We start from the raw sequence: 55959 nt of genomic DNA, 5'->3' as shown, positions 1-55959 counted from the left end.
GTATTACGCTTGCATCTAGCCTACCCTGCACGACAAGCACGCAGGCGTGGCCGAAAAGCGGAACCACAGGTTGAACATTATTTGCCCAACGGCACGGGCACGCCTGTCCAAGAGACGACGCGGCACCATGCACAAAAAACGACCGGAGCGCGGGGCGTCCGCGATCCGGTCGTGGCGTTTAGTGAACTAAACCTAGCAGGCGGCCATGATGGGGGCAGCGACCTGCTTCTTACGGGAGAGGACGCCCGGCATCCAGACGCCGTCGTGCTCGTCGGCAATGCCCAGGCCCTTCTGAGCGGCCTCGGTCTCGCCCTCGAGCAGGACCTGCGAGCCCTCCTCCATGATGTCGGTGATGCACAGGACAATGCCGTCAGCGCCCTTCTCGGCAGCGTAGGCGCGCATGGCCTCGCGAATCTCGTCGATCATGCCGAGTGCGCGGGTCTTGTCGACAGTCTCGTACTGGCCGATGAGCAGCTTCTTGCCGGCGGGCTCGAACATCTTGATGTCGTTGCCGACCATCTCGGCAGCGGTAAAGGAGCCGGACGGACGGGTGAGGAAGACCTCCATGCCAAACTTGACCGGGTCGACGCCCACCTGCTCGCCGAGCTTGGCGGCGACGGCGCGGTCGACATCGGTGGTGGTGGGGCTCTTGAGCATGAGCGTGTCGGTCATCATGGCCGAGAGCAGCAGCTTAGCCTGGACGTCGGAAAGCTCAACGCCGAGCACGCCGGCGAGCTTGGTGACGATGGTGCAGCTGGAGCCCCAGGGCAGGCAGATGTAGTGCAGCGGGCCGGCGGTCTCGAAGTCGCCGATGCGGTGATGATCGACAACGCCAAAGACCGTGGCGTCCTTAAGGCCGGCGACGGACTGGGCAGACTCGTTGTGGTCGGTGAGGACGACGAGCTGACCGGCCTCGACGGACTCGATCACGCGGGGCTCGGCGATGCCGGCGTCGGCGAGCAGCTTGGCGGACTCGGCCGGAAGCTGACCAAGGGCGCAGGCCTCGTAGGTGTTGCCGGCATACTCAACCTGGTTGAGCAGCTGGGACAGGACGACGGCGCTCATGATGGCGTCGTTATCGGGGTTCTGGTGACCAAAGACAAGAACGTTTGCCATGGATATCCTCCACTTGATATGTGTACTTGGACGTAGCTATGGTAGCACGCCGATGCCGAGCCTTCGCAGACGGAAGGGTCACGGCATATTTTGGGGCAGGCATGGGGGCCAAGACTGTCCCTTTTGCACCGTGTTGGTGCAAAGTAACCTGACCCCCTTGCACCAGCTATTTACCGGCGGCGCGCAGGGCTACGTAGGCGGCACCGATGATGCCGGCGTCGTTTCCGAGCGAAGCGACCTTAATGGGCGTCTCGCGCGAGGCAGAGAGCGCGTACTGCTTAAAGTGCTCGCGAACCTTGTCGAGATAAACATCGGCCGAAGCGGACGCGCCGCCACCGATCAGGAACATCTCGGGGTCGACCACGTTGGCGATAAGCGCCAGGGCGCGGCCAAGGTAGTCGGCCATGGTGTCGGCTGCGGCCAGCGCGAGCTTGTCGCCCTCGCGGCAGGCCTGGAACACGTCCTTGGAATCGGAGGGGCCGGTGAGCTCAATGGGCTCGACGCCCGCCTTCTTGCACTCGGCAAGGTAGTTGCTCACCACGCCGGTGGCGCTGGAATACTGCTCCAGATGGCCATGGCCGCCACAGCCGCAGGTGCGCTCCTCGGCCGGGTTCAGGCACATGTGGCCAATCTCGCCGCCGGCGCCCACAACGCCCGATACCACGTCGCCGTTAACGATAACGCCGCCGCCCACGCCGGTACCGATGGTGACCATCACCACGTTCTGCACGCCCTTGGCAGAACCGAGCCAGGCCTCGCCCATGGCAGCGGCGTTGGCATCGTTCTCATACTTAACGACCGCATCGGGGCAGTGCTTCTGAATGGCGACCCTCAGCTCGGGCAGGTTAATGGCAATGTTGGCCTTGACCTTGGCATCGCCCGACGCCGGGATGGGACACGGAACGGCCAGGCCAATGCCCGCCACAAAGGCACGCGGAATCTGTGCCTTGGCGACCACCTGGTCGATAGCCTCGGTCACCGCGGCAAAGCCCGCGGCGTCAACGATAGGAGGCGTGGGCACGCTGGCCTTGGCAAGCAGGTTGCCGTCCTCGTCGAACAGGCCCTCCTTAACCGAAGTGCCGCCGACGTCGATGCCGATGTAGTACTGCTTAGGTTCCATGGGAGCCCACCTTTCTCGTTTAAACATTGCCTGTATGGTACCGCTCTCAAGGCAAAAACCTACCAAAAAGGGACAGGTTTGTTTTGGCAGGTTTTATCTGGGGTAACGCAATTGGCTGCCCAACAGGCCGCGCAAGACCATCCCCAAAAATAAAGGCGCCGGGAGGCGGAGGCTCCCGGCGCCCGTCAAAGGGACTATGTTGTCTGTTGGACCGCACGGTCCGTCGCGGCGATAACGCCGACTAGGCCTGAAGTACCTGCAGCTGCTTGTGAATCTCGATGAGCTCCGTCGCCATGACGCGCATGGTCTCGGTACCGGCCATCTGGTCCTCGGCATGCAGCAGAATCAACGGGGCCTCGCCGTTACGCTCGCCGTTGGCCTCCTTCTTCAGAAGCCCCATGTGAACATCGTGGCCACCGTTATAGGCCTCGTCGCCCTGCTTGATAAGCTCCTCGGCGGCGTCAAAATCGCCCTCCTTGGCCTTTTGCACGGCATTGATGTACATGCTCTTGGCGGTACCGACGTAGCTGATGATCTCGAAGCAGGTCATCTGCAGTTCGTTCATATCCTCCATGCGGAGCACCTAGCCCATCACGCTGACGCAGTGGTCGATGATGCCGGCAGCGTTCATGCGGCCGTAGTCGACCATGTTGATGACCTCGACCGGAAAACGACCGGCGGCCTCCTTCTCAAAATCGCCCTTGGTGTAGCCGATCTGCGGACCAAGCAGCAACATGTCGCACTCGTCCAGGTGATCGTGGGCCTCGTTCATGGGACGAGCCTCGACCTCAATATCCAGACCACGGTTTGCAACCTCGGCCTGCATCTTCTGGACCAGCAGGCTCGTGGACATGCCGGCATTGCAGCAGAGCATGATCTTCTTCATGGTTTCCTCCTTATAACTGCGCGGCGCGCAGACGACAACTGGTTGTATTCCTTGCGGCTATTGTGCCCGCTCCCCTGTATCTTTACGCAAGGGAGAGAGCCGCGGGCACCGGCACCGCGTACCGGCGCCCGCAAAGGTGAAAGGGACGAACGTTAGGCGTTCTACTCGGCGAGAGCCTCCTGCTTGGCGATTGCCTTCTCGGAAATCTTCATAAAGGGCAGGTAGACGGCCATGCCAATGACAATCTCGAGAGCCTGCCACACGCCGGCGCGCCAGTCAAAGCCCGTAGCGAGCAGGGCATTGATGACGGGAGGCATGGTCCAGGGCACCTGGGCGATGCAGGGGCTGATGATGCCTGCGCAGGTAAGGCCATAGGTGATGCCGATGAACAGATCGGGAAGAAGGACGAACGGGATCATGAGCGGCAGGTTGTACACGATGGGGTAACCGTAGATAACCGGCTCGTTGATGTTGAACAGACCAGGCAGGATAGCCATCTTGGAAACGGTCTCGGAAGCCTTGTTCTTGGAGAACAGGAGCGTGTCGAGCAGAAGCATGAGGGTGCAGCCCGAGCCGCCGATGAGGGCGAAGCTGTTAACGATCTGCATGTTCATGTAGTGATCGGGCTGGATGGTGCCACCGGCGGCAAAGGTAGCCATGTTGTCGACGATGAGCATGGTCAGGATCGGCTCGACGGTAGCGCCAGAGATGGTGGACTGGTGAATACCGACGCAGAACAGCAGGTTAGCAAGGGTGTAGATGAGGATAACAGCCCACGGACCGGCGTTCATGATGCTCTTGAGCGGGTTGGAGATGCACGTGGAGATGATGGTGCACAGATCGGTGCCGGCGCACACGGCGAGCAGGGCTGCGGCAAGAGCGAAGATCGCGAGGTTGAGCAGCATCGGGATCATGACGTTGAAGGAGTTGGAGACCGCGGGAGGCACGCCCTCGCCCAGCTTAACCTTGAGCTTCTCGACGCCAGAAATCTTGATGAAGAGCGAGACGGAAAGCAGGGCGATGATAATAGCCGAGAACAGACCGTTGGTGCCGGTGTTGGCAGTCGAAAGGGCGCCCGTGACCTCGGCGGAGGTGATCTTGTCGGTGAGCAGCGGGCTCGTGGCGGCAAGCGAGGCGGTGATCTGCTGCGGCATCATGATGACGAAAGCAGAGATAGCGACGACCACGCAAGCAAGCGGATTATCGAAACGCTTGTTCTTAGCGAGGCTGTAGCCAATCAATCCGGCCAAGATAATGGCAGAGACGTTGAGGGTGCCCAGCGTAATTGCCGAACCCCACGTCTGAAGGTTGGCAAGGCCCGCCGCATCGAGCGGGAACAGAGGGAACACGACGTTGTTAATAAGAACCGCGATACCCGCAAGGATATAGAGCGGCGTGATGGTCGCGAAGGCGTCACGCAGGGAACGCAGGTGAACCTGGTTTCCCACCTTCGCAGAGACCTCGGCAAACTTGTCGAGGAAGCTCTTTCCGTTGTCACTGGCCATGATTGCTCCTAACTTTCAAATCCGGCCTTTTCCTATGCGCACGGTGGTCTGTCGCCCTCTGCCACCAGATGTGCCATGTGTTGCGCGCAGCGGCGCGCGGTCTGGGCGTTCGCCCGTTCGCTAATCAACCACGTGAGTCGTGGCGACCTGCTTGAGCCAAGCTGCCGACTTCTTAAGGCGGCGCTTGTAGCCGTCCATAAGGTCGACCTCGACAAAACCGTAACGGTTCTTAAAGGCATTCGCCCAAGACCAGTTATCGATGACGGCCCAATAATGGTATCCACGGCACTTGGCGCCCTCGGCAATTGCCTTGGCAACCCACTCCAGGTGCTGGCGTACAAAGTCGACGCGGTAGTCATCCTGGATGGTTCCTTCGGCGTCTCGGTTCTTGTATTCGTCCATGATGCCGATGCCGTTCTCGGAAACGAACCACTCAAGATCGGGGTAGTTCTTAGCGCAGTCCATGCCAAAGTCGTAGAGGCCCTGCGGGTAGATCTCCCAGCCGCGGCTCTCGTTCATAACGGCGTCGGGCCACACGTACTCGTCGGCAAAGTGCGGCAGACCGTACTGGTCGATCTTGCTCGCCGGCGCCTGAACGCGCGTGGGGTGGTAGTAGTTGCAACCGAGCCAGTCGACAACACCCTGCTTAAGAATCTCTTGGTCGCCGGCACGGAACGGAAGCTTAACGCCGCCCTCGGCCAGGCTGTCGAGCACGTCGGCGGGAAGCTCGCCCTTGGTAATGAGGTCGAGCCACCAGCGGTTGTTGATGCCGCTGGTCATACGCACGGCCTCGAGGTCCGCCTCGCTGGGGTTCTCCTTGGTGTAGACCGGGGTAAAGCAGTTGATCATGCCGATCTTGGCATCGGCGCGAATAGCGCCCTCGTCATAGGCGCGACGATAGTTGGCCACGGCCAGCGCGTGCGCCAGCGAGATGTGATACTGCACGGTGCGGGCGCGGTTGAAGTCGTGGAGCTGCGGGAACCACACGCCCTCCTGATAGCGCTGCTCGGGCTCGACGATGGGCTCGTTAAAGGTGAACCAGTACTTAATCTCCTGGCCAAACTCGTGGAAGGCGACGTCGGCGTAATGTGCGTAAGCCTCGACAACCTCACGGCTCTCCCAGCCGCCACGGTTAAAGAGGTAGGTGGGCATGTCAAAGTGGTACAAGTTGACAAACGGCTCCAAGCCGGCTTCGCGAGAGGCGCGGAACAACTCGTGATACCACGCGGCACCTTCCTCGTTGAGGTTGCCGTCGGCATCGAGCAGACGGCTCCACTGGATGGAAGTGCGATAGGTATCCAGACCCAAGTCCTTCAAAATGCGAAGGTCTTCCTGGTACTTGGCCATAAAGTCATTGCCGGCGTAAGAGCCAACGCGGTTGTAGAACGAACCCAGATCCTGGATGGACCAGGTGTCCCACAGGTTCTCGAGCTTGCCGCCCTGGTTCCACTGACCCTCAGTCTGCGGGCCGGACATAGCAGCGCCAAAGAAGAAGTCGTTGGGCAGCTGATACTGTGCCATCAAAGTCCTCGCTTTCGTGTTCTAGAGCTTCCGGTTGGAGACGGGTTTGCTTTGGCAGGTTATCCGGCGCGGGCGCGCACCGGCCATACCGATATCCAACCCGCCAAAACAAAACCGTCCCCAAACGGTCGATCCTGTTGTGCGGAAGGATTCCGTTCGTTGCTTAAACTATAGCGCTCTAATTTTAAAAGTAAAGCGTCTTTTTCTTTTTTCTTTCTCGAACTTCTTAGATAAAAGTAATATGGATGCCCTGTTGAGGGTTATACTTACTTTTTGTATTCATATATGTCGGAAAGGAGGTTCCATGATTCCCAAATACGAGGCGATAGCTGCAGATATTCGTCGAAGTATCGAGGATGGCGCTCTTAAACCGGGCGACAAGCTTCCCACCGTCGTTGAGTTCTGTGAGCTCTATAGCGTTTCCAAAATCACTGTCAAACGAGCTATCGAGCAAATCACCGAGGAAGGTCTAATTACCAGCCGTCGTGGATCGGGTACCTACGTTAAGGACACGGCGGGGCTTCCCGGCCAAGCGTTTTTCCAGGGCAAAAACGACCGTGCCCAGGGTTTTTCGTATGAGCACCGCGGGGAGAAGGTGACCTCGGTGGTCTACGATTTCTCGATTGTTAATCCACCAGCGGACATCGCAGCCCAGCTGGGAATTGCCGAGGATGACTTTGCCTATCACATCGTGCGCGTGCGTCAGGCCGATGAGAAGCCCATCGTTATCGAGTACACCTACATGCCCCTCGAGCTGATTCCGGGCCTTAAAAAGAAGGACCTGTACGGATCGGTCTACCACTTCATCCGCGAGCAATGTGGGCTGAAGATTTCGAGCTTCCACCGTACCATTCGCGCCGTGGCAGCAACCGAGGAAGAAGCCGAGCGCTTGGACACCAAGCCTGGCTCTCCCCTGCTCGAGCTCACCCAGATTGGCTTTTTGGACAGCGGCGCCGCCTTTGAGTATTCGGTCTCGCGCAACGTTGGCGACCGCTTTGAGTTGCACAACGTAACGTTGGCATAGGTTTTTGTAGTCATCCGGGCGCTCGCTTTGAGCTGTTTTGTGCAGCGCCCGCGCAACACAATGGGGGTATGAACATGTCCGATTTGATTAAGCTGACGCCGATCTTCCACGAGAAGATCTGGGGCGGTCGCCAGCTCGAAACCGTATTTGGCTACGACATTCCCGATGGCCCCATCGGTGAGTGCTGGGCCATCTCGGCCCACCCCAACGGCGACTGCCAGATTGCGGAGGGCCCGTATGCCGGCCACACGCTGTCGTGGCTGTGGGCCGAGCATCGCGAGCTCTTTGGCAACTGCGAGGGCAAGGAGTTCCCGCTGCTCATTAAGATTCTGGACGCCAAGGACGACCTTTCGATCCAGATTCATCCCAACGACGAGTACGCTGCCGAGCACGAGAACGGTAGCCTGGGCAAAACCGAGTGTTGGTATGTGCTGGACTGCGAGCCCGACGCCACGATCATCGTCGGCCAGCGTGCCAAGGACCGCGCCGAGGCCGCACAAATGATCGAGGAAGGACGTTGGGACGACATGCTCAACGTGTTGCCGATTCACAAGGGCGACTTTTTCCAGATTGATTCCGGTACCGTGCACGCCATCAAGACCGGCACGCTCATTTTGGAGACGCAGCAGTCGAGCGACGTGACGTATCGTCTGTACGACTACGACCGTCCCGGCACTGACGGCAACCTGCGCCCGCTGCACATTGAGCAGAGCCTCGACTGCATCGACTTTGATGCTCAGGCTCCGACCGACGGCACGGTGACCGCGCCCGAGGTGGACGGCGTGACCGAGCTCGAGTCCAACCCCTGCTACACCGTCGATCGCGTGCGCGTCAACGGCAGCAAGACCCTCGACCAGCGCTGGCCCTTCATGTGCCTGTCGGTCATCGACGGCGAAGGCACCGTCTGCGGCGACCCCGTCCACAAGGGAAGCCACCTGCTGGCCCCGAGCACCGTCAGCTCCATCGACCTCGAAGGCAAGATGGAACTGATCATCAGCCACCTGTAGGCCACCGGTCCCCAAGCGCTCGCCGGGACGGGGCGCGGGGTTTGGTCGCCTGCTCGGACAGTCCTGCTCGCACGGAGAGCACATTAAGTGCTCTCCGGCTCGTGCGGAACTCGCGATCGACCAAACCCCGCGTCCCGTCCCGGCGAGCCTCTGGCTAGTTACGACAATCAAAAAGCAACAAGGGGCTCCCCCGCTCATCAAACGGGAGAGCCCCTCACCATACATAACGAATCAAGGTGCCTATAGGTAGACCTTTTCGAGAAACGATAATGTGTCCTGAAGACGCGCTCTCTCTTTACGATCGGTCTGCCGATTTACATAAGAAGAAAAGTCCGCAAAGAAGTCTCCGGCATCAGCCCTCATTTGCTCTATTAGCTCCAAGCGAGCCGAAGGCGGCAACAAACCCGCAAGTCGAACAATATCCGAGCGATGCTTTCGTCGATCTTTATCGTTGCAATGGCGCCCTTCTTCATAGCTCCTATTGATATCAATGTGTGCACGCATCTTGAGGGGAATGATATGGAGCGCATCGAGCAACGTAATGCCCTCTACGTTCGTTGCGTTGTCGCGAATAAATTCGTAGTAGCCATCGTCGAGAATAATTGCCGAAAGACTTGATACGGCCTCGTCAAAGGAAAGAGGTGCCACTTCGCTCGTTTCATCTTCGAGCACAAAATCAGGATGTCGGGCAAATAGCTCAATTTGGCCGGGATAGTCTAGGACTTGCCTTGATCCTTCGGGCAAACAGAACCGATAGTAAGTGCACCTTCCATCGCCGACCTTTCCAGTCTCATATCCGGCAGCTTTGATAAATGCCCACAATGCAGTGGCGAATTCAACGCCTTTCCCATCAACAATTACGACGACATCCAAGTCTTCAGTAGCTCTAAACGAATCGCCCTCATTGTCAAATAGAACGCTGCAGGCCCCTCCACCAATAAGGACGTAACCGCCTTTACAGCCGCTCATGGCATCGGCAAATCGCTCTATTCCCCTCACTTTTGACATATCGTCCTCCTGAGCTGTTCGACCGCGTCGAGCAGACGATCTTCTTTGTAATCTGCTTTTGCGCAAGCAACGTATAAGGAAAACGGGTCGACACACTGCAAACCCGTCGCGTCAAAACTAATATCGGACGGCGCGTCCACGGGATACGACCAGACCTCAATCACAACTGCCGCCGGTTCGTACCACTGAGCCTCCAGCCATCTGTCGCCCATATGCTCTTTCAAGGCCTCTAGCTGATATTTTTCGAGAGCAATGGTTGGAGCAGAGTCTTCATGGGCAAGGTCGGACATATAGCTAAGGGCAGACACACCGGAAAGCAGCGCATCAACGGCACGTAGCTCTGTTCTCTCGATAACCTTCTTGAGCCGGATTCGCTCTAAAACTGGCGTGCGAAGATAGTCCTCAAACCCATCTAGCAACGTCTCGGTCGACAGCCCGGCGTCACACAATATACGCTTTTTGCCGTCCCGCATAATCAACCCAGGAGCTATAGCGGCGATTTCCGAAAGATAGCCGCTGACGCTAGCCGCGCTTTTGCCACACAGACGCGCTAGGTCGCCGGCGGAGCAGTCAACCCATCGTCCCGCAATGAGATTTAGGACGATTCGTTGAGATTGGGACGAAAGCGGAGCAGCGGGAGAAGCACCCAGCACTTCATCGGAAATAACGGCTCCGATAAACGGCAGGAACGCATTTCGCTCATCTCGGATATATGCGATTCCCTCCGAAGAAAGCGCGCGCATAAAACCTAAATCCATAGCATCCCAGCAAATTGCCACCGGACGAGCATCTAACGTACGCACTGCATTGACGAGATTTCGCGCCGAAATGACACTGGGCGGTTCTTTAGGTTCCGCAACAATAAAACGGCCCTGCTCAGACATGCCGAGCCGTGCCAAGCGAAGCGAATACCGCTCAAGATACATGCGAGGAATCTGCATCTCAACTGGCTCCGGGTCGATGGCGAGCTCTAAAGAGAAGAGTCTTTTTGGGAGACAATTTAGCAGCATGTCCAATCACCCTTTTCATTTCAGTTACATTTTAGTAACTATCTGAAATTATACTGAATCGTATAAAACGCTCAATCCCTAAAGTCATAAGAAACAATCCAAGCGCAATAAAGAGGCTCCCCCGCTCATCAAATGGGAGAGCCCCTACTCACATCTATTTTTCTATCAGCCCACCCGGCTCTCCAGATCAAAAAGCGAACGAGAAAAGCGACGTTCGTCCAGCAACGTTACCCAAGGACCTGGGCGGGCGTATGGGGCAACATCGATCGCGAGTTCCGCACGCAAAGGAGGCCACTTAATGTGGCCTCCGTCTTGCGCAGGACTGCCCGAGCAGGCGATGTTGCCCTATACGCCCGCCTAGCCGGATGTACGGGTTTTCCAGGTGCGGCAGATCGGCCTGAAAGAGGAGGGCATAGACCTTGAGGTCATGCCCGACGATTGAAGGCCGAGGTGCCGTGCCTGGGAAAGCCGCCTAGGTCAGTTTCACTATAGGAGCGAAGCCCTTCATAAGCTTTTTGGTCTGGCCGGTTTTTTCGAACTGGACCTCGATCATGTCTCCGGCGACCGAGATCACGGTACCCGTGCCAAAGGTCTTGTGGCTCACGGTATCGCCCGCGGCAAAGTCCTGCGACGCGCTGGCGCGATCAACCTTGCGCTCCACCGTCGGGGACACCTTGGACGAGGGCTTTTTGGCTCGCGGTGTGCCCGAGCCAAAGGTCGAGGCAACACGGCCAGCGTCGGGCGAGACCCCACGATGGCGCTCGGTCCCGTAACTGCTGCCACCAAAGAAATCGTCAAAGCTCGATCCGCCACGCGAACCGGAACCGCCGGTCGAGCGCGTATGCGAACCAAATACCTTGCCGCCATACATATCCGAACCCATGCCCGAGCCAAAGGTGCCGTGACGGTCGCCGCGCTTCTCCCAACCCGTGCCTTCAAAACCGGCAGAACCGATACCGCTAAACTCGATATCCTCAAACGGAATCTCGTTGAGGAAGCGCGAGCGCGGGTTGGCAGAGGTCGAGCCGTAGGTGCGACGCGTGGCCGCATAGGTCAGGAACAGGCGCTTACGGGCACGCGTGATGGCGACGTAGGCCAGGCGACGCTCCTCCTCGAGCTTGCCCGGGTCATCGCTGCCGCCAAAGTCGTGCACGTGCGGGAAGATACCCTCCTCCATGCCGGCCACGAACACCGCCGGGAACTCCAGGCCCTTGGCGGAGTGGATGGTCATCATGGTAATGGCATGCGTCTCGCCGGCCAGGGAATCCAAGTCGGAGCGCAGGGCCAGCCACTCCATGAGTGCCGGCAGCGCCTTACAGGTGAGCGGACCGTAGGTGCGCTCAATCTCGTCGGCATGCACGGCACCCGCCGGCAGCTCCGTCGGCGCGGCATACGCGTTGCCCGCGATGGCGGCGGCCAGGGCATCCTGCGGTGAGAGCGCCGGGGCGGCTAGGCTATCGAGCGGATTGGAACCTGCGGCATCGCGCGCGCCGACAAGTGCCTCAAACGAGGATGCCGGGGCAGATGGCCCCGGTTCGGGCGCAGGCGCGCTCACCACGACGGGCTCGGGCTCGGCGCCGGCAGGCACGTCGGCAACACCGGCTGCGCGCAGCTCTTCCAAGCTCTCGAGCGTACCCTCGATATCCTCGTGCGTCTCCTCAAATTCGGCAGCGACGCCCAGGAATTCCTGGATGTTCTCGGCGCGGCTCTCGGACTCCATGGTGCCCTCGGCGCGAAACGCCTGCAGTAGGCCCGTCTTATCGACAATCATCTCGACAACGTCCTTGAGCTCGCCGTCCATGCGGCGGCCCTCGCGCACCAGCGAGACAAAGCTCGACAGGCCGTTGCGCACCTTGGCGCTAAACATGCCGGTTTCGGCGCACGCGATCTCGCAAGCCTGGAAGAACGAGCAACGGTTGTCGCGCGCCAGCTGCTCGATCTTTTGGATCGAGGTGGAGCCGATGCCACGGCGCGGTGTGTTGATGACGCGCTTGACGCTCATCTCGTCGGCCGGGTTCACGATCATCTTAAGGTAGGCCATGACGTCGCGGATCTCGGCACGGTCGAAGAATCGCGTGCCGCCCACGATCTTGTAGGGCACGCCCGCGCGCAGGAACATATCTTCGAGGATACGCGACTGGGCGTTGGTGCGGTAGAAGACGGCGATGTCGTCGTAGCTCGTGCCTTTGGCATGCAGCTTCTCGATCTCGCCGGCAATCCAGCGGCCCTCGTCGCGCTCGTCGCTCGCCTGGAAGGCCTGGATCTTCTCGCCATCGCCCTCGGCCGTAAACAGGCGCTTGTCCTTGCGCTGCGAGTTGTGGCGTACCACGGCGTTGGCGGCGTTCAGGATATGACCCGTAGAGCGGTAGTTCTGCTCCAGCTTGACGGTCTTGCAGTCTTTAAAGTCCTTCTCAAAGTCCAGGATGTTGGTGATGTCGGCGCCGCGCCAGCTATAAATGGACTGGTCATCGTCGCCCACGACCATGAGGTTTTGGTACTTGGCGGCCAGCAGGTTGGCGATTTCGTACTGGACGTGGTTGGTGTCCTGATACTCGTCGACGCTAATGTAGCGGAAGCGCTCTTGGTACTTATCGAGCACCTCGGGGCGGGTGCGCAGCAGCTCAAGCGCGCGCACGAGCAGGTCGTCGAAGTCCATCGCATTGGCGGCGCGCAGGCGGCGCTCCAGCTCCAGGTAGACTTGCGCGGCCTTTTTGTCGTTGGGGCTATCGGCGCTCTTGAGCATGTCCTCGGGCCCGATCATGGCGTTTTTGGCCGAGCTGATCTTGCTGCGGATCATGTTGATGGGGAACTGCTTTTGCTCGATGCCGAGCGCCTGCATAATGTCACGCACCATGCGCTTTGAGTCATCGTCATCGTAGATGGTGAACTGACCGGTATAACCCAGCAGGTCGGCGTCCTCACGCAGCATGCGCACGCACATGGCATGGAAGGTGCACACCCACATGCCGCGGGTGCCGCTGGGAATGAGCGCCGCCAGACGCTCGCGCATCTCGGCCGCAGCCTTGTTGGTAAACGTGATGGCAAGAACCTGCCAAGGCTTAACACCCAGGTCGCCGAGCATATGTGCGATGCGGAAGGTCAAGACGCGGGTCTTGCCCGAGCCGGCGCCGGCGAGCACCAGCAACGGACCCTCGGTGGACAGGACCGCCTCGCGCTGGGCGGGATTAAGGCTGTCGATGTCGACGAGCGGCTTGGGTGCCGGCGCGGGAGCGTCGTAGATGTCGAGCGGAACGAGCTCGGGCTCCGGCGCAGCAGGGGCGGCATATGCATCGAGCGGCACGGGTTCCGGCACAGGCGGCACGGGTACCGCGGCGTTCTTTTCCCAGGGCAAGGGCTGGGTCATGGGCGACTCCTCATCTGACGAACGGCGCGCCTGCGGGCAGCGCCATAGTTTGAGCCGTACCAGTATACCGAGTCGCGCGGACACCGACGCAAATCACACCACGACTCCGTGCGCCACCGTCAGGCCCACCCCGGCGAATTTGGTGCAAAGGTGTCAGGTTAGTCTGCACCACGTTGGTGCAAAGAAACCTGACCCCAATGTACCAATCACGGAGCCACCGATGTCATGGCAACGGTAGCGAGCGGCGGCCAGGGCGAACAAATTGGCATGAAAAGAGGACGGCATAGACCTTTTGGTCATGCCGCCCTCTTTGAATGACAAGTTGTCGCCCTGGCCGCCGCGCAGCGTCGACTAAGTTAGAGGCCGAGCATCGGCTCCAGAACGAAGAAGTATGCGAGCACTACGATGCCCAGGATGATGCGGTAAACACCGAAGCACTTAAAGTCGTGACGGCGGACGAAGCCCATGAGCCACTTGATGGCGATGAGCGAAACCACAAAGGCAACAACGCAGCCCACGCCCAAGATGGCGATCTCGTTGGTGCCGAACGTGCCGCCCTTGATGAAGTACTTGACCAGCTTGAGCGCACTCGCGCCAAACATGACAGGGATGGCCAGGAAGAACGTAAACTTGGACGCCACCGAACGCGTGCAGCCCAAAAGCAGGCCACCGATGATGGTAGAACCGGAGCGAGACGTACCGGGCACCAGCGAAAGCACCTGGAAGCAGCCGATACCCAGCGCAGTCTTCCAGCTCAGGTCCTCGAGCGTGGCGATGGAGCCAAAGTCGAGATTCTCGTCATCGTCCTCATCCTCAGCGGTAGCCGTGGCGGGCGCGGCAAAATGCGCACCGGCGGGACGTCCGCCCGCCACCACAGCACGCGAACCAAACGAACCAGCAAGAGCAGCCTGGTCGCGCTTGCTCGCGCGCCAGTTCTCGATCACGATAAACAGCACGCCGTACACAATGAGCGCCAGCGCCACGACGGGAGCGTTGTAGAAATGCTCCTCCATCCAGTCGTTGAGCGGCAGGCCGATCGCCGCCGCAGGAATGCAACCGAGCACAATCTTGCCCCACAGCACCCAGGTGTCGCGACGGCCCTCCTTGCCCTTGCTGGGCGAGAACGGGTTGAGCTCGTGGAAAAACAGCACGCAGACGGCCAGAATGGCGCCGAGCTGAATCACGACCAGGAACATATTCCAGAACGTCTCGCTCACGTTCATCTTGACGAACTCGTCCACCAAGATCATGTGACCCGTCGACGAAACGGGCAGCCATTCGGTGATGCCCTCGACCAGGCCCATGAAGGCAGATTTTAGAAGCTCGATAATATCCAAAGGGACCCCCTCGTTAGACACCCGCCGGTAGATGTTCTGCGGACGATGCAGGCGATGTCCCATTATCAACCGTTGGCGGTGCGACCGCGCCTACCCTTACCAAAAAACTCGCCCGTTCACAGAATTGCGAGCAGTTAAACCGAAATCCTTGGGTATAACTGCAACAAGATAAAGTGTCCGGCGGTCAACGCACCCGCGCCCGCCCGACGCACGAGCCCCGCGCCCGTGCGATAGACCAAGGAGGAAACCATGAACGAGGGCTACACCAAGGTATTTGTTTCACTCGACGGTACTGAGCAGCAGGATTTTGTGCTCGCACGCGCCATCAAGGTCGCCGCGAACAACGGCGCCAAGCTGATTATCGGCCACGTTATCGATTCCACGGCGCTCGAGAGCGCCGGCTCCTATCCGGTCGATTTGGTCAACGGTCTGGAGGAGGCCTTTAAGAACTCCATCGAAAAGCAGCTCGAAGAGGCCAAGGCCAATCCCGATATTCCCGAGGTCGAGGTCATGATACGCGCCGGTCGTATTCGCGAGACGCTCAAAGACGAGATGCTCGACGTGGTCAAGCCCGACCTGGTGCTCTGCGGCGCTCGCGGCCTGTCCTCGATCAAGTATGCGCTTCTGGGTTCGATTTCGACGTTCCTGCTGCGCAATACCGACTGCGACATTTTGGTCGTAAAGTAGCGTTGCTCCCACCGGCCGCGGGGCCTGCGGGGTTTCCACGGGCACGTCCTCGCCGCGTTGCGGCTGCGGGATGTGCCCTTAGGAAACCCCTCCCGGCCCCGCGGCCTTCGCAGCCTTACTTCAGCGAGTTGGCTGATAAAAGATGGCGTGCCGCCCCGTTTGGGGTGGCACGTTTTGTTTGGGCTGCACGTTTTTGTTTGGGCGGACGTCTGCCGCATGCGTTACTCGAAATATTGAAACTTATTCGTTGAGAAGGAAAACGTTACGACAAAGCCTTCGCCGGAGTCGGATGCTGCGGTGACGTCGATGCCCATCTTGGAGCACAGACGCGCCACCAGGTAGAGGCCGATGCCCGTTGCGCGCTTGGTGGTGCGGCCGTTGTCGCCGGTAAAACCTTTCTCGAACACGCGCGGCAGGTCGGCCGCGCTCACGCCGCAGCCGTTGTCCGCGACGGTAAGCTCGATGCGTTCGCTCGCCAGGCCCTCGTCCAGCAACGCGCCCGAAAACACGATCTTTGCGCCGTCCTCGCGCGCATATTTAATGCTGTTCTGGATGAGCTGACCTAAGATGAACTCCAGCCACTTCTCGTCGGTAAAGACCTCGAAGTCGAGGTTTTCGCACACCGGAGCCACGTGCGCTGCAATGAGTTCGCGCGCGTTGGCCTTAATCGCACCCGTCACCAAGGTCTTGAGATCCCAGCGGCGAATCAGGTAATCGCGCTCCACGACTTCCGAGCGCGCATAGTACAGTGCCTGGTCGATATAGCGCTCAACGCGAGCCAGCTCGCGACCCAGGTCATCCACACGCGACAGGTCGTCTTCGCTGCCGTCTAGGTTTTCAAGAATCAGATGGGCCGCCGCCAGGGGCAACTTGGCCTCGTGGACCCAGCTCTCGATATAGTCGCGATAGTCATCGGTCTGACGTCGGCCTTCGGCAACCTCGTCGCAGGCAGCCTTGCCCACCCGGCGCAGGACCTCGTACTCGAGCTCGCCCTCGGCATAGGTTGGGCATTGCACCATCTCCTGTACCCACGCGGGACTTTCCAGCTCCTCGGCTGCACGCTCCAACTGGTGCAGAAAACGACGACGGCGCGCATATTCGATCACGATACCCAGCATGCCAAAGATAAAGGACACACCGACCGCCACGACCACGATAGATGCCGGGGCCCCGGCAACCATCAGCACAAAGCAGCTCAGCAGCACGCCGCACGTCCACACGGCGACGGGCAACAGCGCATCTTTAAAGAACTTGCCAAACGACATAGCTGGCACCTAGACCGAATAGCCCTGGCCGCGATGCGTGGTCAGATACCCCTTGACGCCGATCTTGTCGAGCGTGGTGCGCAGGCGGTTGATGTTGACGGTGAGCGTGTTGTCGTCCACGAAGGCATCGGAGTCCCACAGGTCCTGCATGATGGCCGAGCGCGAGACAATCTTGCCCGCGCGGCTCAGGAGCAAAGAGAGGATGCGCAGCTCGTTTTTGGTGAGCTCGGTGCTGTCGCCGGTTGCCGCGTTGGTGACCGCGGAGCGGGCGAGGTCGAGCTCCAATCCCTTGTGGACGAGCGTGCTGCGCTCGCCTGCCGCCGCGGTGCGACGCAGCAGTGCGTTGATGCGCGCCACGAGCACGCGCGCGCTATAGGGCTTGGGAACAAAGTCGTCCGCGCCGAGCGTCATGGACATGACCTCGTCGATCTCGGTCGTGCGCGACGTGAGGACGATGATGGGGACCTCGGATTCGCGACGAACCTCGTGGCAGATGTGCTGACCGTCTTTGACGGGAAGCGTCAGGTCGAGCAACACCAGGTCGGGCGCGGCAGCGAGAATATCGCGCGAGACGTGCTCGAACGACTCACAGGCCTCGACCTCAAAACCGGCACGGGCAAGGATGCCGGCAAGCTCGCGACGAATGGGCTCGTCGTCCTCAACGATATAGATCAGCGCCATGGATTCCGCTCCCCTCCTGGTTGTCTTATCCCATTATGACCGCGAAGCCGCAGGTACGCGCCCCACGCGGCACCAAGGTGACAGAACTGTTCGCGAACGAAAGCGTTCGAATCGCCCCTCGCTCGCAGCGGGCGCGGGGATCAAATGATTAAATAATCCCCGTCCCAGAAAAATCATTTAGCGGCGGGCGCGAAGCTTTTCGTAGCCGTCGGCAAAGAAGGCAACCGTCTCGGCATCGGACTCGGCGACGTCAGCGTCGGCGGCAGGCACCACGCCGTGCTCGTCGCTCACCAGGAACAGCGCGCCCTTGAGCTGTGCGGGAATGTCCACGCGCGTGACCGGGATGCGCTTGGTCTGGGCCAGCTGCTCGATGAGCGTCGCCGTGCCGCACAGACACTCGTCCGCCGGCGCCACAAAGGCCAGCTCGCCGTTGTTGACGGCAGCTAGCAGCTCGGGCGCCACGCCGGTTTCGTCGGCCTCGGAGCGGGCCTCGGCGGAGCGGGCACGCAGCGCCTTGGCCGAAGTATCGGCCAGCGGCTCGTACTCACCCACCGTCATGGCGGCATTGCCGTTAACGTCGATCACCAGCATGAGCACGCCGTCGTGCGCGGTGTAATCGCCCTCGGCAAGCGACCACTCAACGTGCTGCTTGGCCCAGCTGAGCATGTTATGGGTAAGCGGCTCGCCCTGCACCAAGCGCTCGGACAGCGCGCGGATGTGACGGTTGAGCATGGGCACCTTTTTGTTGGACATGCGCCAACGGCAGATAAGCGCGGGCTTGTCGAGCGTAAACTTCTCGACCGCCTCCTGATTGGCGCAAAAGTCCTCGTACGCACGCTGGTCCTCGGCATTGCCAAACAGCTCTGCATCATCAATCTGGGGCATGGTCATACCTTTCTTGTTAGTCATTCCGTCCTCTTATACCAAAAAGACGGCCCTCCAAACGGAGCGGCCGTCTTTTGCAGAGATTATTTTAGAAACGAAGCCAATCCAAGGGACGAGATAACATCCCATCCTCCCCAGTCAACCTAACAGGTCGGCGAGGGTTGCCCAGGTGCCGCAGATTGCCGTGAAAGAGGAGCGACGCGTACTTGGGTACGCGAGCGACGAATGAACGGCAAGGTGCGGTGGCTGGGCAAGCCGCAGCGCCACCTCCCTACTTAATGGCGGAAGTGGCGCGCACCCGTGAAAACCATAGCAATATTGTGCTCGTTGCAGGCCTGGATGCTCTCGTCGTCGCGCTTGGAGCCACCGGGCTGGATGATGCAGGTCACGCCGTGTGCGGCAAGCACGTCGACGTTGTCGCGGAACGGGAAGAACGCGTCGCTTGCGCAGGCAAAGCCGCCCTTTTCCACGCCCTCGCGCTCGCAGAAGTCTTCGGCACGCTCGCAGGCCAGCAGCGCAGAATCCACGCGGTTGGGCTGACCGGGGCCCATACCAATGCCAGCCTTGCCCTTGGAGACCAGGATGGCGTTGGACTTAACGCCCTTGCAAACCTTCCAGGCAAACTCAAGCTCGGCCATCTCGGCGTCGGTGGGCTTGCGGTCGGTGGGGAACGTAAAGGTCGCGGGATCCTCGGTCACGTGGTCAACTTCCTGCACCAGCATGCCGCCGTCGACGGAGCGCAGCTCCACCTGGGCGCCGTGGTCCACGCCGCCGGTAGCCAGCACGCGCAGGTTGGGGCGCTTGGTCATGCGTTCGAGCGCCTCGGCAGTGTAGCTCGGGGCGATGATGACCTCGACAAACTGCTTGTTCTGGTCGGCGAAATGCTCAACCAGCTCAAAGGGAACCTCACGGTTGCAGGCGATGATGCCGCCGAAGGCGCTCTTGGGATCGCAGGCGAAAGCGCGGTCGTAGGCGGCCGTGATGTCCTCGGCAACGGCGGAACCGCAGGGGTTCTGGTGCTTGAGGATCACGCAAGCCGGCTCGTCGAACTCGCGGACCAGGTTCCAAGCGGCATCGGCGTCCAGATAGTTGTTGTAGCTGAGCGGCTTGCCCTGGATCTGCTCGGAGCCCACGAGCGGGAACTGCGAGCTCGCGGTGTTCTCGCAGCCCTCGGCAAAGCGGTAGACCGTAGCCTTCTGCTGAGGATTCTCGCCATAGCGCAGATCGTCGACCTTCTCCAGCGAGATCTCGAGCTTGGCAGAGGTGTCCGCCACGTCGCTTGCCTGGGCGGCAAGCCAACGGGAGATAGCCGTGTCGTAGGCGGCGGTAGTCTGGTAGACCTTCACCTGCAGGCGGCGACGGGTGGAAAGCGTGGTGCAACCGCCAGTCTCGCGCATCTCGGCCAGGACGGCATCGTAGTCGGCCGGGTCAGAGATGACGGTAACGCTCGCAGCGTTCTTAGCGGCGGAGCGCAGCATGGAGGGACCGCCAATGTCGATGTGCTCGATGGCATCCGCAAAGGTGACCTCGGGGTTGGCGACGGTCTTCTCGAACTCGTACAGGTTGACGACGACCAGGTCGATCAGCTTAATGCCGTGCTGGGCGGCCTCCTGCATGTGCTGCTCGGAATCGCGGCGGGCCAGCAGCGCGCCGTGAACCTTGGGGTGCAGGGTCTTAACGCGGCCGTCCATCATCTCGGGATAGCCCGTGAACTCCTCGATGGGGGTTACGGGAACGCCCGCGTCCTCGATGGCACGAGCCGTGCCGCCCGTAGAGATGATCTCGACGCCAAAGTCATCGACCAGCGTCCGTGCGAAATCGACGACGCCCGTCTTATCGGTAACCGAGATCAACGCGCGCGCGATCTTCACATCAGATCCCATGCAGTCCTCCTGTCTGGTACGCCGCCGTGCTCTGTGAGTCGGTGATACGTCGATCTGCAGCGCTCGCGCAGCGGCATTGAAAATACTGATTCAATGTAGCGCATCGAGCGCATCGATGCACCCCGCAACGGGCGCATGTGCAGAAAAAGTTTGCGAGCAGAGGGGATGGGCACGGCACCGGGCACGGTGAGTTCATGGAACACAGGGGCACCATAATTAGATGCCAATAGCGTGGTAGAACTGTGCTCGATATGCATCCGCAAAAGAAAGAGGCACCATGGTCTCGCGGGTTCTCTACCGACCGTTTGATACCGAAGACTTCGACGCCATCGCGCTGATTCTGCAGCAGCTTTGGCATAACAATTCGGATAACGATGAGTACAACCGCCTTGAGGCCGCATGCGACCTCGCCTATTGCCTTTCGTCCTCGACGTTTTCGCAGGTTGCGGTAATTGACGGCGAGGCGCGCGGCATTGCGCTTGCACGCGCAGGACAGAGCCCCGGCGTCACTATCAACGAGCATTGGATGGATACCGAACGCGCGTTGCTGTCGCAGATGCGCGAACTGGAGCCCGATGCCTGCGCCGAGTATCTCTCGTTTGTGCGCGCAACCATCCGAACCAACAACCGCCTGCTCGAGAGCAGCCCATTGCCGCACGACAACGAAGTCACGCTGCTCGCCGTCGATCCCGATGTCCATGGCCTGGGCGTTGGCTCGGTGTTGCTCGATGCCGCTGTCTCGTACCTTTCCTCGCGCGGGGCGACAAGGGCGCACCTGTACACCGACTCCAACTGCTCGTGGAAGTTCTACGAGCTGCACGGCTTTAAGCGCACGGCCACGCACCGCGCCAACCGCGAAGAGCGTCGTCACGACATGCCGCGTGAAAGCTTTCTCTACGAACTCGACCTAACAGCCTAGCCCAAGCAGCCACACCTGGTCATTTAAGAACGTCCCCAATGACTGATCCCCAACAACTAGTCATTTAAGTCTGTCCCCAATGAGTGGCCTAGGGGGTTTGTAGATAGCCCTGGTCAAAAAACATCAAATATGAGTACTGTTACCTTTTTAGTAGCAGCGATTTGGGGCATTTTTGATGCTTATAGGCATGACGACCAGCTGCACGAGCTGACATAACTCCCCAAATGTTCAATAAAATGGGCTCCTAACGAGAAGTACTCTCATTAGGAGCCCATTATTATGTGCAAACATATGTGACCAACGCAGCAACAGTACTCATATTTGGCATTTTTTGTCCACTGTCCCTTGCGCGAAGGTCCGCAGCGGAAAGTTTGACCCGTTTCGATGCACAAAAATGGGATGAATCTTCCCTGGCAACCGCCCAGAAAGATCCACCCCAAAGCAAGCGCTCGCTAGAACGTTCCGCCGCCGCCTCCGCCGACGCCGCCACCGCCGCCACCGGAAAAGCCGCCGCCGCTGCCGCCGCTCGAGCTATCGGAACTCGAAGCCAGCTCGCGGATGGTCTCGTGATACACCTCGTTGAACGAATCGAGCGGAGACTCGTTGCCGTAGTGATGGTAATACCACCAGTAGCAGGGGTAGTTGTCGTAGAAATCGTCGCTGTTGCGCAGATCCGCAGGCACTGCCTCGGCCAGCTGTCGCAGCACTTCTTTCGAAACGCCCAGGGCAACGCCCATCACCAGCAGTTTGTTCCACAAGATTAGGTCGCTGGGGATAGCCTCCTTCAGGCGCGTAAAGTCCTCGAGCCAATGCTTGAGCGCCTTGCAGCGAGCCGCCACCTCGGCGCCCTCCGGCGTGTAACGGCGGAAGGTGCAGCTCAGGACAAAGCCCACGATCGTAACGGGGATCGAGATCATAGCGGCACCGACGTTGGCATCCGCAAAGTCGGTATAGAACAGAGAGCCCAGAATGCCAAAGACAATGATGATGCCGAGAACCAGGCCGGCCACCATCGCGATAGTGCCATCCGATGCAATAAGCTCGCGCGCCTCCAGCTTGCCCTTAACTGTGCTCTGATAGTCCTCGAGCTTGTCGCCAACAGATGTGGTGCGCTCGCTAGCGTACTCCTCCAACTCGCTAAACGTGCGCGAACGGACTCCGTCCTTATCGGGCTTAACGCCAGCAAAGAAGACCTTGAGCACGTCGCGATCGATGCCGTCCTTCTTGGCAGCCTTCCAGGCCTCGTCGGTCACTGTGATGCGATACGTCTGCTCCTCTTTTTCGCGACGGAGCAGACCCTTCTTCTTGGTCTCGGTCGCTTCTTCCAGCTTGATCACGCGGTCGTCGGTGAGCTTCATAAGTGTGGCGATATATGCCTGATCGGGCACGTCGTTCCAGCTCATGAGAGCTGCAAGCACCGCGGGATGGTCGGCCGAGGGCACATCGCGGAAGTACTCGTCCTGGAAGAGTGGCTTGGGCTTGGGCCTGCGCAGCTTAAGCATCACGATCACACCGGTATAGGCAACCGCCACGACAACACACACCACGGCAATCGCGCCGGCAACCGCACGCGCGTGCTCACGGCGAGCGTTGGCCTCGTCGGCCCATTCCTTCTCTTCGCTCAGAATCGTCGACATGCGCTCTTCGCTCGAGGCGGCGAGCTGCGGCACCCAGTCGTTGGGGAAGGCGATGCGTGCCTCGGCGAATTCTCCCTCATGCACGCAGGGAATGGTATAGGTGACCATGGGCTCGTCCGCATCGAGTGACACGTCGCCCGTCAGCGGGCCGTGGCCCCATGCGCGGAAGTTATCGCCCTTGACGGCGGCCGTCCCGGCAGCGGCATTTGCAAAGTAGACTTCCATCTCGACGTCATCGGAGTCCGCAGACCAGCCGTCACCCACAAATTTCCAGTAGAGCTCGGCGGTATCGGCCCAGTTCATAACCGCACCGGTCATGGAATAACTCACGTAGTAGATTGCGCTGTCGCCGCTCTCGTGAGGGCTGAACACCTTAATCTTTACGCCGTCGTCGGACTGTTCCACCGTGTAAACGCCGTCGTCGCCTTTGTTTGCGCTGTCGACCTTGTTAAACGCAGTGTCGTCTTCCTCGACGCTTAGCACATTGACGACCACCGAGCCGCCTTGCTGGTTAGAGCCTGTATTGATATCCCAATACACGCCGTTGATGTCGTCGTCGAAATCGAACTGGCGTCCCTCGACAACGGTCAGCGAGCCATCGGCCTCAACCGTGGCGCCGATGTAGGTTTGGCTCATGGAGTAGCCGTCGGCGTGCGCGGCGGCAGGCAGCAGCAACAACGCAAGCGCGACGAGTGCGCAGACGGAAGCGAATCGCGCAAACAGGCGGCGCTGCCGACAGGGCTGGGCAACGGGGGCGTTCATAGGCACATCCTTTGTCTGTGGTACCAGTAGCGTCATTGTCCCACGTTTGCGGGCTCATGTGACGAACATCTAGGCCAGCGGAGTATCAAACGGGACGAAAGTCACGTCCACGGCCGGCACTTGGGGACGTTCCTTATCTGCCGGCAGTCTGGGACACTCCTTGCCATGGCCCGCGCCAGCAGCAGACACCACTTCACAGCTCCGTCACAGGTGTAGCGGCTTTGTGTGGGCGCGGCATGCGCTGATTGAGCCGCCAGTTGAGGGGCATAAAGCAGTTGAGCGAAAACGGTTTGCCCCTTTGCCGTCCGCTCGAGGATCATGTCCCCCTTTTCCGCGGAAACCCCGGCAGTTGCGAAGAGCTGCCGGGGTTTCTGTCGTTTGAGGGCTAAATTGATTGACGACGATTAAGGTGCCGAGCCGGTGGTCCGGCACGCGCAACGCGCGGCCTCAGCAACTTGCAGGCCACGGCAGCGTCTCCCCCACCGCGCCCCGCGCTATACTCGTCCGCATGGACATCAACGCACGCAACATAGCAACACCCGCCGCCGACGCGCCAACGACGCCGGCCGCTCCCGCGCCCGTCGTGGGGCGCTTCGCCCCGTCGCCCTCGGGCCGTATGCACTTGGGCAACGTGTTCAGCTGCCTGTGCGCATGGCTTTCGGCCCGCAGCCAGGACGGCAGCATCGTGTTACGCATTGAGGACCTGGACGATCGCTGCAAGCGCCCGGAATTTGCCGCCCAATTGATTGACGACCTGGCCTGGCTAGGGCTGGAGTGGGACGAAGGCCCCTACTACCAGCACGACCGCCTGGACCTGTACGAGAGCGCCTTGCGCCGGCTGAAAGACGCCGGCCTCACCTATCCCTGCTTTTGCACACGCGCCGAGCTCCACGCCGCGAGTGCACCGCACGCGAGCGACGGCACGCCCATCTACCGTGGTGTCTGCCGAAGTCTTTCGGCCGAGGAGGTGGCCCGCCGCAGCGCCCTGCGCGCCCCGGCCACACGTCTGTGCGTGCCCACCGTCGACGACCTCGCAGACGACGTGATCGAATTTGTGGACCGCACGTACGGGGCCCAATGCGAGGCGCTCGCCACCGAGTGCGGCGACTTTTTGGTCCGCCGCAGCGACGGCGTGTTTGCCTATCAGCTAGCCGTGGTGGTCGACGACGCCGCCATGGGCGTCACCGAGGTCGTGCGCGGATGCGACCTGCTGGGGTCCACGCCGCGCCAGATCTATCTGCAGCACCTGTTGGGACTGCCCACGCCGCACTACGCACATATTCCGCTGCTCATGGCACCGGACGGCCGCCGCCTTTCCAAACGAGATCGCGATCTGGACCTGGGCGAACTCCGCGCCCGCTTTGGCACGCCCGAAGCGCTGCTGGGCTGGCTCGCCGGGCAAACGGGCATCGCGCCGGACACCACGCCGCGCTCTGCCGAGCGGCTGGTCGAGCACTTTAGCTGGGATGTTATCCGCGCGCACCGAGAGAACATCACTGTAACGGCCGAGTAGCCAAATACGCCCCACCCCTACGCAACATCCCAAGGCTGGAGTTCGTCGCCCAGGCGAACGATGCAGTCGTAGAGCACGGTATGGCGCTCGGTCGGGTTGGCATCCCGATGAAAATGCCCGTAGTACCAGCGCTTGTAGTCCAAGCGGTCTTCCAACTCGTCAAAAAATGCCGTAAGTCGATCGACGGCGGGGCAATTCCAGCCGGGCGCCGGATAGAGCGTGGGCGAAAGCATGCGCGTAGAGCAGGTGTGGGTGACCACGTAGTCGACCTTCCAGCCCACGCTGTCGAGCTTCGTCCGTGCCTCCTCAAAGTTGCGCTCGTCCGGCAACTCCTGCGGCCACCAGCTGGAATACGGAATGCGGTATTCCTTGTCCACGCTCGTGGCGCCGCCCATGGTAAAGACCGTTGAGCCGTCGAGTTCAAAAACCTCGCCGCGCGTCAGGCGCCGTATGGGCGAGGTGTCCGACAGGCGCTGTGTCAGTCCGCCGTGCCACAACTCCATGGGTCGCTCCGCCCAGTGGTCGAAACGTTCGTGGTTGCCGTCGACGAACAGCACGGTATAGGGGCGCGACTCCAGCCAAGCGATGTCGGCGCACTCCTCGGCAGAGAAATCCCACGGAAAGCCAAAGTCGCCGGCAATGATGAGATGGTCGTCGCTCGTCAGGCTTTCCCCAAGATCCCAATCGCGCAGCTTTTGCATGTCAGCGCCGCCATGGACGTCGCCCGTCACATAGACCGTCATCGGATCACCGCTTCCCTGTAAGTCGCTAGCCCACATTCTGCACGATCACTAAGTCAACCGTTCCAGCCCTTCCATCCTTTGGGACCTACCCCTCGCTCTTCCATCCAAACGGGTCAAACACCCAAAAGATCAGATCGAGCACGCCGCCGGTCATCATGGCGCCGGCAAGAGCCATGCAAACATGCAGAGAACTGGCACTTCGGAGCACATCAAACGGCCCCAGAACAGCCAGCAGCGCGACCGTTGCGCCGGCAAGGCACAGCACGAGGCACGGCCCCGCGTTCTTGACGCACTTCTTTGCGAGATGCTTGGTGTTATCACTCATCGATATCGAACTCCTTAGAGGACCGTTGTTTGGGTACATGCCGCCGCGGCAGAGCAGGGCGGCAGGGTAAGTGTCACATGTCGTGCGGACATGCTTGAGTTACCCTACAAGTTAATGGATTTGATAGAATGTAGGGTAACTACTCGGAAAGGAGGCTCCATGTCCGTCTTAGAAGATGTCCTAGAAGAGGAATATGCACGCTCGAGCCGCCTCTTGGGCCTCATGGAGCAGGAAATCAGTCTCCTTCCAAAGGGCAGCATCCGCATGCGAAACATAAAGGGCCACGAATACTGCTATCTCAACTATCGAGTCGGCGACAAGGTCAAAAGTGACTATGTACCCGCTACAAAGGTTGATGAGCTGCAAGCCAAAATCGAACGTCGAAGGGCTCTTGCGGCCGCCATTAGAGAGCAGAAGCGATCTCAAAAGCTAATCATACGTGCGTTGGGAAGGGTGCCGAATGCTGACTGAGCAGCAGAGGTTTTCCTCTAAAACAATTTGAAAACCTTGCCGCATACATGCTGTTCGCATCCGCTGAGTCCGAGCCGCTGCCCAAGTCACCATGTGCCCGACACACAAATAGTTACACGCGGAACTATTCCAAAACTGAAAGAACCACTGCAGTTAGTACCCAATAACCATAATGCCTTTTAACGGAACAGGCATGCGCCCGCTTGCATACAATGTTTTGAAAAAAGTTACGACCTTTTCGTAGTCTCTGCTTGAGTTGTCACCACTCTTGTACACATTACGAACGACTACACAAAGATATGCTGCATCCTGTATCATGCACGCTTCAAAAAAATCCTTCAGAAACTGGTTGTTCGCGACAGCGCGCCCGGCCTCAATCTCCACTATCGTGTTAGTGTCCCTATGGACGGCATCGACCTCAAAAGCTTTATCAATTAAGCCTTTCTCCCCATACAACACTGGCATCGATAGTTTCTCGTTTTTCTTTTTCCCCACCTCAACATTGAAACCAAATTGCTCCAAATCGAACGCCAAAATTCGGAGCACGCTATCGCTGTGCTCACTGTTTTTATCAGAACGAATCTGCTCAATATTTTTATTTACAGCTTTTACAACGTCCATTAACGGCTGCGGCGGACGACCGTTTAATGGGAAGTAAATCCAGTTGCACTCCATTGATAGTCCTTTCTCTATATTCATTCAGCCACTGCAGCTATTTTAAATTAATGTTATAAAACACCGACGACTAACGATGCCATAAACAGTCAATCGGTCAGCCTTTTAGCAGCTAGCGAACCATGCAAGCAAACAGAAACCTTAATCAACATGACGGATTGGTGCTTTCGGTCATTAGCAAACAGAATCACTTGCCCATGGAGCCATTTACCCTTGGCCTTTCAATTAGGACTGGCGTCAAATGCCACATGCCTAAGTAATATTAAGGTCCTTCCATGGCTGCCGTGTGTGAAACTCATACTTTTGCAACGCGATTTTAATCCATATGATCCGTTCGCCTTGCTTATCCCATTTCTGCCGCCGGCTTGTCATCGGCTCACCATCCCCCGTTATCGAGGTCTAATACTTTTCCCACTGCCACCCAAAAACTCATCCAACATTAATCTTGGCTCAAGAATCGCTTAATCTATAACCTGCACTATAGAGTTCGACCAAGGGCGGGGCGGCGCAACGCAAACCGCCGAACGCAACGCTCGCGCCCGAGCAAATTGCCCGGCGTCGCGCCCATCGAACGAAAGGACAGGTCATGGACGACCTCGAAAAAGTTGAAACCATCCGCACCAAGTGCAACGTGAGTTACACCGATGCCAAGGCGGCGCTCGACGCTGCCGACGGCAACGTTTTGGATGCCATCATTTGGCTCGAGTCGCAGGGCAAGACCCAGACCACGTCGGCGCATGCCGCCACCGAGTCCGCGCCAGTCGATGAGCCCTCTGCCGAGATGGTCGCCGCGCAGGTCGCTTACGAAAAGTCGAGCGAAAAGACCGACTTCTCCAAGAAGATGGACAGCGTGTGGGAGTACCTCAAAAAGCTCTTCCGCCTGAGTCTGGACACCAAGTTTATCGCCACGCGCCGCGATGCGATCATCCTCAACATTCCCATCCTGATCCCCATCGTCGCGCTGTTTGCCTGGGGCGCCACGATATGGCTGATGCTGATTGGCCTGTTCTTTGGCATGCGCTACCGCATCGACAGCGACGGTGATGTACCCGGCAGCATCAATAACCTGATGGATCACGCCGCCGACGCCGCAGACGACATCAAGCAAAATCTCAACGACGACAAGTAATCGCAGACGGGGGCACGTATGGCACGAATCCTGATTGTAGAGGACGAGGAGAAAATCGCCCGCTTTGTGACGCTCGAGCTGGAGCACGAGGGTTACCAGGTAGAGCACGCCGCCGACGGCCGCACCGCCGTGGACCTGGCGCTGGAGCGCGACTACGATCTGATTCTGCTCGACGTACTGTTGCCGCAGCTCAACGGTATGGAAGTGCTGCGGCGCATCCGCAAGCACAAGGATGTGCCGGTGATTATGGTCACCGCGCGCGATGCCGTGATGGACAAGGTGGCTGGGCTCGATGCCGGCGCCGACGATTACCTGACCAAGCCGTTTGCGATTGAGGAGCTGTTCGCACGGATCCGCGTGGCGTTGAAGCGCTCGGAGGCCATGCGGGCGGCTTCGGGCGTAGCTGGCGTCGGCGCCGGAGCGGGCATGGCGGGCGTCGCGGGCGAGAAGGCCACCGCGATGCCCCCGGCCAGTGACATGGCCCAGACCCCTGCCTCGCCCTCCCCTGCCACACTCACCGTGGGATCGGTTGCGCTCGACCCCGACCGCCGCGAAGTCACGGTCGGCGGCTCGCCCATCGCGCTCACGGCCCGCGAGTTCGACGTCCTCGCCCTGCTTATGGCGCACGCCGGCACCGTGCTCACGCGCGAGCGCATCGCGCATGAGGCGCTAGGCTACGACTACGTGGGCGATACCAACAACGTCGATGTGCACATCGCACATTTGCGCGCCAAGATCGAAGACGCTGGCGGCGCCCGCATCATCCAGACCGTGCGCGGGGTGGGCTATGTCTGCCGCGCATAACGCCGAGGCCAAGCGCGTCACCTCCATCGCCCGCGCCATCAACTGGGGCTATATGTGGCGCCGCTTGATGAGCTACGTCTGGCTCGATCTGTTGCTGATGGTGATTGCGGCGGCGATCCTCGTCTATGGATACAACCAGACGCTGCCCGACAGCGCGTTTACCGCAGGCTGGATTCCCGGCGCCACCGTTCACGGCATGTCGCTGACGCCCGCACGCGGCTGGGACCTGACAACGCTCACCTATACCGTCGAGTTTGCGCGTACCACCAAGACCTTCCCCCTCGCGCAGGACCTCGTCGCGCTATGGCCTCTCTACCTTGTCGTTATGGGTTGGCAGGTCATCAGCGTGCTCAACATGCTCGGCGGCGCCCGCCGCGTGCGCCGCACCATGGCGCCGCTCAACGACCTTGCCTTGCGCGTGGACGAGCTCGGCCGTATGCAGCTCTCCGGCGGCAAGATGGAAACGCTGGAACAGGCCATCGAGCGCGCAAGCGTCGACTCGCCGAGCGTCACCACCGGCGACGCCGACCTGGCAAGCATCGAGGTCGCACTCAACCGCCTGCTGCGCCAGATGCAAGAGGCCAAGCTGCAGCAGATGCGCTTTGTCAACGATGCGAGCCACGAGCTGCGCACGCCCATCGCGGTGATTCAGGGCTACGTGAACATGCTCGACCGCTGGGGCAAAGACGACCCGGACGTGCTGGCAGAATCCATCACCTCGCTCAAAGCCGAAAGCGAGCATATGCAGGAGCTCGTGGAACAGCTGCTGTTTTTGGCACGCGGCGATGCCGGTCGCACCGTGCTGCGGCGCGCGAATACCAACCTGGCTGCACTGGTCGGCGAGGTTTGCGAAGAATCACAGATGATCGATGCCGGGCACACGTATCGACTGGCCTTTGACGCTGCGCTTGTCAGCGACTCGCGCTGCGATGCGTCCGTCGATGTGGCGCTTGTAAAGCAGGCTCTTCGCGTGATCGTGCAGAATGCCGCCAAGTACTCGGATGCGGGAACGCCCATCTCGTTTGGCGTAGCGCCGGATGCGGGCATGGGCACGATCGACATAAGCGTTGAGGACGAGGGTATCGGCATGAACCAGGAATCCGCAGCTCACGCGTTCGAGCGGTTCTACCGCGCCGACAACGCGCGCGATGCCGGCGCGCAGGGCTCGGGTCTGGGGCTTGCCATTGCCAAGTGGATCGTCGATAGCCATGGCGGTGTCATCGGTGTGACCTCGGTCGAAGGGGTCGGCAGCCGCTTTACGATTCGCCTGCCACGGTAGGGATGCCCCCTCGTGGATCGAGGTCTAATACTTTTCCCGAGAAGTGAACGACCATATTCGGACCCCCGAAGCATCCGCATTTTTCGGCCGCAAAATCGCAGGATTCCAGCATCGAAACTGCAGGAAACGATGCCCTTAAAGTGTCGATGCTTCGGGGGGGCTGATTTGTCTCGTTCACTTCTCGGAAAAGTATTAGACTTCGGTTTTTTGACCGTTGCAAAAGTCGATCCCTCGGCATAAATAAAGGGATAAGGCCATACGGCCCTATCCCTTTTTGCTAACTAAAGCAGCTCGTGCGCTACTCGCGGCACAGGTGCACGGCGAAGCCGGCGAACTCGCGCTTAAAGTACACGAGCTTGGTGCTACCGTCGGGCAGCAGCGCGCGCGACTCCTCGTTGACCTCGAGCCCGCGCTCGGCAAACCACTTCTCGGCCGCATCGATGTCGTTGACGGCAAAGCCAATGTGGCCCTTGGTGCCACGACCGTTCTGCTTCATAACCTCGACCAGCGAATCGTTAAAGTACGAAACCGGGGTCTCGATAACGGGCAGGCCCATCATCGTCGAGAACAGCTCCGCGATCTCCAAGGCGTCTGCCGGGTCGGCAGCGTTAATGCCCACATGGGCAACGCGCATACCAAAGAGCTCTACCGGATTGGCGTTCTGCTCACTCATGCAGGCAGCGCCTACTGAGCCATGACGTCAAGAACGGCCTTCTCGGCGGCAACGCGGTTCATGCCGGTCATGAAGGGCACGCCGCTCACGTACGGGCAGGTGAGGCCCTCGGGGGCAACGGTGGTGGCGATCAGCAGGTCGGCGCCCTCGTCGCAAGCGTCCTTGGCCTCGGAGATGGCGCACTGCACGATCTCATACTTGTCGGCGTAACCGTTGGCGTCGAGCAGGGTGGCGACCTTCTGGGCAACGAGCGTGGAAGTAGCAGCGCCAGCACCGCAAGCCAAAACGATTTTCTTCATAGGTAATGTCTCCCTTCATGGTTTACTTTAGGTAAGTGTACCGCAGCGAGCGATGGCACTCGGCCTCGATGAGCTTTTATGCCAGTTTGCTTGCGCGCTGCGTATAATACATCCAGTACGTGTTGTCATACCGCTCGCTTTATGAGCGACTAAGGACCCTAATATGCCCGATTCCCGCACACTCTGGACCGCCGTCGTTATCATCTGTATCGCCGTGTCGGTGTTCTTTAGCATCAAAAAACGCACCACGTTTAAGCGCCTGCAGCAGTTGATGGCTGCCAAACAGTGGGACGAGTTCGATCGTTTGCTCGACGGCAAACTCACCAGCATGCTGTACCCGCGCTACAACCGCGACTACCTGCGCCTGAACTCCTATCTGCTGCGCGAGGACCACAAGCGCGCCGATGAGATGTTCGATTTGCTGCTGGGGCTCAATCTGCCCAAGATGCAGCGCGTCGACCTGGTCATTAAGGCCTTTAACTACTACGTTGGTCAGGAGGACCGCAAAAAGTCCAAGGAATTGCTGCGCGAGATCAAAGGCTTTGAGGGCGGCCAGGCCGAGGCAGTCGCGCACGAATGCCAGCTGATGTATGACACGATGATCCTCAAGCGCCACAACGACATTCCCGAGCTGGAGCGCATGCTCAAGGAGGCCGGCGACGACCCGGTCAAGCGCTGCCGCCTGGAGTATCTGCTGGCGCTGCAGTACCAAAACAAGGGCGACGAGGCCAAGTTCCAAGAGTTCCTCGAGAAGTCGGGCCAACACTCGATGGCCGTCAACGCGTAACGGACGGCTTGTGCTAGACTTCTAGTCTCACGGGGGCGTGGCGGAATTGGCATACGCAGGAGACTTAAAATCTCTCGCCGCAAGGATTGTGGGTTCGAGTCCCACCGCCCCTACCATGTATTGTTTACGAGCCCGTGTCCCCCAGGGATGCGGGCTTGTTTCTTTTGGATGCCGGTGGGGCTCGAACCCGCGAGGGGGCGAGCGTCAAGCGGACGCGCAGCGTCCGTAGCGAGCCGGCGAGGGCGCCGGCAGGCAGCCGAAGCCGGTGCGGATTTGCGCAGCAAATACGCAGACGTCCCACCGCCCCTACCATGTGGCTTTTACGGGCCCGTGTCCCCTGGGGATGCGGGCTTGTTTCTTTTGGATGCCGATACAGATGGTGAGTTGCGGTGGAATAGGGACTGTTTGGCGATTTTTAGTCCGTATTTCACCGCAACTTATGAGGGAATGGTTAAAGGGTGCTGAGGCTCGGGGTCCAGCCGATGGTGGGTAGCTCGCCGTCGAGAACCTCGTTAATGGTGGCGGCCATGCCGGCGAGGAGGCTGTTCTCGCTTACGGTGAGCGCATCGTAGCCACCGGCGCGCATGAGCTCGCGAATCACCACGGCGCCGGCCAGAATCACGCCCGCGCGCTTGGGCTGCACGCCTGGCAACGCGGCAATGCTCTCCACGTCCAGCGTGGACATGCGCTCGATAGCGGCAGAAATCTGCTCCATCGAAAGCTCGCGCAGGTGCACAAAGCTCGAGTCGTACGGCTCCAGTTCGTGGACCAGCGCCACGAGCGTAGTGACGGTACCGCCCACCGCGACCAGGCGCTCTGCACGCTCATAATTGCTCGGCAGGCCCTTAAAATAGGCGGAGAACTGCTCGCCCGCCCACGCGGCGGCAACCGCAAGCTCGCCGTCCGCGGGCGGCAGCGCCGAGAAAAACCGCTCCGTCACGCGACGGCAACCGATGTCCAGTGAGCGCGTTCCCTCCAGCGCAAAGACCCCGCGCTCAGGCGCATAGACGCCCGTCGCGAGCTCCGTGGAGCCACCGCCCGAATCGGCGACGATGATGCGCTCGCCAGCAAAGTCGTGTGCCACGCCAAAAAACGTCAGGCGCGCCTCGACCTCGCCCGGAATCACCTGCGGTTCGAGCCCCAGATCGCGCAGACCGTCCAGCAGCAGCGCGGCATTGGACGCATCGCGCGCGGCACTCGTGCAGGTGGTGCAGACGCAGGCGGCCCCAAAGGCACGTGCCTCATCCACAAACATGCGACACGCATCGAGCACACGCTCGACAGCCGCCTCGCAAAAGCGACCCGTCGCGTCCACGCCCTCGCCCAGGTCGGTAATCTCGGTATGCTTGGACGATTCCACGATCGCCCCGCCCTCGACCTGGGCCAACACCAGTCGCGACGACACCGTTCCCAGGTCGATCGCGGCCACCTTATATCGTTTGCAATCTGCCATTGCGGGCTCCCCTCCGGGCGCTACTCGCCTACTCGCCGCTGGACGCGACCGTCTGGCCCTCGACGCCGTTAAATCCAAACAGCATATCGAGCGTCTGGATGTACCACGGTGCGTCCTTGCCGACCTCTTCGATCTCTTTGGCCACTTCACTGGCCTTCTTGGCGTTTGAGGACTTTTTGCTCGACGACGAATCCGAATCATCGTCCAGGCCCAGCACTTCAATCCTCTTCTCGCCGGGCATCGCCATGCCCAGTTCCCGTGCCCGATCCTTAATGCCCTCTTCCGAGAACCACTTGTCAGTGTCTTTTTTCATCTCATCTTTGTATTGCTCGCGAATCTCGACCTGCTTGGCCAAGATGTCGTTCGAGCGTTTTGCAACGTACAGGTCGCGCACGGGGAAATACAGGCTCACGAGCGCCAGAGCCACCACGATACCGATAAACAGCGGACGCAGAGAGCCATGCGTAAAGTCATAGATCGCCTTGACCACCGCATTGTCGTTGGCGTAGCGCATAAAGTCCGAGCCCGAAAGACGGCTCGAAGGCCTGCTCGACCTGTCGTGCGTCTGGGCCGAGGGACGCGACGCATGTGTCGAACGTGCCGGGCGCACCGGTCCATCTGCCAAGGTATTTGATTGAGCATTGGGGCGCGAGGTACTTGCCGGGCGCTGCGTGGAGCGGTCGGCGCCGGCATAAGCGGACCCACCGAGCTGCACCGTGCGTGCACGGCGAGGCGACGGCTCGCGTGAACCGGCGGAATAGTACCTGTTGTCGTAAATCTGATCCATGTGCGCCTTGTGCGGTTGAGGTTTGTTTGCGCTAAGTCCTTTAGTTATAGCACGAGCGCCCGCACCGCCTTCGCCAGCCTTTGCTCGACATAAAAAAGGCGCTGAGCCATATGGCCCAGCGCCCACAGCGCTTTGCGGCGTCCAGCCAAGGCGGGGCGGAACCGAGTCAGCCTCCTCCTCGCCAAATTCGCCCGTTTAGCGAATGTTGTAGAACGCGGCCTTGCCGGCGTAGCGCGCGCTGCCCTCGAGCTCGTCCTCGATGCGAATGAGCTGGTTGTACTTGGCGATACGGTCGCTGCGGCACGGGGCGCCCGACTTGATCTGGCCGGCATTGACGCCCACGACCAGGTCGGCGATCGTGGAATCCTCGGTCTCGCCGGAGCGGTGACTCACGATGCAGGCGTAACCGGCCTCCTTGGCGGTCTCGATGGCCTCGAGCGACTCGGTGAGCGTGCCGATCTGATTGACCTTGACCAGGATCGCGTTGGCGGCACCCAGCTCGATGCCCTTCTTGAGGCGCTCGGTGTTGGTGACGAACAGGTCGTCGCCCACCAGCTGCACCTTGTTGCCAATGCGGCGGGTAAGCTCAACCCAACCGTCCCAGTCCTCCTCGGCCATGCCGTCCTCGATGGAGATGATGGGATAGGTGTCGACGAGCTTCTCCCAGTAATCAACCATCTGGGCACTCGTGTACTCCACGCCCTCGCCCTTGAGCTCGTACATGCCGGTCTCGGCGTTGTAGAACTCGGTCGAGGCCGGATCCATGGCGTACATGAAGTCGACGCCGGGCTTAAAGCCAGCCTTCTCGACGGCCTTGGTAATGTACTCGAACGGCTCGGCATTGGTCTTGAGGTTGGGCGCAAAGCCGCCCTCGTCGCCCACGCCGCCGCCCAGGCCCGCCTCGTGCAGCACGCCCTTAAGGGTGTGGTAGACCTCGGCGCACCAACGCAGGCCCTCGGCAAAGCTCGGGGCGCCCACCGGCATGATCATGAACTCCTGGAAGTCAACGTTATTGTCGGCATGGACGCCACCGTTGAGGATATTCATCATAGGCGTGGGCAGCAGGTGGGCGTTGACGCCGCCCAGGTACTGGTACAGCGACAGGCCCGCCGACTCGGCAGCGGCGCGGGCGACGGCCAGCGACACGCCCAGGATGGCGTTGGCACCGAGCTTGGTCTTGTTGGGGGTACCGTCCGCGGCAATCAGCGCGGCATCGACGGCGCGCTGGTCGAAGGCGTCGAGGCCCACGACGGCGTTAGCGCACTCGTTATTGACGTGCTCGACGGCCCGAGAGACGCCCTTGCCCAGATAGCGGCCCTTGTCGCCATCACGCAGCTCGCAGGCCTCAAAGGCGCCGGTCGAAGCACCCGAAGGCACCATTGCGCGGCCAAAGCTGCCGTCCTCGAGCACGACCTCGACCTCGACGGTGGGATTGCCGCGGCTGTCGAGCACCTCGCGACCGTAGACGTCCAAAATATCGCTCATGTTGTCTCCCTCTCACTTGGAAACGGGTTGAATGCTTGGCGACACGGCTTGCACGCTACAGCGGCGCGCAGGTTCATAAGTTAGCCTTATCGCACTTTTTGCATTATGCCCTAAGTTAGCCAAGGGATACAATCTTTTTAAAAAATAATAGGGGCGATGGGACAAGTCCGTCCCGTCGCCCCCGCAGTCTTACTCCTCTGCCTTTGCGGCATCCCAGAGGTCATTGAGGCCGTGGGTCGAAAGCTCGGCCAGATCCACGTGGGCGTCGGCCGCCATCTGCTCCATCGCGGCCCAGCGGCGGCGGAACTTTGCCGTGCTGGCACGCAGGGCGCTCTCGGCGTCGATTCCCTCCTTGCGCGCAACGTTGACCAGAGCAAAGAGCAGGTCGCCAAACTCCATCTCGCGCTCGGGCGAGCCGGAAGCCTCGGCCTCAAACTCGGCACGCTCCTCGGCGACCTCGTCCCACACGTCCTGGACCGTCTCCCACTCAAAGCCCACGGCAGCCGCCTTGCGCGACACCTTCTGAGCCTGCATCAGCGCCGGCAGGTGCGTGGGCACGCCGTCGAGCAGACCCTCGGGCGCGGCCTCGCCTGCCGCCACGGCCTGGTCTTTGGCGGCCTTCTCGGCAAGCTTGACCTCGTCCCAGATCTTGAGAACCTCGTCGGAGCTCTCGGCGTCCGCATCGCCAAACACGTGTGGGTGGCGGCGGATGAGCTTGGCGTCGATATCGCGTGCCACATCGGCCAGCGAAAACTCACCGGCGTCCGCCGCAATCTGCGCATGCAGCACCACCTGCATGAGCACATCGCCCAGCTCCTCGCGCAGATGTGCCACGTCGTCCGCCTCAATGCAATCGAGCGCCTCGTAGGCTTCCTCGATCATGTTCTTGCCAATGCTCTGATGCGTCTGCTCGCGGTCCCACGGGCAGCCATCGGGCTGACGCAGGCGCCAGATGGTCTGCACCAGATGCTGCAGCTCGGCCGACGCGTCGACCAGCGTGGACAGGTCGCGCGAACCCTCGGCATTTTGCTGAGCCATATGCTCGGCCATGGTTACTCCTCCTCCAGGATCACGTGACGGAACGCGCCGCCCTCGTAGATGCCGTAGCTGTGCGCACCGTCCTTGGGAATGCTCACGCTGCCGGGGTTGAAGAGCCACAGGCCCGGGTGCACGGCGCTTGCCTCGTTAACCTTGATGTGCGTGTGGCCGTAGACGAGCGCGGAGCCCTCGGGCAGCGCGGGCGCGTGGTCGACGCTGTTGTGCATGCCGGCGCCAAAGACGTGGCCGTGCGTCAGGAACAGCTCGCGACCGGTCTCGTCGAACAGCGTGGCGTAGTCCGCCATGACGGGAAAGTCGAGGACCATCTGGTCGACCTCGGCGTCGCAGTTGCCGCGCACCGCGATGATGCGGTCGGCCAGGGCGTTGAGCAGCGGAATCACACGCTTGGGGGCGTAGTCGCGCGGCAGGTCGTTGCGCGGGCCGTGGTAGAGCAGGTCACCCAGCAGCACGATGCGGTCGGGCTGCTCGGATTCGATGGCGGCGACCAGGCGCTCGGTCCAGTATGCCGAGCCGTGGATGTCGGAGGCGATGAGGTATTTCATGGGGAGTCCTTTCGGGTGGGGTTGATGGGGGCTGAATACGGGGTCCGGCGGATGTGGAGCCCATCTACCGTGCTACTCGAATCGTAGCGCCGCGCTCTGAGCCGCCTGCATCACGCGTTGGAGTGGCACGCCATGTTCGCGGGCAAGACGGGCACAATCCTCGTACTCGGGTGCCGCGCGCTCGCTGCCGTCGGGCAGGGTGGCTACTTTGACGGCCACCTCGCCCCAAGGCGTCGCTACCTGCTCAAAACGACGCGGCAGGCAGACGCGTTCCATCACCTGGCGACGAACGGCGTTGGTCGTGGTCTCCAAAAAGATAATCGTCTGTAGGCGCTCGATATCCTCGTGCGAGCAGATCACCTGCAGCTGCCAGCCGGGGCGACCTTTTTTGCAGTAGAGAGGCAGCCAGTGCACCTCGCGCGCACCTGCCTCGCGCAGGCGGTCGGCGGCATAGGCGAGTACCTCGGGCGATGCATCGTCGATGTCGCACTCCAGCTTGACGATGGTTTCGGGCGCATCGGTCTCGCGGGACAGCGGAGATGTACTTCCACGTTGCATACGGTCCGGATCCTTTCCGCACGGGCTCGTTTTGTTCACCCAAACGCTAGCACATCGGACGTGGCACAGGCGTGACTTTCGTCCGTCGCCGCCCTCGCCCCTATCCAAACATGTACATCAGCCTCCAAACATGTCATTTTTTGCAGCTTTCGGAGGCTGACGTACACGTTTTGGAGCGGGGCCGCACACGATCAGAATTGCGCCTGCACTCCGTCCGCCATAAAGTTCGCTGCACTCAACAATTTTGGACTTTCTACGCAGTTCATCGGCTAAAAAATTACCCTCGGCATACTTACCTGCTGCACGATGTTACTCTAGTTGCATTTGGCTAACTAATCGGCTGCCGAGGACCCCGCCCGACACCGTTACGGCATCGGAGGTTTCATGTTCGAGAAGCGGCTCTTCTCCCTGGTTCCGCAGGCAACGCCCTACATTGTGGCGAGCGTCCTGTTTAAATGGATCGCGCTCATGGCAAACATCACGGTGATGTGGGTGCTTGCGCGCATCTTGGGCGGCATCGTCACGGACGGTCTTTCCGCCGCGCTCGCCGTCGATGCCCTCGCACAGGCGGCCTTGCCGCTCGCCGGCGCCATCATCGTGCGCGCCGCCGCCATCTATCTGGCGCAGCGTTCCGGTGACAAGGCCGCCTTCAAAGCCGTCCGCCGCGTGCGTTCGCTCGTCTACGACAAGCTCACCGCGCTCGGCCCGTCCTATACCGAAACCGTCCCCACCGCCGAGGCCGTGCAAACCAGCGTGGAGGGCGCCACGCAACTCCAGGTATACTTTGGCGGCTATCTGCCGCAGCTCTTTTTTGCCGGCCTGGCACCCATCACGCTGTTCGTGCTGCTCGTAGGCCAAGCGGGACTTCCCGCCGCGCTGCTGCTCGTATGCGTCCCGGTCATCCCCATCTCCATCATGATGGTCATGCGCAACGCAAAAAAGATCGGTTCCGAGTATTGGGGCAGCTACGTCGATCTGGGCGGCATGTTCCTGGAGGCCGTTCAGGGTCTTACCACCCTTAAGGTGTATCAGGCCGACCGCGACTGGCACAAGCGCATCAACGCCGAGTCCGAGCGTTTCCGCACAGCGACCATGCGCCTGCTGGTGATGCAGCTGCGCTCCATTTGCGTTATGGACCTGGTCGTCTATATGGGCGCCGCGCTCGGCATTATCGTAGCCACGCTGCAGCTCGCCACGGGCAAAATTGGCTTTGAGGCGGCCTTTCTAGTCGTCTTTCTGTCGCAGGAGTTCTTTTTGCCCATGCGCCGCCTGGGATCGCTGTTCCACACGGCCATGAACGGCATGGCCGCCTCGCACCGCATGTTTGGCATTTTGGATACGCCCGAGCCCGAGCGCGGCGATGTTGAGCTTGACGGTCGCGGCGATATCGAGCTCGCGGGCGTGAGCTATGCATACGGCGACCGCACGGTGCTGGACAGCGCCAGCGCGACCATTGCGCACGGCTCGCTCGTGGCACTCGTGGGCGAAAGCGGCGGCGGCAAGTCCACGCTCGCGGGGATTATCGCGGGCCGCAAGGGTGCCTACCGTGGCAGCGTTCGCATTGGCGGCGTCGAGCTGCGCGATGCCACGGCCGCCTCACTCATGCGTGCCGTCACCCTGGTGCCCACCAACGGCTACCTGTTTGCCGGCACCCTGCGCGACAACCTGCTGCTCGCCCAGCCCAACGCCACCGACGCCGAGCTTTTGCGCGCGCTCGGCCGCACGCGCGTGGCGGCCTTTGTGCAGGCCAACGGCGGGCTCGACATGGTGATTAACGAGGGCGGCACCAACCTTTCGGGTGGCCAGCGCCAGCGCGTGTGCATGGCACGCGCCCTGCTGCACGACTCGCCGATCTATGTGTTTGACGAGGCTACGAGCAATGTGGACGCTGCGAGCGAAGCCGCGATCGGCGAGGTCATCGCATCGCTTGCCGGCGAGCACACTGTAATTGTGGTGGCACACCGCCTGTCGACGATCGTGGACGCCGACCAGATTCTGGTGCTGGAACGCGGTCGCATTGCCGAGCGCGGGACTCACGGCGAGCTCTTGGCAACCGCGGGCGCCTATGCGCGCATGTGGAACAGCCAGGAGCAGCTCTCGGCATATGCGTATGCGGAGGGTGATGCCGAGGATGCCGGCGCGGTTGAGGCTGTTGACGGCAGCACCGCCCGTACCGATGGCCTCAACGGTGCCGGCTCGTCTTCCGCTGCCGCGGTGCCTGACTCCGGCCGCGCCCGTCGCTCGGCGCCGTCCATCATGTGGCGCATGATGGGGCTCGTCCGACCGCTTGCCGGCTGGCTTGTGCTAGCCGTCGCGCTGGGCAGCATTGGCATGCTCACCGCCGCGTTCGTGCCGGCCTTTGGCGCCCTTGGCCTTATGGCCGCGCTGGGCCGCAACGCCTTGGGGCTTGGTCTTATCGTCACATGCGCGGCCTGTGCCGCCTGCGGCATCGCGCGCGGGCCGCTCCACTACGGCGAGCAGCTCTGCAACCATTACATCGCATTCCGTCTGCTCGCACACATTCGCGACCTGGTGTTTGGCGCCCTGCGCCAGCTCGCCCCCGCCAAGCTCGAGGGCCGCGGCAAGGGCGAGCTCGTGAGCCTGGTCACCTCGGATATCGAGCTGCTCGAGGTCTTCTACGCGCACACCATCTCGCCCATTGCCATAGCTCTGGTCTGCACCGTTGTGTTTGAGGGCTTTTTGCTGGCTGTGAGCCCCGAGCTCGCGGGCATCGCGCTCGTGGCCTACGCGGTCCTGGGCGTGCTGCTGCCCCTGACCTCGGCCAAGGCATGCGGCACCACCGGCCGCCAGAGCCGCGAGGGCGCCGGTAAGCTGGGCGCCTTTGTACTCGACAGTCTGCGCGGCGCGGGCGAGACCATCCAGTTTGCCGGTGGCACCGATCGCAGCCGTGCCCTGGGCAAGCTGACCGAGCAAGTCGGCGCCGTGGACGCGCGCCTCAAGCGCCGCCAGGCGGTCAGCGAGGCCGTAGCCGATGCGCTTATTCTTGTGGCTAATCTGGTGATGCTCGGGCGTGCGCTGCAGCTGGTGGCTGCGGGAACGATTGACTTTGCCGCAGCGTTTGCCGCCGTCTTTACCTTTGTGTCGTCGTTTGGCTCGGTGATGGCCGTGAGCCGCCTGGGCGCCTCACTGCAGGAGACGCTCGCCTCGGGCGCACGCGTGCTCGATTTGCTCGACGAGCAGCCCCAGTGCGCCGAGGTCGCCGATGGACAGAACGTTGAGTTTGCCGGCGCCGCAGCCGAGCATGTGAGCTTTAGCTATGTGGGCGGCGTGGACGCGGGCGGTGCGGGCGCCACAGAGCAGGTCGCGAACGACACCGCTGCGAGTCTCATCCTCGACGACGTGACCTGCACCTTTGCGCCCGGTACCATGACCTGCATCATGGGGCGCTCGGGTTCGGGCAAGTCGACGCTGCTTAAGCTGCTCATGCGCTTTTGGGACCCCGCAGCCGGCACCATCACGGTGAGCGGCGTCGATGCCCGCCACATCAACACGGCGAGCCTGCGCAGCCACGAGGCCTATATGACCCAGGACACGCATCTGTTCTGCGGCACCGTACGCGAGAACCTGCTGGTCGCGCACGCCAACGCCACCGATGCCGAGCTGCTCGACGCTTGCCGCTCCGCCTCACTCACCACGCTCATCGACCGTCTGCCGCAGGGACTCGACACGCCCGTTGCCGAGCTGGGCGACTCGCTTTCGGGCGGCGAGCGCCAGCGCATCGGCCTTGCGCGCATCTTCCTCAACGACGCACCCTTCATCTTGCTCGACGAACCCACCAGCGCGCTCGATGCTCTCAACGAGGCGTCCGTGATGCAGGCAATCGACGAGCTCAAGCGCCGCGGCAAGACCATTGTGCTCGTGAGCCACCGTGCCAGCACCTGCGCGTTTGCCGATTTCTCGCTTTCGGTCGAGCACGGGAGGCTGAGCTAATGGCGCGCCCAGTCGACACACCGGAGCTAGCACGCAAACGTGAGCGTGAGGCCCAAATGGTGTCGCAGATGATTGCGCTGTGGTGTCGTGGGCATCATGGCGGCGGGCATGTGGTCGAACAGGCTGGCGGCGATGAGTCCGTGCGCGTGAAACTCGGCCTTCGAACCATTACGCTCTGCCCCGAATGCGCCGAGCTGCAGAAATACGCCATCGCGCGCATTGAGCACTGCCCGCACATGGGCACCAAGACATTTTGCTCGGCATGTCCTTCGCATTGTTACCGGCCTGCCATGCGCGAGAAGATCCGCGAGGTTATGCGTTGGTCGGGACCGCGTATGATCCGCTATCGCCCCATCACCGCCGTGAGACACGCGATGGTAACAGTGCAGGCCAAACGCGCGGCGGCACGAAGCAAGTAGTCGCCGGCGCCGGCACGCGCCGCCCCGCCTTTCCACTCGATTTCGGCACCCGGCGTGCGCGGCGTGTTGAGAGCTGCACCATTACAATGGAGCGGATTCACCAAATGCAAAGGAGTCGCCATGCCCGCCTGCCCGCTGGTCGATTGCCATACTCATACCTCGTTCTCGGACGGGCACGCCTCGTTCGAGGACAACGTCCGTGCCGCTGCTGCCGCCGGCTGCCGCGTCATGGTCTCGACCGACCACCTTACCCTGCCCGCCAGTATGGATGCTAACTGCGAGGTGCAGGTCGTCGAGGGCGACTTGCCGGCACATCGTTTGGCCTTTGAGGACGCCCGCAAACTCGCCGCGCAGATTGCGCCGGAGCTCACCTTTATCTACGGTTTTGAATGCGATTGGTACGAGGGCTGCGAGCCCTTGGTAGAGCACTGGTCCCAGGGCGCCGTCGTACGTCTGGGCAGCGTGCACTGGATTGGCAACCCGGGCGATATTGCGGCAGGCGCCGCGGGCACGGCAGGGACAGAGGACGTCGCGCGCCCCGATACACCCGATTCCCTTTGCGGTTGGATCGACGACGATACCAACTTGCATGTTTGGGAAAACTTAGGCGTGCGCGGCGTGTGGGAGTGCTACGTCGACGACTGGTGCCGTGCTTGCGAAAGCTCACTCAACTTTGACGCGATGGCCCATCCCGACCTGGTCATGCGCTTTTCGAAGGACGGCTTTGCACCCGACTTTGACCCCGCGCCGTTTTGGGAGCAGATGGCCGAATGCGCCCACGATACGGGTCGCCGCGTTGAGGTCTCGACCGCCGCACCGCGCAAGGGGCTCGACGATTACTACCCCGCGACCGGGCTGTTGCGCCGCTTCGCCCATGCCGAGGTGCCCATCACCTTTGGCTCGGACGCGCACCGCGCCTGCGACATCTGCTGGAACATCCGCGAGGCCCAGGCCCACGCCTACGACTGCGGCTACCGGGCCTTCGATATCCCCCACCCCACCGGCGAATGGGAATCCACGCCCCTCGCCTAACTAGTCGTTTAAGAACGTCCCCAATGACTAGTGGCGGCGGGCGTTGAGTTCGCCGGCCAGTTCGTCGAGGGTGATGCCGTAGCGCTCGAGCGTCACGAGCAGGTGGTAGATCAGGTCGCCGGCCTCGTAGCGGATGTGATCGTGGTCGTTATCCTTGCAGGCCATGATCACCTCGCTCGCCTCCTCGGCAAGCTTCTTGAGCAGCTCGTCCTCGACGTCGGTCAGCAGACGCGCGGTATAGCTCTCCTGCGGCGATGCGTCGCGACGACTGTGAATCACCTCGGCCAGTCCCGTCAGCGTCTCACCGATGTTTCCCGGCTGCACGTTAGCTGTTCTGACTCCCATGGTTATTTCCTCTCGTTACTGCAGCGTAAAGTAGGTACCGGCCTCATCGAACCGAGGCTTTGCGCCCTTTTTCTCAAAGAACTCGACGATGACGGCATGGGCCTCATCGAGCCTTTCCTTCTCGGCCTCGAGCCAAAGCGACTGCGCCCCGCAGGCATCAGTCAGGTGCACGCGGCATGGCACGCCCGCGCGGAGGAGCTCGGTGTTGCATTCGGCGACCTCGAACGGCGTCACGACTTTCATCGCACTCCCCCTTCCACGCGCTTAAAGAAGCAGGTACGGTTGCCGGTATGGCAGGCCGGGCCCGGTGAGTCCACCTTGACCAGCAGCGTATCGCTATCGCAGTCGGCCCAGAGCTCCTTGACCTCCTGCATGTTGCCACTCGTCGCGCCCTTGTTCCAGAGCTCCTGACGGCTGCGACTCCAAAACCACGTGGTCCCGGTCTTGAGCGTCAGCCCCACCGATTCCTCGTTCATCCAAGCAACCATAAGCACCTCACCGGTGTCATGCTGCTGAACCACGCAAGGAATCAGCCCGCGGGCGTCGTATTTAAGCTCGGTAGCATTTATTACCTCAGTCATCATTTCTCCCAAGTAACAAACGAAATCCCACAGGTCGGCGAGGGTTGTCCAGGTGCCGCAGGTTGCCGCGAAAGAGGAGCGACGCGTACTTTGGTACGCGAGCGACGGTTTGAGCGGCAAGATGCGGTGCCTGGGCAAGCCGCAGCACTAGAAGTCCAGCCTCACAGGGATGCCTTGGCTGGCCATATACTCCTTCACCTGGCGAATGCTGAAAGTTCCAAAGTGAAAGACGCTGGCCGCCAGCACGGCATCGGCCTCGCCCTCGATCACGCCCTCGGCAAAATGCTCGAGCGTGCCCACGCCGCCGCTTGCGATCACCGGGATCGGCACCGCGCGCGCCACGGCGCGGGTGAGTGCCAGGTCGAAGCCAGCCTTGGTGCCGTCGCGATCCATGCTGGTGAGCAAGATCTCACCGGCGCCGCGACGAGCCGCTTCCTCGGCCCACGCCACCGCATCGATACCCGTGGCGTTGCGACCGCCCGCCGTGAAGACCTCCCACTTGTCGGCATCCGGCTGACCGGGCAGGCCCACGCGCTTGGCATCAATCGCCACGACCACGGCCTGGCTGCCAAACGCCGCGGCGGCCTGGCTGATCAACGACGGATCGCGCACGGCGGCAGAGTTAAGCGACACCTTGTCGGCACCGGCGGCAACCATGGTTCGCATGCCCGCCAAGTCGCGGAAACCGCCGCCCACGGTATAGGGAATAGCGAGCTCCTCGGCCGCGTGCGCCGCCATCTCGATGGTCGTCGCGCGGTTGTCGCTCGTCGCGGTAATGTCCAGGAAGACGACCTCGTCTGCACCCTCGCGGTCGTAGGCGCGCGCCAGCTCCACCGGGTCGCCAGCATCGCGCAGGCTCACAAAGTTGACGCCCTTGACCACGCGGCCGTCCTTAACATCCAGACAGGGAATCACGCGTTTGGCAAGCATGGGCTACTCCTTCCCTCGGGCGGCGGCCAACGCCTGGGCCAGCGTAAAGTTGCCCTCGTAGAGCGCACGACCGGTAATGGCACCCTCGATGGCATCCTCGCCCACCGCGGCCAGTGCGCGGATATCGTCGAGCGTCGAGATGCCGCCCGAAGCCACGACGGGAAAGCCCGCGACCTCGGCCACATGGCGATACGCCGCCACGTCGATGCCCGTCTGCATGCCATCGCGCGCGATGTCGGTATACACCAGATGCTTAAAGCCCAGCTCGGTGAGCTGCGCCACGGCGTCGTCGAGCGCCACACCCGCGCCGTCGCGCCAACCATTCACCTTGACCTGGCCGTCACGGGCGGCAATGTCTGCCACCAGTAACTCGCCAAAGCCTTGCGCCGCCACCTCGGCAAATCCCGGCTCGGTCACGAGCACCGTGCCTAGCGCGATGCGACGCGCGCCGTAGCCGGCCAGCTCGTCGATGCGCGCGAGCGAACGAACGCCGCCGCCCACGTCCGCGGACAGACCGTCGACGCCGCAGATGGCCTTAATCGCTGCCAAGTTGGCAGCGCACGCGTCCTCGTCCTCGCCAAAGGCAGCGGACAGGTCGACGACGTGCACCCAGCTCGCGCCCTGCTCGGCAAAGGAGCGGGCAACGGCCACGGGGTCGTCAGAATACACCTTACAGCGGCTCCGGTCGCCGCGCTCCAGGCGCACGACCTTGCCGCCGATCAAATCGATTGCGGGAAACAGAATCATCGGCCGGCCCCCTCGACGATGCTCACGAAGTTCTTAAGGATGCGCTGACCCAGCGCAGAGGATTTCTCGGGATGGAACTGGCAGCCCCACACGTTGCCGTGGCGCACGATGCACGGGAAGCTCCGTGTATAGTGCGTGCGCGCCAACACATCGGCGGCATCGACGTCGTCGGCCACCGCGTAGCTGTGAGTGAAATACATGTTGGCGCCCTCGGCAAAACCGGCAAGCAACGGATCGGCCGCACCGGCGGGCGTCATGCGCACCTGGTCCCAGCCCACGTGCGGGACCTTCAGACGGCTCGACTCCAGGTGCGTGCACGAGCCACGCATGATGCCCAGGCCATCGACCCAGGGACCACCGGCCTGCTCGGAGGCATCGTCGTCCGCGTCCGCGTCCTCGTTCGCAGGCACGCCCTCGTTGCCGCGCTCAAAAAACAGCTGAAGGCCCAGGCAGATGCCGAGCAGCGGAGTTCCGGCGGCAACGGCATCGAGCACGGCCACCTCCTCGCCGCTCTGACGCATAAAGGCGATCGCGTCATAGAACGCACCCACGCCCGGGATGACCAGGCCGTCGGCGTTGCGGATCTGCTCCGGATCGTCCGACGTGCAGGCGGCAGCACCGGCGCGCGCAAGCCCGCGCACGACGCTCGACAAGTTGCCCTTGTGGTAGTCGACCACCACGATCTTCGGTTCGCCCACGCGACCCCTCCACTTCTCATCATCCAAAACCACCACAAAGAGGACAGGCATCTTCGTGGTGGTTTTACCCTTGTGACGGTTACAGCGAGCCCTTGGTGCTGGGGATACCCTGCACGCGGGGATCGAGTTCGCAGGCGCGGCGCATCGTGCGGCCCACGGCCTTAAAGGCGGCCTCGATAATGTGGTGCGAATTGCCGCCCGCCAGCTCGCGCACGTGCAGCGTGAGCTTGGCATCGCGCGCAAAGGCATAGAAGAACTCGACGGCCAGCTCGGTATCAAAGCTGCCCACGCGCTCAGTCGGCACGGGCAGCTCGCAATAGGCCTGCCCGCGACCCGAGATATCCACGGCGGCCATCACGAGTGTCTCGTCCATGGCGATCGCCGCGTCGGCAAAGCGCGTAATACCCGCCTTGTCGCCCAGCGCCTGGCAAAACGCCTCGCCCAGCACAATGCCCGTGTCCTCAACGGTGTGGTGCGCGTCGACCTCGACGTCGCCCACCGCATGCACCGTCAGATCGAACAGGCCATGGCGGCCAAAAGCGTTGAGTATGTGGTCGAAAAACGGCACGCCGGTCGAGATATCGCACACGCCAGATCCGTCCAGGTCGAGCTTTACGACAATGTCGGTCTCGCCCGTCTTGCGGGTTACCTCGGCATAGCGGTCCATCTACATCTCCTCCTTCACCAGCGCGGCAAACGCGGCCAGCACCTCGTCGTTTTCCTGCGGCGTACCCACAGTGATGCGCAGACAGTCCGCAAGCCCCGGCGCGTAGCTAAAGTCGCGCACCAAAATCGAATACTCGTCGCGCAGACGCTCGCGCACGCGCGTGGCATGCGGCGTGCGCACGAGCACAAAGTTCGCCGCGCTCGGCCATGCCTCCACGGGCATGCCATCGGCAGCCATTGCGCGCAGGGCGCACAGCTCGCGCTCGCGCTCGGATGCGATCTGTGCCACCACGGGCGTGTAGGCATCACGGGCACGCACGCAGGCAAGTGCTGCCGCCTGGCTCAGCACGTTAACTGAATAGATCTGGCGAATCGCCGCGAACACGTCGACGACCTCGGGTGCCGCAATCACATAGCCCAGACGCGTGCCGGCGGCGCCAAACGCCTTGGACAGCGTATGTAGAATCACCAGGTTGGGATGCTCGGCGATAAGGCCTTGCGCCGTGGTGGCCGCGCCAAACGAATCGTCGGCAAACTCCACGTAGGCCTCATCGACCATCACCATGCCGGGGCAGGCATCGCACAGGGCCGCGACAAAGTCGAGCGGAGCAACGTCACCCGTGGGATTGTTGGGCGAGGTCACGATGGCCAGGTTGCACTCCGGCGCCGCCGCGAGCACAGCCGCCTGGTCGAGCTCAAAGGTCGCCGGGTCGCGCCACACATCGCGCACTTCAGTCTGGCACAGAGACGCAAAGAACGCATACTCGCTAAAGCACGGCGGGCAGTTGAGCAGGGTCCTCCCCGCGCCGCCAAACGCCAGCAGGCAGTTATAGAGCAGCTCGTCACCGCCGTTGCCCACGCAGATATTCTCGCGCGTCACGCCATGCCAAGCGGCAAGCTCGTCGCGCAGGTCACAGGACATGGGATCGGGGTAGCGGTTGAGCGGCGTGGCAGCCAGGGCCGCGTCGATCGCCTCGCGCACGCCGGCCGGCACGGGGTAGGTGTTCTCGTTTGCCGAAAGGTTGATGCGCGTGGGCGTAAAGTTGGGATCGTAGGGCTCGATGCCTGCCAGATAGGGCTGGACGAGCTCCTTCATGCGCGGCGTGAGTTCGGCCATATTAGGCCTCCTTGCCGGTCGGGCCAACGCCATCTGCGCCCGCAGCCGCCAGGTCAACGCCCTCGGCAACCGTCGCCACGGCGTCGCCCGGCCAGGCAACCTTGGTCAAGTCGGCCGCGGCGAGCGACTCGGCGCTCACGGCATCCTCGCCCTGCTCCAACACGCGGCGACGCAGTGCGGCCGAAAGCGCGTGCGCCCACAGGCCCTCGGCCTCGGCCAAACGCTGCGTAGCGGGAGCGTCCGAGAGTAGGCCCTCGGGCGTATAGCAAATGACACTCGAGCGCTTAACGAACTCTTCGACCGAAAGCGGGTTGGAGAACATGGCCGTGCCGCCGGTCGGCAGCGTGTGGTTGGGGCCGGCAACATAATCGCCGAGCGGCTCGGAGCTCCAAGCGCCCACAAAGATGGCGCCGGCGTTGCGAATGCCGCCGAGCAGGCCCATCGCGTCCTTGCAGTGCAGCTCAAGGTGCTCGGGCGCCACGGTGTTCACGGCCTCGACGGCGGCAGCCATGTCGGCGGCCACCACGATGGTGCCTTCGTTATCGAGCGAAGCGCGTGTGATCTCGGCGCGCGGCGACTGCGCCACCAGGATGTCGATGCCCGCCTCGACCTCGCGCGCAAACTGCTCGTCGCAGGTCACCAGATAGCAAGCCGCCAGCGGATCGTGCTCGGCCTGGGCCATCAGGTCGGCCGCGACTACCATGGGCTTGGCCGTGGCATCGGCCAGCACGCAGACCTCGGAGGGACCGGCGACCATGTCGATGCCCACATCGCCCGAGACAATCTGCTTGGCAGCGGCGACAAAGGCGTTGCCCGGGCCGGTGATTTTATCGACACGCGGAATTGTCTCGGTACCGTACGCCAGCGCGGCCACGGCCTGAGCGCCGCCCACCATATAGATTTCGTCCACGCCGCCGAGCTTTGCCGCGGCAAGCGTGTAAGGGCTGATCAGGCCGTCTTTTTGCGGCGGGGTCACCATGACCACGCGCTTGACGCCGGCCACCTTGGCGGGAATGGCATTCATGAGCACCGTGGAGGGATACTGCGCGCGGCCGCCCGGCACATAGATGCCGGCCGCCGCGAGCGAGGTCACCTTAACGCCGAGCATCGTGCCGTCCGGGCGTGTGGTAAACCAGCTCTGCTCGACCTCGCGCTGGTGGAACTCACGAATCTGGCGTGCAGCCTTTTCGAGCGCCACGACAAAAGCGGGATCGAGGCCTTCGAGCGCGGCATCGATCTGTTCCTGAGGCAGGCGGAAGCCCTGCAGCTCAACACCGTCAAAACGCTGACAGTAATCACGCACCGCGGCATCGCCGTTGGCACGCACGTTGGCCACGATATCGCGGGCGGCGTCGATGATGTTTTGCGGCAGCACGCCCTTGCGGTTGAGCTGGTTGGTAACGAGGCGCTCACCGGGAGCAAGCTTGATGGTCTTCATTTCGGTATCCCCTATCGGTCGAGGTTGTGTTCGAAAAACGAGAGACCGGGCGGCGGCGCCAGTCGGCCCGCAGCCCGGACGTTGGGGCGCCCGTGCGTGCTCGCGCTATTGTGCCGAGCCCGCAACGGGCTCAAAATGCTTGTCCTTAACAGCCGCGGCCAGGCGATCGGCCAAATTGCGCACGCGCTGATCCAAGCGAGCGGCACCCGGGTTGACGAAGAAGCGGGCCGTGCAGTCCATGATGCGGCCGGTGATGACCAGGTCGTTATCGCGCAGTGTGGCGCCCGTGGCGGTAATATCCACGATGCGATCGGTCATGCCGACAATGGGGCCCAGCTCGATGTTGCCGTGCAGCGAGACGATGTCGGCGTTCACGCCGCGCTCGGCATACCAGGCACTCGCGATGCGCGGATACTTGGTGGCCACGCGAAGCGACCCACGGCGGGCATAGTTGCGCTCGGCCTGGCCGGCGCGCCACGCGGGCTCCGCCTCGATAAAGGTGCACAGGCCGTAGCCCAGATCGACCAGCTGCAGCAGGTTGAGGTCTGCCTCGATAAGCGAGTCCCAGCCGCAGATGCCACAGTCGGCACCGCCGCAGCCCACAAAAGCGGGCGCGTCGCTGGGACGCACGATGACAAATTCGATATCGCCGACCGTGCCCTCGCCGGCACGTGTGTCGCGACCACGCACGATCAGGTGACGGCCGGGATCGCGCAGCTCAGAGACGTCCAAGCCCGCGGCCTCGAGCACATCGAGCGTATCGGCCTTGAGCGAGCCCTTGGGCACGGCGATACGCAGCGGACCCTCGGCGCCACGGCCCACGGCATGGTCACCATCGGAAGCAGCGTCCTCGGCCGAGGTGCGCGCGGCTTCCAGACGCTCGAGCGAAAAGGCAAAGCCCGCCGCCGGCACCTCGATGCCGTCGCCGAACGCACCGGTAAAGATGGAGTCGTAGCGACCGCCCGAGCCCACCGGATCGGGCAGGCCACCGGCATAGGCCTTAAAAACCAGGCCCGTGTAGTAATCAAAAGAGTTCATGATGGAGAAATCGAAGGACAGCACCTGGGCGTCCTCGGGAGCCAGACCATCAACCAGGGCACGCATCTCGCGCGTCAGCGGCGCGACGATGCCCGCCGCCGCCAGCAGCGCGTCGACGCGGTCGAATACCTCGGCGCCGCCGTGCAAGCGCGGCAGCTCGCTAATGGCGGCCTTGACGGCCTCGGGCTCGGCGCTTGCCGCCACACGGGCATCGAGGCCCACAAAGTCGTTGGCGTGCACGCAACGCAATGCCTCGGCAGCCAGTTCGCGATCCTCACAGGCCGCGAGCAGTTCCTTAAACGGACGCACGCTGCCCGCGATAATGCGCGTATCGGGCAGCGCCAGCTTGCGCATAGCCTCCGCCACCAGCGAGACGATCTCGACATCGCCCGCGACATCGCCCGCACCGATAAGTTCAAGGCCCAGCTGAGTAAACTGACGCGAGCCACCGGCATTGCGTTGGCACTCGCGAACCACCGGTGCCTCGTAGCGAAGGCGCAGCGGCAGATCGGCCGCGCGCATGCGGGTCGAAACCAAGCGCACGATCGGCAGCGTGTTGTCGGGACGGACCACCAGCAGGCGACCGTCGTCATCAAAGAGCTTAAACGGGGTGTCCGCAATGCGGCCGCCCTCCTCGAGCGAGCCCTTGTCCTCGAGCAGCGGCGTCTCGACCGGAAGGTAATGATGCTCCCTGAAGCAGCCCTTCACCGTCAGCGCAATCTCCTCGCGCGCCTGAGCCTCCTCGGGCAATATGTCCCGGAATCCCCACGGTGTGGCCGTCATCTGGTGAGCCTCCTCATGCTGTGTTTCATATAGAGCAGAAGACCGGCATAGCTCCGCCGGTCTTCTGGGTACTTTAGCATACTAGAGTGTTTGCGGGGAGAATCGTCCTCCTCGGCTCATAGCGTATTCATTTGGAAACATAGGGGAAAGCGCGTCCCGCCCGCCAGCCAAAAACTGGGATGCGGTTTCCGGTTGAGGTCCTCAGCGGAAAGTGTGTCCCATTCTGAGCGCCTGTTCTGGGACGTGCTTTCCGCCAGAAGCCTCAAGCGGAAAGCACGTCCCGTTTCTCAAAAAGCGTCAAACGCCAACTCGGCGCCCTGTCCCACTTAGGCGCCAATCGCGCGTCGGTACTCCGCCATAACCTGAGCGTCGGCTGCCGCGGGATTGGCGAAATAGCGCCAATCATAGGTCTCGGCCGAAACAACTCCGCGATAGCCGCGCGCCACCAGCCTATCCAGGTCGGCGCGCATATCGCGGTCGCCGTCACCCCAAGCAAGATGCGTCGTGCCATCTGCCGCAACATCGACAAAATGCACGTGGGCGACATCATCGCCAAGCAGATCAAAATAATCGTCGATGGTATCCCCCGCCACCGCCATAGCGCCCAAATCCAGACACGCCTTAAGTGCCGGATGATCAACTGCCTCGATCATGCGCTTCGTATCGGCCGCCGAGTTCACGATCATCGACTCAACCGGCTGTAGGGCCTCGAGCACCAGTCGCACGCCGCGCTCTCCCGCATGCTCGGCAATCGCACGCAGCATCGAGGCGCTGCGACCCCACGCGTCCTCGATCGGCTCGTTCAAAAATGCCCAGCCGCTCGAGACCATGACCTGCTCGGCTCCAAGTTCCGCCGCGATATCTACAACGTTCTTAAAGTACGCGAGCGTGCGGGCACGCGCCTCATTCCCGCGCGCCGCGATATTCCACGGCTTGGGGTTGTTCTGTTCGGGACAAAGCCCCACAATCCGAACCCCATACCGCTGCGACAGCTCCCGTACCCGCTCGAGCGAATCGTATCCATGGCAATCGACATACAGATGCATCGCCCCGGTCCAAAGCTCGCAACACGTATAGCCCGAGGCCGCTGCCGAAGAAAAGAATTCCTCAAGGTCAAAATAACGATGGCTGATATTCATGACGGCAAGCTGCGGATACTCCATCTTGTCCACCTTTCGGCAAAAGGGCGCCGCAGCACAGTGTGCGCGACGCCCCCTCTTACATTGTTTTCATTATGACGGATACCCTACTGGACACCAAGCACTCCAAAGAACGCGCCAGCGATACTCACGAGCAGGATCACAAGCATGATGAGCAGCGGATTCATCTTCTTCTTGAGCATGAGATAGACAATTCCAAACAGCCCCATCGTGACAAAGCCCGGGAAGATTCCGTTGAGCAGCTCGGCGAGCGTCTGAGCACCATCGCCCGCACCGACCATGAGCGGAATGTCCACGGTGACCATCTCCATGGTCATAGCACCGATCACCATGGCGCCCATGATAGAGGCCATCTTGACGATCGTGTCCATAATGCCCGATTCCTGGACCTTGCTGATCATGTCCGAGCCAAAGCGATATCCCACAAACGTCAGCAGGTAACGGATGATGTAGTGAGGAACGTTGAACACGAGCAGGAACAAAATCGGGCCAAGAATAGAGCCCTGCAGCGCCAGCGACGTGCCGACACCCGTTGCCAAAATTCGCAGCGTGCCCCAGTAGAAAGCATCGCCCACGCCGGACAGCGGCCCCATCAAAGCAAGCTTGACATTAGAGATCGCGCTCGTGTCAAAGCTATCGTCAGTAGCGTTGACCTCCTCCATTGCAGCGGCGATGGACATGGGAAGCGTCGAGATGTACGGCGTGACGTTATAGAGCTCCATATGGCGCTTAAGGGCGGCCTTAAAGTCCGCATCCTGCGGATACAGCTTGCGAAGGATCGGCATAAGGGCCCACATAAAGCCGATATGGCCCATACGCTCGTAGTTCCAGGAATGCTCATAGGGAATCGAGCGCCAGAACAGCTTCTTAAGGTCTGCGCGGGAAATCAGCCCGTCGTAAGAAGACTCAAACTTAAAACTCATCGAACCCACTCCCAATCGCAGGATCCTCGGTTGCCGCTGCGGGCTGCTCCGCTTTTTTCTTATCACCCAAAACCGTCATCGCGACGACGATGATCGCGGCAAAGATCGCCACGCCCGTCGTGCTAATGCCAAAGTAGGCGACGAGGAAGAAGCCAGCGAAGAAGAACGGAGCCACTGTTTTGTTCATAATCATCTGCGCCAGCATCGCAAAGCCGAGTGCGGGCAAGAAGGCGGCGGCGACATCCATGCCGGTCTGAACGAAATCGGGAATGATGTTGAGCAGGCTGGCAACAGCATCGGCACCAAAGAAGAATGCCAGGGGAATAATCAGCAGGCCGCACCAGCTCTGCGCGTAACCGGCGATGAGCATGTTGCGCGTGATGGCCTTGGTGTCTCCGTCCTCGACGTTTTTGTCGATACGGTGCACCAGCAGCAGCATGACCGGTTGGCCCAGGGCCGTGTCGAGCGCCAGGACGATCGTGGCGATAGGAATACCCAGGGTCAGGGCCGCCGAAGCGTCCGCGCCGGCCTGCATGGCAAGAGATACGCCCAGGATAGTGCCGGAAATCGTATCGGGCGGGTTATAGGCGCCGACCGAGATGGCGCCGACCATGGCAAGCTCCATCGTGGCGCCCATGATCGTGCCGGTCACCATGTCGCCCATGACAAGGCCAACCAGAGGTCCGAGCACGATCGGGCGCTGGAGGTAGCTCGTGCCCGTCAGCCACTCGGAATAACCCAAAAGGGCAATAAGGAAAATCAGGATTGTCTTGATAACCATGACGGCCCCTAACCGATGACCTTCGCGGCGTCAGTCTTCGCATCTGCCGGAATCATCTGAATGAACAGTTCATAGCCCTCGCCGAGCAGCTCCTTCACGTAGGCCTCGTTCTCGGGCGTGAGGAACACGCTCGTCGAGACCTGGCGGGCATTCTCGCTAAAGGCAACGTTGCCGAGGTTGATCTTCTTGACTCCCATCGCCTTGGCGACGGCACCGGCCTGCTGAATCGTCTCGCAAACCACGAAGAGTTTGTACTTATCGGTCACACCGCTCTGGAGCGCCTTGACAGCATCCTCGGTGTTTTTGACGACGACCTTGCATCCTTCGGGCTTTGCAAGGGACAGGGCCTGCAGACGAAGCTTGTCATTGAGGACCGTGTCGCTCACTAACAGGATGCAGTCGGCACCCAGAGCCGAGGTCCAGCTAACGGCAACCTGGCCGTGAAGCAGTCGATAATCTACACGAATCATCTGAATCATGATGTGCTCCTAACGATTAAAACTCATCGAGTTCGGCCTGCCCCAGCAGGTCGTTGACGTACTTGACCTTAGTGTCGTCCGCCTCGACGATCTGGCGAATGGCCTCGTCGATCGGAGTGGAATCGGGTACGAACAGCAGCTGAATAAGGAGTGGCAAGTTCATATTGGTCACGAGGTGCGTGTTGGGACGCGTCTGGACGATCTTGGTGAACTCGTTGTTGACGCTGCCGCCAAAGAGGTCAGTGCACACGACAACTTCGTCGTCCGCGGCAAAGCCGTCCAGAATCGCTGCAGCCTCCTTGGACAGGTCCTCGTTTCCGTCGACATACATAGAGAGCGCATGGACGTTTTCGCGCTCACCGGAAAGCAGGCCGATGCTCTCGACGATTCCAGACGCGAAATGAGCATGGGACGCCACGATAAACTGCCTCATTCGATCCCCTTCCTAGCGAATTTCGGCATAAAAATGCCCGGACGCATGCGCCCGGGCAGGGTGCTTCTTAAATGAGTGGTCAACTATTAGTAGTCGAACTGGTGATAGTAGCGACGGTAGTTGAGGTTGTGCTTGGTGACCGTCTCGTAGTAAGCGGCAAGGCGATCGGTGATCAGCGAGGAAAGGATCCACGGAGACACGATGACGCGGAACTCGTCGTCAAGGCCGGGGATCGCGAA

The 55959-nt window shown here is 61.2% G+C and carries 54 protein-coding genes and 1 tRNA gene; 14 read left to right on the top strand and 41 right to left on the bottom strand.

Annotated features, from left to right (window positions below; genetic code table 11):
- Positions 1-192: 192 nt before the first annotated feature.
- From DW645_RS06295 to DW645_RS06270, 6 genes are all read right to left on the bottom strand, one after another.
- Positions 193-1116, bottom strand: coding sequence for a manganese-dependent inorganic pyrophosphatase (locus DW645_RS06295; protein ID WP_118226883.1), 924 nt, complete (start codon positions 1114-1116; stop codon positions 193-195).
- A gap of 166 nt (positions 1117-1282) precedes the next feature.
- Positions 1283-2236 (bottom strand): ROK family protein, encoded by a 954-nt coding sequence (locus DW645_RS06290; protein ID WP_233540726.1) that lies wholly within the window; start codon positions 2234-2236, stop codon positions 1283-1285.
- 241 nt (positions 2237-2477) lie between these two features.
- Positions 2478-2810, bottom strand: a complete 333-nt coding sequence (locus DW645_RS06285) for a PTS lactose/cellobiose transporter subunit IIA (RefSeq protein WP_199576444.1) — start codon at positions 2808-2810, stop codon at positions 2478-2480.
- 9 nt (positions 2811-2819) lie between these two features.
- Positions 2820-3122 (bottom strand): PTS sugar transporter subunit IIB, encoded by a 303-nt coding sequence (locus DW645_RS06280; RefSeq protein WP_035137700.1) that lies wholly within the window; start codon positions 3120-3122, stop codon positions 2820-2822.
- A 161-nt stretch (positions 3123-3283) separates the two neighbouring features.
- Positions 3284-4627, bottom strand: coding sequence for a PTS sugar transporter subunit IIC (locus DW645_RS06275; protein ID WP_118226878.1), 1344 nt, complete (start codon positions 4625-4627; stop codon positions 3284-3286).
- Positions 4628-4747: 120 nt separating this feature from the next.
- On the bottom strand, positions 4748-6148 hold the full coding sequence (locus DW645_RS06270) for a glycoside hydrolase family 1 protein (protein WP_118226876.1): 1401 nt from the start codon (positions 6146-6148) through the stop codon (positions 4748-4750).
- A gap of 304 nt (positions 6149-6452) precedes the next feature.
- Between DW645_RS06270 and DW645_RS06265 the strand changes: the two genes are divergently transcribed.
- On the top strand, positions 6453-7172 hold the full coding sequence (locus DW645_RS06265) for a GntR family transcriptional regulator (protein ID WP_158568693.1): 720 nt from the start codon (positions 6453-6455) through the stop codon (positions 7170-7172).
- A 68-nt stretch (positions 7173-7240) separates the two neighbouring features.
- On the top strand, positions 7241-8179 hold the full coding sequence (gene manA, locus DW645_RS06260) for a mannose-6-phosphate isomerase, class I (RefSeq protein ID WP_118226872.1): 939 nt from the start codon (positions 7241-7243) through the stop codon (positions 8177-8179).
- A 240-nt stretch (positions 8180-8419) separates the two neighbouring features.
- On the opposite strand, the gene DW645_RS06255 is transcribed toward manA, so the two are convergent.
- The 4 genes from DW645_RS06255 to DW645_RS06240 all read right to left on the bottom strand — a co-directional run bounded on the left by DW645_RS06255 (position 8420) and on the right by DW645_RS06240 (position 14898).
- Positions 8420-9187: a hypothetical protein gene (locus DW645_RS06255; RefSeq protein ID WP_118226870.1), complete on the bottom strand. Its 768-nt coding sequence runs from the start codon at positions 9185-9187 to the stop codon at positions 8420-8422.
- Positions 9175-10197: a hypothetical protein gene (locus DW645_RS06250; protein ID WP_118226868.1), complete on the bottom strand. Its 1023-nt coding sequence runs from the start codon at positions 10195-10197 to the stop codon at positions 9175-9177. The genes DW645_RS06255 and DW645_RS06250 overlap by 13 nt, the downstream gene beginning before the upstream one ends.
- A 472-nt stretch (positions 10198-10669) precedes the next feature.
- Positions 10670-13561, bottom strand: coding sequence for an ATP-dependent helicase (locus DW645_RS06245; protein WP_118226866.1), 2892 nt, complete (start codon positions 13559-13561; stop codon positions 10670-10672).
- A gap of 356 nt (positions 13562-13917) precedes the next feature.
- Positions 13918-14898: an undecaprenyl-diphosphate phosphatase gene (locus tag DW645_RS06240; protein WP_118226864.1), complete on the bottom strand. Its 981-nt coding sequence runs from the start codon at positions 14896-14898 to the stop codon at positions 13918-13920.
- Positions 14899-15147: 249 nt separating this feature from the next.
- Here DW645_RS06240 and DW645_RS06235 point away from each other — a divergent pair, with 249 nt between their 5' ends.
- Positions 15148-15585 (top strand): universal stress protein, encoded by a 438-nt coding sequence (locus DW645_RS06235; protein ID WP_117583590.1) that lies wholly within the window; start codon positions 15148-15150, stop codon positions 15583-15585.
- Positions 15586-15806: 221 nt separating this feature from the next.
- Here DW645_RS06235 and DW645_RS06230 read toward each other — a convergent pair whose 3' ends face one another.
- From DW645_RS06230 to purH, 4 genes are all read right to left on the bottom strand, one after another.
- Positions 15807-16850 carry a sensor histidine kinase gene (locus DW645_RS06230; protein WP_117797524.1) on the bottom strand — a complete coding sequence of 348 codons (1044 nt, stop codon included), beginning with the start codon at positions 16848-16850 and terminating at the stop codon, positions 15807-15809.
- A 9-nt stretch (positions 16851-16859) separates the two neighbouring features.
- Positions 16860-17531 carry a response regulator transcription factor gene (locus tag DW645_RS06225; protein ID WP_118226862.1) on the bottom strand — a complete coding sequence of 224 codons (672 nt, stop codon included), beginning with the start codon at positions 17529-17531 and terminating at the stop codon, positions 16860-16862.
- A gap of 177 nt (positions 17532-17708) precedes the next feature.
- Complete coding sequence (locus DW645_RS06220) at positions 17709-18440, bottom strand: hypothetical protein (protein ID WP_118226861.1); 732 nt, start codon at positions 18438-18440, stop codon at positions 17709-17711.
- 251 nt (positions 18441-18691) lie between these two features.
- The gene (gene purH / locus DW645_RS06215) at positions 18692-20299 is read right to left on the bottom strand and encodes a bifunctional phosphoribosylaminoimidazolecarboxamide formyltransferase/IMP cyclohydrolase (RefSeq protein WP_117797527.1); all 1608 of its coding nucleotides are present in this window, start codon (positions 20297-20299) and stop codon (positions 18692-18694) included.
- Between the two features lie 277 nt (positions 20300-20576).
- On the opposite strand from purH, the gene DW645_RS06210 reads away from it, so the two are divergent.
- A complete protein-coding gene (locus DW645_RS06210) occupies positions 20577-21218 on the top strand; it encodes a GNAT family N-acetyltransferase (RefSeq protein ID WP_118206253.1) in 642 nt (213 codons plus the stop codon).
- 452 nt (positions 21219-21670) lie between these two features.
- On the opposite strand, the gene DW645_RS09945 is transcribed toward DW645_RS06210, so the two are convergent.
- Positions 21671-23617 (bottom strand): DUF2207 domain-containing protein, encoded by a 1947-nt coding sequence (locus tag DW645_RS09945; RefSeq protein WP_158564553.1) that lies wholly within the window; start codon positions 23615-23617, stop codon positions 21671-21673.
- Between the two features lie 508 nt (positions 23618-24125).
- Between DW645_RS09945 and gluQRS the strand changes: the two genes are divergently transcribed.
- Positions 24126-25130 (top strand): tRNA glutamyl-Q(34) synthetase GluQRS, encoded by a 1005-nt coding sequence (gene gluQRS / locus DW645_RS06195; protein ID WP_271728931.1) that lies wholly within the window; start codon positions 24126-24128, stop codon positions 25128-25130.
- A gap of 17 nt (positions 25131-25147) precedes the next feature.
- Here the strand turns inward: gluQRS and DW645_RS06190 are convergent, their stop codons facing one another.
- Positions 25148-25873: a metallophosphoesterase gene (locus tag DW645_RS06190; RefSeq protein WP_118226857.1), complete on the bottom strand. Its 726-nt coding sequence runs from the start codon at positions 25871-25873 to the stop codon at positions 25148-25150.
- Between the two features lie 85 nt (positions 25874-25958).
- On the bottom strand, positions 25959-26198 hold the full coding sequence (locus DW645_RS06185; protein WP_117772850.1) for a hypothetical protein: 240 nt from the start codon (positions 26196-26198) through the stop codon (positions 25959-25961).
- Between the two features lie 159 nt (positions 26199-26357).
- Between DW645_RS06185 and DW645_RS06180 the strand changes: the two genes are divergently transcribed.
- Positions 26358-26669 (top strand): hypothetical protein, encoded by a 312-nt coding sequence (locus DW645_RS06180; protein WP_117772848.1) that lies wholly within the window; start codon positions 26358-26360, stop codon positions 26667-26669.
- A gap of 153 nt (positions 26670-26822) precedes the next feature.
- On the opposite strand, the gene DW645_RS06175 is transcribed toward DW645_RS06180, so the two are convergent.
- Positions 26823-27344 (bottom strand): hypothetical protein, encoded by a 522-nt coding sequence (locus DW645_RS06175; protein WP_117772846.1) that lies wholly within the window; start codon positions 27342-27344, stop codon positions 26823-26825.
- 586 nt (positions 27345-27930) lie between these two features.
- Here DW645_RS06175 and DW645_RS06170 point away from each other — a divergent pair.
- The 3 genes from DW645_RS06170 to DW645_RS06160 are packed head-to-tail and all read left to right on the top strand — an operon-like array spanning position 27931 to position 30556.
- Entirely contained in the window at positions 27931-28473 is a 543-nt protein-coding gene (locus DW645_RS06170; RefSeq protein WP_117640413.1) for a DUF4342 domain-containing protein, read from the top strand.
- An 18-nt stretch (positions 28474-28491) separates the two neighbouring features.
- Positions 28492-29277, top strand: a complete 786-nt coding sequence (locus tag DW645_RS06165; protein WP_117640414.1) for a response regulator transcription factor — start codon at positions 28492-28494, stop codon at positions 29275-29277.
- A complete protein-coding gene (locus tag DW645_RS06160) occupies positions 29261-30556 on the top strand; it encodes a cell wall metabolism sensor histidine kinase WalK (RefSeq protein WP_117640415.1) in 1296 nt (431 codons plus the stop codon). The genes DW645_RS06165 and DW645_RS06160 overlap by 17 nt, the downstream gene beginning before the upstream one ends.
- Before the next feature lie 298 nt (positions 30557-30854).
- On the opposite strand, the gene DW645_RS06155 is transcribed toward DW645_RS06160, so the two are convergent.
- Together DW645_RS06155 and DW645_RS06150 are read right to left on the bottom strand one after the other, a co-directional pair.
- Positions 30855-31229: a VOC family protein gene (locus DW645_RS06155; RefSeq protein WP_117640416.1), complete on the bottom strand. Its 375-nt coding sequence runs from the start codon at positions 31227-31229 to the stop codon at positions 30855-30857.
- 11 nt (positions 31230-31240) lie between these two features.
- Entirely contained in the window at positions 31241-31528 is a 288-nt protein-coding gene (locus DW645_RS06150) for a PTS sugar transporter subunit IIB (protein WP_117640417.1), read from the bottom strand.
- A 163-nt stretch (positions 31529-31691) separates the two neighbouring features.
- Between DW645_RS06150 and DW645_RS06145 the strand changes: the two genes are divergently transcribed.
- Positions 31692-32315, top strand: coding sequence for a hypothetical protein (locus DW645_RS06145; RefSeq protein ID WP_118226855.1), 624 nt, complete (start codon positions 31692-31694; stop codon positions 32313-32315).
- A gap of 31 nt (positions 32316-32346) precedes the next feature.
- Positions 32347-32431, top strand: a tRNA-Leu gene (locus DW645_RS06140).
- Positions 32432-32766: 335 nt separating this feature from the next.
- Here the strand turns inward: DW645_RS06140 and DW645_RS06135 are convergent.
- From DW645_RS06135 to larC, 6 genes are all read right to left on the bottom strand, one after another.
- Positions 32767-33768, bottom strand: coding sequence for a hypothetical protein (locus DW645_RS06135; protein ID WP_118226853.1), 1002 nt, complete (start codon positions 33766-33768; stop codon positions 32767-32769).
- A gap of 28 nt (positions 33769-33796) precedes the next feature.
- Positions 33797-34555, bottom strand: a complete 759-nt coding sequence (locus tag DW645_RS10105) for a hypothetical protein (protein WP_233508981.1) — start codon at positions 34553-34555, stop codon at positions 33797-33799.
- A 195-nt stretch (positions 34556-34750) separates the two neighbouring features.
- Complete coding sequence (gene eno, locus DW645_RS06125) at positions 34751-36040, bottom strand: phosphopyruvate hydratase (RefSeq protein ID WP_117629967.1); 1290 nt, start codon at positions 36038-36040, stop codon at positions 34751-34753.
- Between the two features lie 189 nt (positions 36041-36229).
- Complete coding sequence (gene mazG / locus DW645_RS06120) at positions 36230-37090, bottom strand: nucleoside triphosphate pyrophosphohydrolase (protein ID WP_118226850.1); 861 nt, start codon at positions 37088-37090, stop codon at positions 36230-36232.
- Between the two features lie 2 nt (positions 37091-37092).
- Positions 37093-37641, bottom strand: coding sequence for a phosphodiesterase (gene yfcE / locus DW645_RS06115; protein ID WP_118226848.1), 549 nt, complete (start codon positions 37639-37641; stop codon positions 37093-37095).
- Positions 37642-37713: 72 nt separating this feature from the next.
- Positions 37714-38199: a nickel insertion protein gene (gene larC, locus DW645_RS06110; RefSeq protein WP_118226846.1), complete on the bottom strand. Its 486-nt coding sequence runs from the start codon at positions 38197-38199 to the stop codon at positions 37714-37716.
- A 384-nt stretch (positions 38200-38583) separates the two neighbouring features.
- Here larC and DW645_RS06105 point away from each other — a divergent pair, with 384 nt between their 5' ends.
- The 3 genes from DW645_RS06105 to DW645_RS06095 all read left to right on the top strand — a co-directional run bounded on the left by DW645_RS06105 (position 38584) and on the right by DW645_RS06095 (position 43601).
- Positions 38584-42150 (top strand): ATP-binding cassette domain-containing protein, encoded by a 3567-nt coding sequence (locus DW645_RS06105; RefSeq protein ID WP_118226844.1) that lies wholly within the window; start codon positions 38584-38586, stop codon positions 42148-42150.
- Positions 42150-42569 carry a nitrous oxide-stimulated promoter family protein gene (locus DW645_RS06100; protein WP_089573587.1) on the top strand — a complete coding sequence of 140 codons (420 nt, stop codon included), beginning with the start codon at positions 42150-42152 and terminating at the stop codon, positions 42567-42569. Before DW645_RS06105 ends, DW645_RS06100 begins: the two co-directional genes overlap by 1 nt.
- 120 nt (positions 42570-42689) lie before the next feature.
- Positions 42690-43601, top strand: coding sequence for a PHP domain-containing protein (locus DW645_RS06095; protein WP_117767024.1), 912 nt, complete (start codon positions 42690-42692; stop codon positions 43599-43601).
- Positions 43602-43628: 27 nt separating this feature from the next.
- Here the strand turns inward: DW645_RS06095 and hisE are convergent, their stop codons facing one another.
- The 15 genes from hisE to DW645_RS06020 all read right to left on the bottom strand — a co-directional run bounded on the left by hisE (position 43629) and on the right by DW645_RS06020 (position 55720).
- Positions 43629-43946, bottom strand: a complete 318-nt coding sequence (hisE, locus tag DW645_RS06090) for a phosphoribosyl-ATP diphosphatase (RefSeq protein WP_117646209.1) — start codon at positions 43944-43946, stop codon at positions 43629-43631.
- 15 nt (positions 43947-43961) lie between these two features.
- Positions 43962-44189 carry a hypothetical protein gene (locus tag DW645_RS06085; RefSeq protein WP_089573590.1) on the bottom strand — a complete coding sequence of 76 codons (228 nt, stop codon included), beginning with the start codon at positions 44187-44189 and terminating at the stop codon, positions 43962-43964.
- Complete coding sequence (gene hisI, locus DW645_RS06080) at positions 44186-44527, bottom strand: phosphoribosyl-AMP cyclohydrolase (protein ID WP_089573591.1); 342 nt, start codon at positions 44525-44527, stop codon at positions 44186-44188. Before hisI ends, DW645_RS06085 begins: the two co-directional genes overlap by 4 nt.
- A 147-nt stretch (positions 44528-44674) precedes the next feature.
- Positions 44675-45457: an imidazole glycerol phosphate synthase subunit HisF gene (hisF, locus tag DW645_RS06075; protein WP_117799852.1), complete on the bottom strand. Its 783-nt coding sequence runs from the start codon at positions 45455-45457 to the stop codon at positions 44675-44677.
- Positions 45458-45460: 3 nt separating this feature from the next.
- On the bottom strand, positions 45461-46204 hold the full coding sequence (locus DW645_RS06070) for a HisA/HisF-related TIM barrel protein (RefSeq protein WP_117648476.1): 744 nt from the start codon (positions 46202-46204) through the stop codon (positions 45461-45463).
- Positions 46201-46902: an imidazole glycerol phosphate synthase subunit HisH gene (locus DW645_RS06065; protein ID WP_118334194.1), complete on the bottom strand. Its 702-nt coding sequence runs from the start codon at positions 46900-46902 to the stop codon at positions 46201-46203. The genes DW645_RS06070 and DW645_RS06065 overlap by 4 nt, the downstream gene beginning before the upstream one ends.
- A 79-nt stretch (positions 46903-46981) precedes the next feature.
- Positions 46982-47569, bottom strand: coding sequence for an imidazoleglycerol-phosphate dehydratase HisB (gene hisB / locus DW645_RS06060; RefSeq protein WP_089573595.1), 588 nt, complete (start codon positions 47567-47569; stop codon positions 46982-46984).
- Positions 47570-48685, bottom strand: a complete 1116-nt coding sequence (hisC, locus tag DW645_RS06055; RefSeq protein WP_199576443.1) for a histidinol-phosphate transaminase — start codon at positions 48683-48685, stop codon at positions 47570-47572.
- A 1-nt stretch (position 48686) separates the two neighbouring features.
- Positions 48687-50123, bottom strand: coding sequence for a histidinol dehydrogenase (gene hisD, locus DW645_RS06050; protein ID WP_118226840.1), 1437 nt, complete (start codon positions 50121-50123; stop codon positions 48687-48689).
- A gap of 105 nt (positions 50124-50228) precedes the next feature.
- Positions 50229-51944 carry an ATP phosphoribosyltransferase gene (hisG, locus tag DW645_RS06045; RefSeq protein WP_118226838.1) on the bottom strand — a complete coding sequence of 572 codons (1716 nt, stop codon included), beginning with the start codon at positions 51942-51944 and terminating at the stop codon, positions 50229-50231.
- A gap of 326 nt (positions 51945-52270) precedes the next feature.
- The gene (locus DW645_RS06040) at positions 52271-53107 is read right to left on the bottom strand and encodes a sugar phosphate isomerase/epimerase (protein ID WP_117564888.1); all 837 of its coding nucleotides are present in this window, start codon (positions 53105-53107) and stop codon (positions 52271-52273) included.
- Between the two features lie 83 nt (positions 53108-53190).
- A complete protein-coding gene (locus tag DW645_RS06035; RefSeq protein ID WP_117564887.1) occupies positions 53191-54027 on the bottom strand; it encodes a PTS system mannose/fructose/sorbose family transporter subunit IID in 837 nt (278 codons plus the stop codon).
- Positions 54017-54808 carry a PTS sugar transporter subunit IIC gene (locus DW645_RS06030; RefSeq protein ID WP_117564886.1) on the bottom strand — a complete coding sequence of 264 codons (792 nt, stop codon included), beginning with the start codon at positions 54806-54808 and terminating at the stop codon, positions 54017-54019. The genes DW645_RS06035 and DW645_RS06030 overlap by 11 nt, the downstream gene beginning before the upstream one ends.
- A gap of 8 nt (positions 54809-54816) precedes the next feature.
- Complete coding sequence (locus DW645_RS06025; protein ID WP_117564885.1) at positions 54817-55287, bottom strand: PTS sugar transporter subunit IIB; 471 nt, start codon at positions 55285-55287, stop codon at positions 54817-54819.
- Positions 55288-55303: 16 nt separating this feature from the next.
- Entirely contained in the window at positions 55304-55720 is a 417-nt protein-coding gene (locus tag DW645_RS06020) for a PTS sugar transporter subunit IIA (RefSeq protein WP_117564884.1), read from the bottom strand.
- Positions 55721-55959: the final 239 nt, after the last annotated feature.

It is taken from the genome of Collinsella sp. AM23-17, from assembly GCF_003470945.1.
Taxonomy (GTDB): domain Bacteria; phylum Actinomycetota; class Coriobacteriia; order Coriobacteriales; family Coriobacteriaceae; genus Collinsella; species Collinsella aerofaciens_O.
Note: the sequence above shows the minus strand (reverse complement) of the source record. Positions and strands in the feature narration are given on the sequence as shown.

Excerpts from the sequence above, each read along its gene's own strand:
- DW645_RS06295 (WP_118226883.1), bottom strand. The coding sequence starts at position 1,116 with ATGGCAAACGTTCTTGTCTTTGGTCACCAGAACCCCGATAACGACGCC.
- DW645_RS06290 (WP_233540726.1), bottom strand. The coding sequence starts at position 2,236 with ATGGAACCTAAGCAGTACTACATCGGCATCGACGTCGGCGGCACTTCG.
- DW645_RS06285 (WP_199576444.1), bottom strand. The coding sequence starts at position 2,810 with ATGGAGGATATGAACGAACTGCAGATGACCTGCTTCGAGATCATCAGC.
- DW645_RS06280 (WP_035137700.1), bottom strand. The coding sequence starts at position 3,122 with ATGAAGAAGATCATGCTCTGCTGCAATGCCGGCATGTCCACGAGCCTG.
- DW645_RS06275 (WP_118226878.1), bottom strand. The coding sequence starts at position 4,627 with ATGGCCAGTGACAACGGAAAGAGCTTCCTCGACAAGTTTGCCGAGGTC.
- DW645_RS06270 (WP_118226876.1), bottom strand. The coding sequence starts at position 6,148 with ATGGCACAGTATCAGCTGCCCAACGACTTCTTCTTTGGCGCTGCTATG.
- DW645_RS06265 (WP_158568693.1), top strand. The coding sequence starts at position 6,453 with ATGATTCCCAAATACGAGGCGATAGCTGCAGATATTCGTCGAAGTATC.
- manA (WP_118226872.1), top strand. The coding sequence starts at position 7,241 with ATGAACATGTCCGATTTGATTAAGCTGACGCCGATCTTCCACGAGAAG.
- DW645_RS06255 (WP_118226870.1), bottom strand. The coding sequence starts at position 9,187 with ATGTCAAAAGTGAGGGGAATAGAGCGATTTGCCGATGCCATGAGCGGC.
- DW645_RS06250 (WP_118226868.1), bottom strand. The coding sequence starts at position 10,197 with ATGCTGCTAAATTGTCTCCCAAAAAGACTCTTCTCTTTAGAGCTCGCC.
- DW645_RS06245 (WP_118226866.1), bottom strand. The coding sequence starts at position 13,561 with ATGACCCAGCCCTTGCCCTGGGAAAAGAACGCCGCGGTACCCGTGCCG.
- DW645_RS06235 (WP_117583590.1), top strand. The coding sequence starts at position 15,148 with ATGAACGAGGGCTACACCAAGGTATTTGTTTCACTCGACGGTACTGAG.
- DW645_RS06230 (WP_117797524.1), bottom strand. The coding sequence starts at position 16,850 with ATGTCGTTTGGCAAGTTCTTTAAAGATGCGCTGTTGCCCGTCGCCGTG.
- DW645_RS06225 (WP_118226862.1), bottom strand. The coding sequence starts at position 17,531 with ATGGCGCTGATCTATATCGTTGAGGACGACGAGCCCATTCGTCGCGAG.
- DW645_RS06220 (WP_118226861.1), bottom strand. The coding sequence starts at position 18,440 with ATGACTAACAAGAAAGGTATGACCATGCCCCAGATTGATGATGCAGAG.
- purH (WP_117797527.1), bottom strand. The coding sequence starts at position 20,299 with ATGGGATCTGATGTGAAGATCGCGCGCGCGTTGATCTCGGTTACCGAT.
- DW645_RS06210 (WP_118206253.1), top strand. The coding sequence starts at position 20,577 with ATGGTCTCGCGGGTTCTCTACCGACCGTTTGATACCGAAGACTTCGAC.
- DW645_RS09945 (WP_158564553.1), bottom strand. The coding sequence starts at position 23,617 with ATGAACGCCCCCGTTGCCCAGCCCTGTCGGCAGCGCCGCCTGTTTGCG.
- gluQRS (WP_271728931.1), top strand. The coding sequence starts at position 24,126 with ATGGACATCAACGCACGCAACATAGCAACACCCGCCGCCGACGCGCCA.
- DW645_RS06190 (WP_118226857.1), bottom strand. The coding sequence starts at position 25,873 with ATGACGGTCTATGTGACGGGCGACGTCCATGGCGGCGCTGACATGCAA.
- DW645_RS06185 (WP_117772850.1), bottom strand. The coding sequence starts at position 26,198 with ATGAGTGATAACACCAAGCATCTCGCAAAGAAGTGCGTCAAGAACGCG.
- DW645_RS06180 (WP_117772848.1), top strand. The coding sequence starts at position 26,358 with ATGTCCGTCTTAGAAGATGTCCTAGAAGAGGAATATGCACGCTCGAGC.
- DW645_RS06175 (WP_117772846.1), bottom strand. The coding sequence starts at position 27,344 with ATGGAGTGCAACTGGATTTACTTCCCATTAAACGGTCGTCCGCCGCAG.
- DW645_RS06170 (WP_117640413.1), top strand. The coding sequence starts at position 27,931 with ATGGACGACCTCGAAAAAGTTGAAACCATCCGCACCAAGTGCAACGTG.
- DW645_RS06165 (WP_117640414.1), top strand. The coding sequence starts at position 28,492 with ATGGCACGAATCCTGATTGTAGAGGACGAGGAGAAAATCGCCCGCTTT.
- DW645_RS06160 (WP_117640415.1), top strand. The coding sequence starts at position 29,261 with ATGTCTGCCGCGCATAACGCCGAGGCCAAGCGCGTCACCTCCATCGCC.
- DW645_RS06155 (WP_117640416.1), bottom strand. The coding sequence starts at position 31,229 with ATGAGTGAGCAGAACGCCAATCCGGTAGAGCTCTTTGGTATGCGCGTT.
- DW645_RS06150 (WP_117640417.1), bottom strand. The coding sequence starts at position 31,528 with ATGAAGAAAATCGTTTTGGCTTGCGGTGCTGGCGCTGCTACTTCCACG.
- DW645_RS06145 (WP_118226855.1), top strand. The coding sequence starts at position 31,692 with ATGCCCGATTCCCGCACACTCTGGACCGCCGTCGTTATCATCTGTATC.
- DW645_RS06135 (WP_118226853.1), bottom strand. The coding sequence starts at position 33,768 with ATGGCAGATTGCAAACGATATAAGGTGGCCGCGATCGACCTGGGAACG.
- DW645_RS10105 (WP_233508981.1), bottom strand. The coding sequence starts at position 34,555 with ATGGATCAGATTTACGACAACAGGTACTATTCCGCCGGTTCACGCGAG.
- eno (WP_117629967.1), bottom strand. The coding sequence starts at position 36,040 with ATGAGCGATATTTTGGACGTCTACGGTCGCGAGGTGCTCGACAGCCGC.
- mazG (WP_118226850.1), bottom strand. The coding sequence starts at position 37,090 with ATGGCCGAGCATATGGCTCAGCAAAATGCCGAGGGTTCGCGCGACCTG.
- yfcE (WP_118226848.1), bottom strand. The coding sequence starts at position 37,641 with ATGAAATACCTCATCGCCTCCGACATCCACGGCTCGGCATACTGGACC.
- larC (WP_118226846.1), bottom strand. The coding sequence starts at position 38,199 with ATGCAACGTGGAAGTACATCTCCGCTGTCCCGCGAGACCGATGCGCCC.
- DW645_RS06105 (WP_118226844.1), top strand. The coding sequence starts at position 38,584 with ATGTTCGAGAAGCGGCTCTTCTCCCTGGTTCCGCAGGCAACGCCCTAC.
- DW645_RS06100 (WP_089573587.1), top strand. The coding sequence starts at position 42,150 with ATGGCGCGCCCAGTCGACACACCGGAGCTAGCACGCAAACGTGAGCGT.
- DW645_RS06095 (WP_117767024.1), top strand. The coding sequence starts at position 42,690 with ATGCCCGCCTGCCCGCTGGTCGATTGCCATACTCATACCTCGTTCTCG.
- hisE (WP_117646209.1), bottom strand. The coding sequence starts at position 43,946 with ATGGGAGTCAGAACAGCTAACGTGCAGCCGGGAAACATCGGTGAGACG.
- DW645_RS06085 (WP_089573590.1), bottom strand. The coding sequence starts at position 44,189 with ATGAAAGTCGTGACGCCGTTCGAGGTCGCCGAATGCAACACCGAGCTC.
- hisI (WP_089573591.1), bottom strand. The coding sequence starts at position 44,527 with ATGACTGAGGTAATAAATGCTACCGAGCTTAAATACGACGCCCGCGGG.
- hisF (WP_117799852.1), bottom strand. The coding sequence starts at position 45,457 with ATGCTTGCCAAACGCGTGATTCCCTGTCTGGATGTTAAGGACGGCCGC.
- DW645_RS06070 (WP_117648476.1), bottom strand. The coding sequence starts at position 46,204 with ATGATTCTGTTTCCCGCAATCGATTTGATCGGCGGCAAGGTCGTGCGC.
- hisB (WP_089573595.1), bottom strand. The coding sequence starts at position 47,569 with ATGGACCGCTATGCCGAGGTAACCCGCAAGACGGGCGAGACCGACATT.
- hisC (WP_199576443.1), bottom strand. The coding sequence starts at position 48,685 with ATGGCCGAACTCACGCCGCGCATGAAGGAGCTCGTCCAGCCCTATCTG.
- hisD (WP_118226840.1), bottom strand. The coding sequence starts at position 50,123 with ATGAAGACCATCAAGCTTGCTCCCGGTGAGCGCCTCGTTACCAACCAG.
- hisG (WP_118226838.1), bottom strand. The coding sequence starts at position 51,944 with ATGACGGCCACACCGTGGGGATTCCGGGACATATTGCCCGAGGAGGCT.
- DW645_RS06040 (WP_117564888.1), bottom strand. The coding sequence starts at position 53,107 with ATGGAGTATCCGCAGCTTGCCGTCATGAATATCAGCCATCGTTATTTT.
- DW645_RS06035 (WP_117564887.1), bottom strand. The coding sequence starts at position 54,027 with ATGAGTTTTAAGTTTGAGTCTTCTTACGACGGGCTGATTTCCCGCGCA.
- DW645_RS06030 (WP_117564886.1), bottom strand. The coding sequence starts at position 54,808 with ATGGTTATCAAGACAATCCTGATTTTCCTTATTGCCCTTTTGGGTTAT.
- DW645_RS06025 (WP_117564885.1), bottom strand. The coding sequence starts at position 55,287 with ATGATTCAGATGATTCGTGTAGATTATCGACTGCTTCACGGCCAGGTT.
- DW645_RS06020 (WP_117564884.1), bottom strand. The coding sequence starts at position 55,720 with ATGAGGCAGTTTATCGTGGCGTCCCATGCTCATTTCGCGTCTGGAATC.